The sequence below is a fragment of the Streptomyces viridosporus genome (genome assembly GCF_002078235.1).
GTDB classification, from domain to species: domain Bacteria; phylum Actinomycetota; class Actinomycetes; order Streptomycetales; family Streptomycetaceae; genus Streptomyces; species Streptomyces viridosporus.
In genome coordinates this window covers 1-56020 of sequence record NZ_MSGP01000220.1, presented here as the reverse complement: position 1 = coordinate 56020, position 56020 = coordinate 1, and the positions used below count along the sequence as shown (strand labels likewise).

Below are 56020 nucleotides of genomic sequence, written 5' to 3'. Positions count from 1 at the left end.
CCGGCCGGGTCCGCCGCTGGTGTTCTTCCGCGGCGGCTACGGCGGGTTCACCACCCCGTCGCTGATGGCCGCGCCCGAGCGTGATCTGGTCGAGCTCATCGAGCTGGCCGGGCGCGCCCGTCCGTACATGGAGCGGCTCGCCGGGGAACTCGACCTCGAGTGCCTCGCCGTCGGAGCGGTCGATCAGCAGACGGTGTGCCTCGCCATCGCCGACTCCCCGAACGCCGACTACACCTCCTCGCGGGTCGGCTACCGCACCCCGTTCGTGTTCCCGGTCGGCTCGGTCTTCGTCGCCTGGGACCCGGCCGGCACCGGCGACTGGCTCCCCGCGGACCCGGCCCGGACCACGGTGGGCGAGGCCGCGCTGCGCCGCGCCCGGCGGCGGCGCTGGTCGGTGGCGATCGGCGACGACCACTACGACCGGCTCGAACGCGCGGTCGGCCAGCAGCTGCGCCACCCCTCGGTCGACGAACTCGACAGCGTGATGCGGGGACTGCGCGGGGAGCAGTTCGACCCGGAGCTCGACCCGCACACGTCGTACGACGTCCGGATGCTCATGGCGCCCGTCTTCGGCCCCCGGAAGGTCGAGCTCGGCCTCGCCGTCCGGGGCTTCCGCCGCCATCTCGACGGCGCCGACGTCGAGCAGGTCGCGGCCCGGCTGGTCGCGGCGGCCGACGAAGTGAGCAGCAGGATCGGCGGGGCGGACGCCCTGGCCGCGGCGATCGGCGGGGAGGCCGGAGCATGAGCGTGCCCGTGGACACCGCGCTGCCCATCAAGGGCGGTGCCGATCCGGCCGAGGCGGCACGCGCCGCCGAGGCGGCCGGGTACGACGCCGTCTGGGCCAGCGAGCTCGACCGCGACCCGTTCCTCCAGCTGGCCGTCGCCGCCACCGCGACCGAGCGGATCGGCCTGGGCACCGGCATCGCGGTCGCCTTCGCCCGCAGCCCGATGAACGTCGCCTCGATGGCGCACGACCTGCAGCGCCTGACCCAGGGCCGCTTCATGCTCGGGCTCGGCACCCAGGTCCGCGCCCACATCACCCGGCGCTTCTCGATGCCCTGGTCCGAACCGGCCGCCCGGATGCGCGAGTACGTCCTCGCCCTGCGGGCCATCTGGTCCGCCTGGGAGACCGGTGAACGCCTCGCCTTCGAGGGCCGGTTCTACACGCACACGCTGATGACGCCGATGTTCACCCCCGCCCCGCACGGCCACGGCACACCGCCGGTCGTCGTCGCGGCCGTCGGGGACCTGATGACCGAGGTGGCCGGGGAGGTCGGGGACGGCGTCCTGTTCCACAGCTTCCTCACCGAGCGCTATCTGCGCGAGCACACCCTCGCGGCGCTCCGGAGGGGCCGCGCCGCGTCCTCGCGGCCGGACTTCCAGCGGGTCGGCGGACCGTTCGTGGCGACCGGCACGACATCGGAGCAGATCTCCGCCGCGGCGGAGGCCACTCGGAGTCAGATCGCCTTCTACGCCTCGACCCCGTCCTACCGGCCGGTGCTGGAGGCGCACGGCTGGGGCGGGCTCGGCGAACGGCTGCACGCGCTGTCCCGCGCGGGTGACTGGAAGGCGATGACCGCCGCGGTGGACGACGAGGTGCTGCACGAGTTCGCGGCCGTCGGCACCCCGGAGGAGGCGGCGGACATCCTCGCCGCGCGCTACGCCGACGTCTTCGACCGGTTCACCCTCGTCACGCCGTACGACCTCGACGAGGCCGCCCGCGCCCGGGTCGCGGCCCGTCTGCGGGAGCTCACCTGACCTGCGGCCGGCGCCGCACCGGGTGTCTTCCGCCTTCTTGTCGGAAGGCACCCGCCACTTTATGCTAACAGCGTTTGGTTAAAGCGCGCACGACAAGGATCCGCCATGCCCGAGAGCCGTAAGTCCGAGCACGCGTACTACCTGGACAACACCGATCCGTCCCTCGCACCCCATCTGTTCGAGACGCTGAAGGACGTGCAGGGCAAGTGCCCCGTCGCATGGAGCGACGCGGTCGGCGGGTTCTGGATGCTGACGAAGTACGCCGACATCACCGCGGCGGCCAACGACTGGGAGACCTACACCGTCGAGCAGGGCCACACCATCCCGTCGACCGGGAAGTCGGTGATGCTGCCGCTCGCCGAGGTCGACCCGCCGCTGCACACGCCGTGGCGCCGGTTCCTCGTGCCGTACTTCACCCCCAAGACCGTCGAGAGCTACCGGCCGGTGATCGAGCGGATCGTCGAGGACGCCTTCTCGGGCCTGACCGCGCGCGGGCGCGGCGACCTCGTCTCCGACGTCGCCCGCAAGGTGCCGACCTCCACGATCTCCGCGATCCTCGGCTTCGGCCAGGACTGGAACCACATCTCCGACATCGTCGACGAGTGGATGGCCTCCACGGGCGACCCCGAGCGCGCGCGCGGCGCCGCCGCCGCCGTCGAGGCCGTCGTCCGCGAGGAGATCGGAAAGCGCCGCGGGAAGCCTGCCGAGGACGTCCTCGGCAGGATCATGGAGGGCGAGGTCGAGGGCGCGCCGCTGACCGACGACGAACTGCTCGGCCTGTGCATCGTCTTCATCGTGGCCGGGCACGGCACCACCGTCGACGGCATCACCAACACCGTGCACCGGGTGCTGGCCGAACCGGGTCTGATGGACTCGCTGCGGGCCGACCGCTCCCGGCTGGGCAAGGTCATCGACGAGTCGCTGCGCATCAACCCGCCGGTCTGGAACATGGGCCGCACGGCCCGCAAGGACGCCGAGGTGCGCGGCGTGGGCATCTGTCCCGGCGAGAAGGTGATGCTGACCTTCGGCGCCGGCAACTACGACCCGGAGAAGTTCGAGGAGCCGGACCGCTTCGACCCGGACCGGCCGGGCGTCCACGGTCACCTGACCTTCGGTTTCGGCCGTCACCGCTGCATCGGTGAGGCGCTGGCGAAGCTGGAGATCACCGTCGTGCTCGAGTACGTCCTGGACCGGCTGCCCGACCTGGCCCTCGACGGCGAGGTCACCGCCCGGACGTACTTCACGACCTACGGCTTCACCGCGCTCCCCGTCCGTCACGGCGCAGCCGCCCCCACGGCCTGACGTCCGCCCCTTCCAGGCGTCACGAGGACCGGCCCCCACCCGCGCGGGTGGGGGCCGGTCCTCGTGACGGGCTCTTCCGGGACGCCTCGTTCAGCCCCGGGGCAGGGTGGTGCCGGAGTTGAACGCGGCCAGGTCCCTGCGCTCGGCGAACCGCCACTGCCCGTCGGTGTCGCGGACGACGACGTCCTCGTAGCGGCCGAACTGGTGGACACGGCCGTCGGGCGCGAGCACGACGAAGTACGCCGTGCCGGTGGCCCGGTCGCCCTCGTAGGAGGTGACGACGGCGTTGACGGTGAGGTGGTGGTAGAGCGGCGCGCCGGGGGTCTTGGCGGCGACGGCCCGCAGGCGGGCCCGGCCGCGCACCTTGCCGGTGTCGTCGAGGACGTCCAGTCCCCTCGCCCGGAAGGACTCGGCGGTGTGGCCGAAGGAGGAGATGTCGGTCCAGCCGTCCTCGGTGAAGCAGTCGGCGTAGGCGGCGCCGTCCGCGAGGTCGGCCGCCTGGGCGTAACGGGCGTAGAGCTCGTAGATCGCCAGGCGGTCGGCGACCTCGCGGGGGCCGCGGTCGCCGGGGGCCGCCTCGGGGGGCGCCACTACGCGGCCCCGGCGGTGGCGCTCCGGGCGGCGGTGCGGCCGAAGACGAGGGCGTTGCCGATGGAGGTGCCGCCGCCGGCGTACACGTCGGCGTCGAGACCGCCGGCCACCTCGCCGCCGGCGAACAGGCCCGGTATGGGGCGGCCCGCGGTGTCCAGGACCCTGGCCTCGTCGTCGATGCGGAGTCCGCCGAAGGTGATGCCGATGATGGCCGGCCGCAGTTCCACCGCGTAGAACGGCGCGGTCGAGATCGGTGCCAGCGTCCCCTTCTTCTCGAAGGCCGTGTCACGGCCCCGGGCGACGTCGGCGTTCCAGTGCTCGGCGGTCGCCTCCAGGCCCGCGGCGGCGATACCGGTGCGTTCGGCCAGCTCCGCCAGCGTGGCACCGGACTTCACGACGCCGGCCTCGATCTGCTTGCGCAGCATGGCGGCGGTCCAGTTCGACTCCAGGTCCACGCCGAGGCCGTAGGGGTCGACGTGCCCGCTGTCGGCGACCTGCCGCAGCGCGGCCTCGTCGAAGACGGCCCAGCAGATGCCACCGGGCTGTTTGGCGATGACGTGCGGCATCACGCAGTAGGTGTCGGTCTCGTCGACGAAGCGGTGGCCGTTCCTGTTGACGTAGATCACCCAGGGCGGGGTGAAGGCGTCGTTGAGGCGGCCGAAGTTGGGTGTCTCCAGCAGGGTGCCGCCGTAGCCGCGCAGTTCGCCGCCGGCGGACAGCCCCATGCGGACACCGTCGCCGACGTTGGTGTCGGGGCCGAGGTACCAGTGCCAGTCGCCGTGCCGGACGGCCTCGGGCCAGTGCTCGCTCAGCAGGTCGGGGGCGGCGCCGAAACCGCCGGTGGTGAGGATGACGGCGTCCGCGGGGATCTCCTCGCCGGCCTCGGTGCGTACGCCGGCGACGGCACCTCCGTCTCCGGTGAGCAGCCCGGTGCACCGGGTGCCGGTGCGGATCTCGACGTTGTCCATCGGCTCGACCGCGGTGAGCAGCGCGGCGACGATCATCGCGCCGCCCGCAGGCCCGAGGCCGCGCGTGTCACCCGTGGGCAGGTGGCCGCGCGGCTTGTACTCGAGACCGGCGATGTACAGGCGGTCGGGCTCCCAGGTGATGCCCAGTTCCTCCAGCCAGCCGATCACCTCGCGGGTGCCCTCCGCCGAGGCGCGCAGGAGCCGCGGCTCCAGTTCGTGCCGGCTCACCGTCATGTAGTAGTTGACGAGCTCGTCGACGGAGTCCTGGACGCCGCGGGCCTTCTGGACCGGGGTGTCGGCGGCGTAGACGACGCCGCCGGCCCGGGCGGTCGCGCCGCCGACCTGCTCGGCGGCTTCGAGGAGGATCACGTCGGCTCCGGCCCGGCCGGCCTCGAGCGCGGCGGCGAGGCCGGCACCCCCGGCCCCGACCACGACGATCCTGCGGGTCACTGCCATGAGAAAACCTTTCTGCACAGGGGTGCCGGTGGGGTCTGCCCCGTCGTGGGCCCCACCGGCACCCGGCTGCTCGGCTACGTGTGCTTCGCTACTCGGCGAACGGGTCGAAGAAGTCGCCGTCCGGCACGATCCGGCCGTCCTTCACGGCACTGGTGCCGACCTCGAACGACGCGACCCGCGGGTACTCCGGCAGCGGGGGAGGATCCTGGACGCCCCGGTAGTCCGGGTAGGCGCCGCCCAGGTCGACCGGCTCCTCGATGTCGGCGAGGGCATCGATGACGGAGGCACCGTCGGTGATCTCGTGGCCCTCGGCCACCGAGGCGAACAGCTTGACCGACAGCCAGCCGTTGAGGCCGATGTCGTCGACGTTGGCCTTCGGATCGGCGGCCTTCATCGCCTCGTTGAACGCCGCGATCTCCGCGTTCGAGGTGTCGGAGGCGGCATGGCCGCGGGAGGTGAGCACGATGTTCCCGGCGTCCGGTCCGAGGATCTTGAGCACGCCCGGGGTGACCATCGAGGAGATGCCGGTGATCAGCCCCTCGTACCCGGCGGCCCGGAGCGCGGTCGCGATCCGGCCGGCGTCGGCGCCCGAACCCTGCAGGGACACCGCGTCGGGGTCGAGGCCGACCGCCTTGGCCGCCACCGTCGAGTAGTCGGCCGAGCCGATCGGGGCATAGATCATGGTCGCCCTGCCGCCGGCCTCCTCGACGCCCCTCCTGGCCCATTCGGCGCCGGCGCGGGCGGTCTCGTTGTCCCCGCCGATCACGACGACCTTCGGGCCGCCGCGCTCGACCGCGAGCTTCCCGGCGCCGACGCCCATGCCGACCGGGGTCGCGTTGATGGGGTAGGACACCGGGCTGGTCGCCTCGTTCTGGCCGTCGGCACCGCCGGGGCCGATGATCGGGATCCTGGCCTGCTCCATCACCGCCGCGATGGCCCCGATGTTGGGCGAGAGCGGGCCGACGACTGCGGCGACCTTCTCGGAGACGGCGCGCTGGGCGCAGGCCGTGGCCTCGTTGGGGTCGAACTTGTCGTTGCAGGTCAGCAACTCGACCTTGCGGCCGTCGATGCCGCCCTCGTCGTTGAGCCGGTCCACCGCGGCGGTCACGGCCGTCTTGAGCCACGGGACGGAGTAGACCTGGCTCTCGAACGACGCGATCGTCATGATCTTGACAGGGCCGTCGGACGCTCCCCCGGTGCCGCCGTCGCCGCACGCGGTGAGCAGCAGCGGGAGCACCGCGAGTCCGGCGAGAGTTCTCTTGCGCATGTCGTGCTCAGCCCTTCGCGATGTGGACGACCTGCTGCTCGGTGAAGGACCGCAGCCCGTCCTCGCCGTTGGCGACCCCGAGGCCGCTGTGCTTGGCGCCGGAGAAGGGCGCGTGGGAGGGCAGCATGGCGTGGCAGTTGACCCAGGCGGTGCCGCATTCGAGCTGTTCGGCGACGGCCCGGGCCTTCTCCTCGTCGGCGGACCAGACCGAGCCGGACAGGCCGTAGTCGGTGGCGTTGGCACGTGCCACCGCTTCGTCGACCGTGTCGTACTTCAGCAGCGGGATCGCCGGACCGAACTGCTCCTCGTCGACGATGCGCACCCCTTCCGCCACGTCGGCGAAGACCGTCGGCTCGAAGAAGTAGCCGCCACCGTCGACGGGTCTGCCGCCGGCCACGACCCGGGCGCCGCGGCCGACGGCGTCCGACACCAGCTCCGAGACGCGGTCGAACTGCGGACGGGTGGTCAGGGGGCCCATCGCGGTGGCGGGGTCGGTCGGGTCGCCGACGACCGTCGCCCGCGCCGCCGCACCGAACGCGTCGACGAAGTCCTCGTAGCGGTTCGCCGGGACGAAGATGCGCTTGGGGATGCAGCAGATCTGGCCGCAGTTGAACATGGAGAACGCGAACAGGGTGCCGGCGGTCTTCTCCAGGTCCGCGTCGTCGAGGACGATCGCCGCGTCATTGCCCCCGAGTTCGAGGGTGACCCGCTTGAGGTCGTGGGCGGCGTTGACGGCCACGGACCGCCCGGCCGGGATCGAACCGGTGAAACTGATCTTGCGCGGTACCGGGTGCGAGGTCATCGCCTTGCCGAGCTCGTCGCCGCCGGTGACGACGTTGATGACGCCCGGGGGCAGTACCTCGGCGCCGATCCGGCCCAGCAGCAGGGTCGAGAGCGGGGTGAACGGGGAGGGCTTGAGCACGACGGTGTTGCCGCCGCGCAGGGCCGGGGCGATCTTCCAGGTCCACATGCCGACCGGGCCGTTCCACGGCGTGATCGCGGCGACCACGCCCATCGGGCGGTGGGCCACCTCGATCCTGGCGGCGGCATCGTCCTGGATCACCCGCTTCGGCCACTCCAGCTCGGCGTAGTAGCGGATCCAGGGTGCCGAGGAGGCGACTTCGGCGGTGGCGACGGCCAGCGGCTTGCCGGTCTCCTGGACCAGGAGCGCGGTCAGCTCCTCCTGGTGGGCGTCGACGGCGTCGGCCAGGTCGCGCAGGGCCTGCCGGCGCGCGTCGTCGTCACGTTTCCACTGGGCGTGGGCGCGGGCGGCCGACGTCATGGCCTGGTCGAGCTGCTCCCGCGTGCACTGCGGGGCCTGCGCCTCGACGGCTCCGGTCGCGGGGTTGACGACGTCGAAGGTGTCACGTGCGTCGACGGGTTTCCCGTCGATCGTCATGCTCAGCATGGAAGTCCTCCACGTCCGGTCCAGAAGGGGTGAGCCACGTCGGGCAGGCGGCAGAGCGCCGGTGCACCAGGTGTTGCGCCGACCGTGATCAGTGACACATTATTCTGACAGTGCTTGGTTTCTTAAGCAATGACTTCACACCCGGTTCCGTTCCTTCCCCACGCCGCCCTCGAGGGAGATCGATGACTGCCACCGGCCGAGCCTTCGCCGCACCCGCGCCCGCACCCGATGCCCGCCCTGACCGGGCCGGCGGCCCGAGGATCCCGGCATGAGCGGCGGGATCGTGGTCGTCGGCGCCTCACTCGCGGGTCTGCGGGTCGCCGAGGCGCTGCGCGGCAACGGATACACCGGCCGGCTGCGGCTGGTGGGCGACGAGCCCCACCTCCCCTACGACCGCCCGCCGTTGTCCAAACACGTGCTGACCGGCGAGTGGGAGGCCGGACGCACCGCGCTGACCACCTCCGCGAAGCTCGCCGAGGCCGGCATCGAGACCGTGCTCGGCGCACGTGCCGTCGCGGCGGACACCGAGTCCGTCACGCTCGCCGACGGCACCCGGATCGCCTACGACCGGCTCGTCGTGGCCACCGGCGCCGCCGCCCGCACCTGGCCGGGCACCGCTCCCGGCGGGCGCGTCCACCGGCTGCGCACCCTCGACGACGGCGTCCGGTTGCGCACCGCGCTGGCGGAGGGCGGCCCGGTCGTCGTCGTGGGCGGCGGTTTCATCGGACTCGAGGTCGCGGCCGCCGCCCGCGGGTACGGGCTGGACGTCACCGTCGTGGAACTCGCCGGCACGCTTCTCGAGCCCGTCCTCGGCCCGGAGATCGGCGCCTGCTTCACCCGGCTGCACCGGGCCGAGGGCGTGCGGGTGCTGACCGGCGTCCCCCTCACCTCGCTCCGGGAGGGGACCGGCGCCGTGACCGTCCGGCTCGCCGACGGCACCGAACTCACCGCCGCCCATGTCGTGGTGGGCATCGGCGCCGAACCGAACAACGCTTGGCTGGGCGGCCTCGGTCTCGACGACGCGGCGGGCGTGCCGTGCGACGCCCGCGGCCGGGCCGGCGACCGGGTGTGGGCACTCGGCGACGTCGCGGCCTGGGAACAGCCGGTCCACGGCGACCGCGTACGCCACGAGCACTGGACGTCCGCGGTCGACCAGGCGGCCGTGGTGGCGGCCGCGGTCCTCGGCCGGGAGCCGGCCCGCCCCCAGGCGCCGCCCTACTTCTGGAGCACGCAGTACGACGTGAACTTCCAGTTGGCCGGCCGCCCGGACCTCGCCGCCTCGGTCCAGGTCCTCGAAGCGGGCGAGGACGGGGCCGACCGCGGCACCGTGTTCGCCCTCACCGACGCGACGGGCCGCCGCGTCGCGGTCGCCGCCTTCCACAACCCGCGCCGCTTCCTGCGGCTGCGCCGCGAACTCCGGGAAGAACCCACCGAGGCGCCGAGCCGGCCGTGACCGACCGAAAGGGCCGGTGACTCCCGCGCCGGTACGGGCGGCCGCTCCCCGGCCGCCCGTACCGGCGCGCAGTGCGCACCGCGCTTCTCACTCGTCGTCCCACCACGGGTAGAACGGGGGCATGTCGGTGTGCGCGCTGCCCGTGAAGCGGGGCTCCCGCTTCTCGCGGAAGGCCTCGACGCCTTCCCTGCCGTCCGCCGTGCTGGTGTAGAACATCGCCAGGGAGTCGATCCGGTGCGCCTCCCTCGGGTGCGGCAGGGCGCTGTTGCGGTACATCATCTGCCGGGTGAGCGCGACGGCGACCGGCGACCGGTTCCGCGAGATCCGCCGTGCCAGCTCCTGCGCCTCCTCGAGCAACGACGCGGCGGGGACGACACGGCTCACCAGTCCGCCCTCCCGGGCCTCCTGCGCCGAGAGGATCTCGGCCGAGTAGACCCACTCCAACGCGCGGGCCATGCCGACGATCCGCGGCAGGAACCAGGTCGAGGCCGCCTCGGGGACGATGCCCAGCTTGCCGAAGACGAAGCCGATGCGTGCCTCCTCCGACGCCAGCCGGACGTCCATGGCCAGGGTCATCGTCGCCCCGATGCCCACGGCCGCGCCGTTGACGGCCGCGATCACGGGCTTGCGGCAGTCGAAGATCGCCAGGGTCACCCGGCCGCCGGTGTCGCGCACGCCCCGCAGGATCTCCGGGTCGTCGAGGTCGTCCAGGTCGGACAGGACCGGCTGCCGGGACTCGTCCAGCCCGAACACATTGCCCTCGGCGGCCAGTTCCATCCCGGCGCAGAAGGCCCGGCCGGCTCCCGTCACCACCACGGCACGGACCTCGTCACGCGAGTTCACTGCGGTGAACAGCGCCACGAGTTCGTCCGCCATGTCGACGGTGAAGGCGTTCAGCCGGTCCGGGCGGTCGAGGGTGACGGTGAGGATCCCCTCGTCGTCCAGGTCCGTCGACAGGGTCCGGAACCCTCCCGCGTCCGTTCCCGCGCTCATGCTCCGCATACGATCCCTCGATCCGTCCGATCTACCGATCGTCAGAAATTCATCTACCGATGGGATTATGGTGGTGGCCGCGGGCGGCGTGCAAGGGTGTGCCGCACGTCCGGAGCAGGGCAGGGACGAGGATGGGTCACATGAGCGAGACGAGCAGGGAATGGCCGCGCCCCAAGATCCGGCCCCGCAAGGCCGAGGTGAGGAACGACCAGATCTTCGAGACGGCCGCCCGGCTGTTCTACGAGAAGGGGTACGCGGCCACGTCCCTGCAGGACCTCGCCAACGCGGTGGGCCTGCAGAAGGGCAGCCTCTACTACTACATCGACTCCAAGAAGGACCTGCTCTTCGCCGTCACCGACTACGCGCACACCTTCTTCGTCGAGCTCACCCAGAACGCCGAGGCCGAGGGCGGCACACCGCTGCAGACCCTGGAGCGCATGCTGTACCAGCACGCCAGGTTCGCCGCCGAGCACTTCCACGTGACGGCCGCCTTCTACAACGAGCGGTCGGCCCTGTCCGACGAGTACCAGGAGCGCATCGTCGCCACCCGCGACGCCTACGAGGCGTCCCTGCGCCGGCTCGTCAGGAGCGGCCAGGAGGCCGGTGAGATCGCCGCGGACCTGGACCCCCGGCTCGCGGTGTTCGGCGTGCTGGGCATGCTCAACTGGATCCACCAGTGGTACCGCCCGGGCGGGGAACTGACCCCGTCCGAGATCGCCGCGGCACTGAGCCGGCAGGCCGTCCGCTCCTTGCTCCCGCGCACCGACGCGGACTGAGCCTGCCGGGCCCGTGTCCTTCGAGGGAGGCCCCTCGTCAGACGCGGGCGGACACCAGGCGGCGTCCCGTCTCGGTCGCGGTCTCCCGCTCGTCGCCGTACCAGGTGCGCAGGGAGAGCGCGCGCTTGTAGAACCAGTGCAGTTCGTGTTCGTGGGTGAAGCCGATGCCGCCGTGGATCTGCAGGGCGTCCTCGCACACCGAGCGGCCGGCCTCGGCGGCGGCGCCCTTGAGGGCCAGGGCCGCGAGGGCGAAGGACTCCGGGGCGAGCGTCGCCGAGTCGTCCGCCACGGCCTCGACGAAGCTCTCCAGCATGATCACCCGCTGGGCGGCGGAGGCCGCGATGTGTTTGACCGCCTGGAAACTTCCGATGGGGCGGCCGAACTGCTCGCGCTGCCGGGCGAACGCGACGCTCAGGTCGAGGACGTGGCGGGCGATCCCGGCGAGTTCCGCGGCGACCAGCACGCGCTGCCAGCCGCGCAGGGCGGTCACGAGGGCCGCCCCGTCCTCGCGCCACGCGACGACGTCGCCCGGCCCGACCGCGACCCCGTCGAGCGTCACCCGCGCGTAGCTCGCCCCCGGGTCCGTGCTCCGGTGCCCGGTGACGGTGACGCCGGGCCGGTCGCGGTCGACGACCAGGACCGCTGACGCGCCGTCCGGGCCGCCGCCGTCGACGACCGCGACGAACAGGTCCGAGACCGCCCCGAAGCGCACCAGGTCCACCGACCCGGCCAGTGTGCCGGCGTCCAGGGTCAGTGAGCCGTTGGCCGCGCGCCAGTCGAGTGTGGTCCCCGGGTCCAGGACCGCCACCCGTCGCCGGCCGGTCAGCGCGGCGGCCAGCCGGGTCCGTGCTCCGTCGGCGCGGGCCGTGCTCAGCAGCAGTCCCGGCAGCAGCATCTGTTCCAGCAGGGGCCCGGTCAGCAGTCGCCGCCCGAACAGCCGGAACAGCGGCACGAGAGCGGCGGGAGACAGCCCGAGGCCGCCGTCCGCCTCGGGCGCGACCAGCCCGAACCAGCCCTGGGCCGCCGCTTCGTCGAGCAGGCGCCGGTCCTCGCCCTGGGACCGCAGTGCGGCGAGCCTGCGCTCGTCCGGGTAGCCGCGGTCCAGGAACGCCCCGACCGCTCGCAGGATCTCCTCGTCAGCCACGGGGCAGCCCCAGCAGTCGCTCACCGATGATGTTCTTCTGGATCTGGGACGTCCCGCCGTAGACGGACGCCGCCCGGGAGTAGTAGTGCTCCTTGACCCACCGCGGGCCGTCGAGGCCGAACGGAGCCCGGTCGGCCGCCAGGCGGAACGGTCCGAGCAGGTCGGTGACGGACGCGTAGAGGAGCTGTTCCACCTCGTTGAGGCCGAGCTTGTCCACCGAGTCCAGGGGGCTCGGGATCTCGCCGGCGACCTGCCGTCGCACGGTCCGGCGGGTGAGCGCCTCCAGGGCCCGCACCGCCGTGTAGGACCGGCCGAGCTGCTCCAGTACGCGGTCCGGGGGTTCGGTGCCGACCGCGTCGGCGTGGCCGCGGATGTCCCGCACGGCCTCCTCGACCGCCACCTCGTACTCCACCCGTCGGCGGAGCGTGTAGGAACCCCGCTCGTGGCTCAGGGTGTCCTGGGCGATGGCCCAGCCCTCGTGGAGCCCGCCGACGAGGTTGCGCACCGGCACGCGGACGTCCTCGAGGAAGACCTCGCAGAACTCGTCGTCCCCGGTCATCTGCACCAGCGGCCGTGCGGTGACGCCGGGGCTGCTCATGTCGACGAGGAGGTAACTGATGCCCCGGTGCTTGGGCGCGTCCGCGTCCGTGCGGGCCAGCAGCGCGCACCACTGCGCCTTGTGGGCCCAACTCGTCCACACCTTCTGGCCGTTGATGACGAACTCATCGCCCTCCAGGCGTGCGCGGGTGCGCAGCGAGGCCAGGTCGGATCCGGACTCCGGCTCCGAGAAGCCCTGGCACCAGATGTCCTCGCCGGACAGCAGGCGGGGCAGCAACTGCTCGCGCTGCCAGTCGAGTCCGTAGGTCTCGATCGACTTGCCCACGACGTCCACACCGATCAGGCCGATGGGCTGCGGGGCGCCCGCGCGGGCGAGTTCCTCGGAGAAGACGAGCTGGTGCAGCGGGCTCAGGCCCTGCCCGCCGGCCTTCCTGGACCAGGCGATTCCCACGAACCCGGCCTCGTAGAGGGTCTTCTGCCACTCCCGCAGGACGGTGAAGCGGCCTTCCAGGTCGAGCGGGACCTCGGGGATGTCGGCCCGGGCGAGCCAGGCCCGGACCCGTCGGCGGTAGGCGTCCAGGTCCGCGTCGTTCCGTGACGTGTCGGTCATGGCCCGGATCACTTCCCCGTGTACTGCGGCTCGCGCCGCTCGAAGAAGGCCCTGACGGCCTCCTTGGCGTCGCCGTGTGCGGAGAGTTCGCCGGTGAGGCTCTGCTCGAACGCGTAGCCGTCCTTGAGCTCCATGTACTCGATGCGGTTCAGGCTGCGCTTGGCCATCCTGATGGCGACCGGGCTGTGCCGGGCGATCCGCCGGGCCAGCTCGGTGGCGGCGGCGAGCAGACGGCCTTCGGGGACGACGCTGTCGATGCCGCCGTACCGGGCCAGTTCCTCGACCGGGACCAGGTCGGCGGTGAAGTGCATACGGCGCACCAGCGCCTGCGGGACCAGGCGCGAGGCGTGCTTGGCCCCGCCCATCGCACCGACCTGGATCTCGGGGAGCCCGAACCTGGCGCCCTCGGCGGCCACGACCATGTCGCACGAGCCGGCCAACGCCAGCCCCGTCCCCACGGCGACGCCGTGGACGGCCGCGATCACGGGCAGGGGGCAGTCGTAGATCGCCCAGAACGCCTCCCGCACGTGCCGCATGCGCTCGCCGGCGTTCTCCGGATTCATGGTCAGGAACTCGTCGAGGTCGTTCCCGCCGCAGAAGTGCTTGCCGGCCCCCGTCAGGACGACGACCCGTGCCTCGGGCGCGTGGCGCTCGATCCCACCGAACAGGGCCTTGATCTCGTCGTACATCGGCACGCCGACGGCGTTGACCGGCGGGCGGTCCATCGTGACGGTCGCGACGTGGTCCGTCGTCCGCACGTCCAGGAACTGGAATTCCGACATCTCTGCGCTCACCTTCCGCCGCTTCCCCGCCCGCTCCCCTGGGCCGACCGAGCGGCCGAGAAAAATCGACCGGTCGGTAGAATGGTGGCAGCACCTCATCCCGCACGCAAGCGTTCGGGGTGCTCCGTGCGCGGCCGGCGGCCGGGGACGGGTGCGGCTACGCCTCTCCCAGGCCGCGTTCGAGCCGACGGATCGCCGTGGCGAGCAACTCCCCCAGGTCTGCCCCGTCCTGCGCCAGCCAGTGCTCGTACGCGGAGATCGCCGCGGCGAGGAGGGCGTAGCCGAACAGGCGGGGCACCATGTCGGACGGCGACAGCCCCTTGCGCGCCGCCACGTACTCGCTGACGATCGCGCGCCACTCCGCGTAGCGCAGGGTGGCGTCGGCCTGGAGCGTGGGAACGGTGAGGATGAGTTCCATGCGCTGCCGGTGCCACGGCACCGACGCGTCGTCGTACCGGTTGAACTCGACGACCGCGTGGCACAGGGCGTCCATGACCGGAGTGCTCGGGTCGGTCGCGCTCAACAGGTCGCGAAAGCCGGTCAGTTGCTGCTCGAAGTCACCCCACACCAGGTCGTTCTTCGACGAGAAGTAGCGGAAGAACGTCCGGCGGCCGATGCCTGCCGCACCGGCGATGTCGTCCACCGTGGTGGCGTCGAAGCCCTGCCGGGCGAACAGTTCGAATCCCAGCCGTTCCAGGTCGGCCCGCGAGGTGGCGCGCGGGCGCCCGCTCCTGGCGGGCATACCGCCGATCACGCCTTTCGTGGGCGACTCCACTCGCGCAACCCTTCCCCGGTCGGCCGGCCCGAACTCCCGTGCCGCACCGCACGAACGGCCCGGCCCTGACAACATACGCCGACGCGGGAGCGGTGCGCCGTCCGATGCCGGGCGGCAGCCCGTTCAGCGGCGGCCGTCCGGGGCCCGCGGGTCCCGGGCGCCGGGGGCCGGGGGCCGCGGCACCCCGGCGCCGGCCCGTGGCCCCCGCCGGGGTTGGTGCCGCGCGGACGTCCGGGCCGGGACGATGCGGGGGCGGAGGGCGGCCGTGGAACGGCCCTTGACGGCGGAGATCCACACGCCGCTGCCGTAGGCGAGGTCGTCCAGGCGGCGGGCGATGCCGTACCGGAGGGGATCCAGCCCGGCCTCGTCCCACCGGCGTTCGAGGGCGATGTCCAGGACCGCCGCGACGGCGGTGGCGCGGCGTACCCGGGAGGAGGCCAGGCAGCCGAGGACGGTGAGCGGCCACCAGTGGCGGGTGAGCAGTGCCGAGCCCTGGGCCACGGCGGACACGGCGCCACCGGCGGTGAGCCGGGCCGCGTGGCGGACGGGCTGCCCGGTGCCGCGCAGGGTGTCCGCGATCCGTGCGGCGGCGACGGTGCAGAGGCCCGCGGCGACCGGCAGGGACCAGCGGCGCTGCGCGGCCAGGGCGACGACCAGCCCGGCGCTCCAGGGAGCGAGGACGGCGGGGGCGATGTTCCGGGGATGGCGTTCGGCGAGGGGGTGGGCGCCGGTGCCGTACACCGCCTTGCGCCGGAACCAGTCGCGCAGGGCGACCCTGTGTTCGTGGGCGGCCTCGACGGACGGTTCGTACCGGACGCGCCGGCCGTCGCGCACCAGGCGCCAGCACAGGTCGACGTCCTCCCCCACGCGCAGGCGCGTGTCGAAGCCGTCCCCGAGCGCGTCGACGCGGGCGACCACACAGGCGCTGGGGACCCAGGAGACCGGTGTCCCGGGGCGGACCGGGGCCGGTTCCGCGCCCAGGTCGAGGGAGGACCGGATCCGTTCGTAGCGGCCGAGCCATCCGGAGGAGGCGGGGGTGGCCAGGCCGGTGATCCTGGGGACGGCCATGGCGACGCGGGGGTCGGCGAAGTGCCGCAGCAGGGTGGGCACCGTGGCGCGCGGCAGGACGATGTCGGAGTCGACGAAGACGACGTAGGGCGTGGTGACGAGGCGCAGTCCGGCGTTGCGCGCGCCCGCCGGCCCCACGTTCGCGGTGAGCGGGAGCAGCCGCGCACCGTGTTCGGCGGCGACGGCGGCGACGAGGCCGGGGCGGCGGGAGGCGTCGTCCACGACGACGACCGGGCTGCGTTCCGGGAGGCCGGCCAGGAGACGGGCGAGTTCCCGGGGCCGGTCGCGCACCGGGATCACGTACGTGCAGCTCGGCTCCTCCCCGCCGTCCGGCCCGGCGTGCGGGGGCAGGGCGTGGACGGCGGGGTGGGCCAGACCGGTCTCCAGCAGACGGTCCGCCAGGACCGCGCCGGCCGCGTCCCGCACGCGCACCGTGCGGCCGGACAGCAGCGGCCGGGCGCGGGCGCCGAGCCGGACGAGACGGACCGGGCTTCCGCCGAGGAGGACCCGGCCGCCGTCGAGCACGCGGGTGGACCGGTCGAGGGTGACCTCGAAGCCGTGGGGAAGCGTCATCGGGCGGCCCCTTCCCCGCGGGCGACGACGGACGGAGCGGCGGGCCCGGCCGTGGGACGCGCCGGCGCGGAGGCCGCGGCCGGCCCGAGGAGGCGGCCCCGGTGGTCCGTGCGGCCCGCGGCGATGCGGCGTACGGCGGCGGACACCATCGCCTCCAGGGCCGCCCGGCCCTCCTCGGCCGTCGCCCCGGCCGGGTCGCCGAGCACTCCGGAGGGCGACACCGCGCGCACACCGCGGGCGATCAGTTCCGGCATGAGGGAAGCCAGTGGCCGCGTCTCACCGGCCACCGCGTCGGGCAGGCGGACGTCGGCGGGCGCCAGGTGCAGCATCAGGGACGTCTCGGCGCGGCCGGCGTGCGCGTCGCCGCCGGGCGTCCCGCAGCCGAGCCACGCCACGTCGTGGCCCTCGTCGCGGAGTCGGCCGACCGCCGCGTCGAGCGTGGGCACGTTGCCTCCGTGGCCGTTGACGAGGACGACGCGCCCGGCCCACAGCGACAGCGACCGCACGGTCTCCACCAGGAGGACGCGCAGCGCGTCGTGGCCGATGGAGACCGTGCCGGGGAAGTCCGCGTGCTCGCCGCTCGCGCCGTAGGCGATGGTCGGCGCCAGCAGGACGGGGCGGCCCGCGCACTGCGCCGTCAGGCGTTCCGCGGCCAGCCGTGCGACGGACTCGGCGATGACGCTGTCCGTGTTCAACGGCAGGTGCGGACCGTGCTGTTCGGTCGAGCCGACGGGCACGAGCACCCAGGCGCCGGCCGGCACTTCCGGCCAGGTGGAGCGCTCCAGTTCCCGGGGCCCGCGCGGCCGCCGGGGACGGGCCGGCATCACCGGCCGGCCGTGTCGGCGGCGCGCGGGGCGCCGGCGACGCGCGTGAAACCGTCCGGGACGACCAGGTCGTCCGGCGACAGGTCACGGGCCGAGGAGCGGCCCAGGCCGAGCACCGCCGAATCGAGTCCTCCCCGCAGGATGTCCAGGACGTTCTCCACGCCCGCCTGCCCGTTCGCGGCCAGGCCCCACAGGTAGGCGCGGCCGATCAGGACCGCTCGCGCGCCGAGCGCTAGGGCCTTCGCGACGTCGCCGCCGCGGCGGACGCCGCCGTCGAGGAGGACCTCGACGTCGTCGCCGACGGCTTCGGCGATCGCGGGCAGCAGCCGGATGGTGGCGGGCGTGGTGTCCAGGTTGTTGCCGCCGTGGTTGGAGACCGAGATCGCCGACACGCCGGCGTCGACGGCCCGCAGTGCGTCGTCGACCCGGCTCACGCCCTTGAGCAGGAACGGGCCGCCCCATTCCGTACGCATCCACTCGACGTCCTCCCAGGTCGGCGGCGGGGTCCGCATCCACTCGCCGTAGGCGCCGAAGAACGTCGGGGCCTTTCCGCCCTTCGGCCGGAGGTTGGGGGTGGTCAGGTCGGGGATCCGGCCGGAGCGGAGGAAGGCCCACCACCAGCGCGGGTGCGGCAGCACGTCCGGTGCGAACGCGAGCGCCGTCCTGGGGGTGATCCTCTCCGGAATGGGCGGGCTCCCCCAGTCCCGGCCGTGGGAGAAGGACCAGTCCAGCGTGGCGATGAGCGCCTTGGCGCCCGCGGCCCGGGCGCGCTCCATGCGCTGCGCCATGGCGTCGCGCGTGCCGGTCCAGTACATCTGGTAGAAGACGTTCGGATGGGCCTCGGCGACCTCTTCCAGCGGCTTGGAGGCGAACGAGCTCAGCCCCATGATCACGCCCCGGTTCGCCGCCGCTCGTGCGACCGCCACCTCGCCGTCGGGGTGGACGGCCTGCACACCGGTCGGTGAGATCACCACCGGTATCGAGGAGGGGACGCCGAGGACGGTCGTGGAGAGGTCGCGTTCCGCGTGGTGTCCCACGACCCGCGGGGCGAAGCCCAGTTCGGCGAACGCGCCGGTGTTGTCGTCGAGCGTGCGGCCCCCTTCGGAGCCGGCCACGAGCGCGCCGTAGACAGTGCTCGGCAGGTACTTCTCGGCGCGGCGCCGGGCTTCCTCGACGGTCTCGAACCAGGGGTTCCTGCGCATGTACGGCTCTCTCCTGCGGTAGGGACGGTGACCGGGGACGAACCTGAAGGAACGGGCGGTGCGACGACGGCGTCAGTCGCCGTCGCGGGGGAGGACCATTCCGGCCAGCGGGTGTTCGACGCAGTCCCCGACCGGTGGCCGGTCCCGGTCCGGGCGGCGTGCGAGGACGACGTCCACGGGGCCCCGCCCCCGTGCGGGCGTGGTGCGGTGGGAGTGGTCGCCGGAGGGTTTCGGGAGGTGGCCGCGGTCCTTCGGGCGCCGGGCCAGCAGCCGCTCCCCGTGTCCCTGGACGCACTCGGGGTCGGGTCCGTCCAGCGGGAGCCCGGTGAAGAACTTCGCCGCCATGCAGCCGCCCTTGCAGGTGTCGTAGAACGCGCAGGAGGCGCACGCCCCACCGGTCTGCGGCTCGCGCAGGCTCCGGAACAGCTCCGACTCCCGCCACACCCCGGTGAAGCCGCCCGGCCGGCGGACGTTCCCGGCGAGGAACTCGTCGTGGATCGCGAACGGGCACGCGTACACGTCACCGACCGGGTCGATCAGGCACACCACGCGTCCGGCCCCGCACAGGTTCAGGCCCGGCAGCGCCTGCCCGTAGGCGGACAGGTGGAAGAAGGAGTCGCCCGTGAGCACGGTGTCGCCGTGGGCCACCAGCCAGTCGTACAACTGGCGCTGCTGCTCCGGCCGCGGATGCAGTTCGTCCCACACGTCCGCGCCGCGGCCGGAGGGACGCAGCCGGGTCAGCCGCAGCTGCGCGCCGTGGCGGTCGGCGAGGGCCTTGAACTCGTCCAGTTGCGGGATGTTGTGGCGGGTGCACACCACCGACAGCTTGAAGCCGGTCATCCCGGCGTCCGCCAGGTTGCGCATCGCGCGCAGGGCCGTGGCGTGGGAACCGGCCCCGCGTACGGCGTCGTTGACCTCGGCGGTGGCGCCGTCGAGCGAGATCTGTACGTCCACGTAGTCGTTGCGGGCGAGCCGCCGGGCGACCTCGGGTGTGATGCGCACGCCGTTCGTGGAGAACTTCACGCCCACGTGGTGCGCGGTGGCGTAGTCGAGCAGTTCCCAGAAGTCCGCGCGGACGGTGGGCTCGCCGCCGCCGATGTTGACGTAGAAGACCTGCATGGCCTCCAGTTCGTCGATGACGGCCTTGGCCTCCTGCGTGGTCAGCTCCCGCGGGTCGCGCCGGCCCGAGCTGGACAGGCAGTGCGTGCAGGACAGGTTGCAGGCGTAGGTGAGTTCCCAGGTCAGGCAGATCGGGGCGTCGAGACCGTGCTCGAAGAGGTCCACCAGGCGTGTGGCACCGGGCGCGGGCCCCGACGTCTGCGGGCTTGCGGTCATGGGATCCGGTTCCTTTCGACGACCATCGACGACCGGGTGAGTGCGGCCAGGGCCTGCCCGTACCGGGGCATGTCCTCGTCGTCGACACCGGCCGCCGAGCAGGCGGCCCGCGCGGTGGGCGCCGTCGCCAGCGCCTGCACCACGGCCAGCAGTCTGCGGTCCTTGAGGAAGGTGAGCTTGCGGGTGCCGAAGTGGTACAGCAGCGCACCGAAGGGTTCCGGCCGCACCGAGACCTGCGGGTGCAGGTCCCAGGCGCGGTCGAGGTTCAGGGCGGTCATGCGCGCGGCCTAGTAGACGCCGCACATGCCGTCGATCGAGACCTCCTCGATCAGGTCGTCGGCCTCGACGACGTCACCGGCCGAGGGGGTCTCGTCGAGGTGATTGCGCTCGGTCTGGCTGGAGTCGATGTCGTTCATGCGGCTCTCCCTGAGCGGATGGGGTCGCAGGGCTGGGTCCGTGGAGGGGGTGCGCGGACGAAGGCGCACCGCTGGGCGTCTCGGACGGGCAGTCCGGCGTGCGCGGGCGGACGGGGTACGGGACGGCGGAGCACACTCGGGGATCACCGGAACCACCGGCCGCACCTTTGAGCACCAGAGAGTATTGACATGCGGTGCCAAAAGGAAGGTACTGGTGACGGGTATTTCCGCCGGGGCCGTTCCCGGTCCGCCGCGCGGGGGTCCGTCCGCTCCCCGGCCGCGCGCACGTGAACCGTCCCGGTGGGGCCGACCCGCTGAACCGCCCCGCGCGGCCACCGCCGTGCCCGCCGTCGCAAGGAGGAGGGACATGGGACCCGGTGCCCGGGGAACGCTCCCGCCGCCCGTACCCCGTCGCCGCACCACGGCCCCGGTGCGGTGCGGCGGCCACGACGTCGTCGTGGTCGGCGCCGGGACAGCGGGCTCGGTTCTCGCGGCCCGGCTGTCCGAGGATCCCGACCGGAGCGTGCTCGTGGTGGACGCCGGACCGATACCGCGCGGCCGGGCCGGTTTCGGCCCGGCGCTGCTGGACGCGCGCCTGGTTCCGGGCGCGCGGCCGGGCCACCCCGCCACGAGCGCGCACCTCGTGCGTCTCACCCCGAAGCGTCCGTGGCGGGTCCCTCGCGGGCGTGTGCTGGGCGGCTCGAGCACCGTCAACGGCGGCTACTTCGTGCGGGCCCGGCGCGAGGACTTCGACCGCTGGGCCGCCGCGGGGAATCCCGCGTGGGCCTACGAGAGGGTCCTGCCGCTGCTGCGCGCGCTGGAGACCGACCTCGACTACGGTGCCGGCGACCTGCACGGCGACCGGGGCCCGATGCGCGTCCGGCGAAGCCGCCTGGACCACCCGGCCGCCGCGGCGTTCCACGACGCGGCCCGCGCCCTGGGCTTCCCCGACGACCCCGACAAGAACGACCAGGCGTCACCCGGCTTCGGGCCGGTGCCCTCCAACGCGATCGACGGAGTGCGGCACAACGCCGGGCTCAGCTACCTGCCCCCCGAGGTGCTCGACCGCCCCAACCTCACCGTCGTCGGCGGCTGCACGGCCCGCCGGGTCGTCGTCGCACACGGCCGCGCCACGGGCGTCGTCGTCGAACGCGACGGCCGGCACCGCGTCCTCGCCGCCGGCGCCGTCGTGCTCAGCGCCGGCGCCCTCGTCACCCCCCATCTGCTCCAGCTCTCCGGGATCGGACCGCGCGCCGACCTCGAACGAGTCGGCATCCCCGTGGTCCGGGACGCCCCCGCCGTGGGCTCCGGCTTCAGTGACCACCCGCAGCTGGTCCTGGAGTGGGCCCCTCGCGACGACTGGGCCGAACCGCCGGACTCGTGGCTCGGTGGCTGCCTGCACCTCACCTCCTCGGACGGCGCGTCCGCGGGCCCCGGCGGCCCGGGCGACCTGGAGATCCTCCAGTCCCTGGTCCCCCTGTCCCGGCTCGTGACCGGGGGCGCGGGCGCCGCCGGTGGCCCTCTGCCGTTCCTCGTGGCCGCCCAGGCCCCCCGCCCCACCGGCCGGCTGCGCATCCGCTCGGCCGACCCCGCCACGCCTTTGAGCATCGACTACGGCTACCTCGGCAGCCGCGAGGACCGCCGCCGTCTCCGGGAAGGCGTCCGTGTCACCGCGGCCCTCCTCGAAAGCCCGCCCTTCGCCGGTCCCGCCCGTGGCCTGCTCGGCCCCGGCCCCGAGGTCCTGGACGACGACCGGTCCCTCGACCGGTGGATCCACGAGCACCTCGGGACCGCTCAGCACACCTGCGGCACGGTACCGATGGGGCCCGCCGACGACCCCGAGCACGCTGCCGTGGACCAGTTCGGACGCGTCCACGGCGTACGGGGGCTGCGTGTCGCGGACACCTCGATCCTCCCGGACACGCCGCACCGGGGACCCGCGGCGACCGCCGTCCTCATCGGTGAACTCATCGCCCAAGCGATCCGGCTCGACCTGCCCTGAGCGGGCCGAAATCCCGGCGGTCGCGGTCGGCCTGACCCCGCGCCACCTCCGGTGGCGAACACGGCGTCCCCGGTTGCGACGGGGCCGCCTCTTCCGGGGCGGACCCGTCGCGTTGCAGGGCAACCTTCCGGGAGGTCCAGGAGTCATGAGTGTGCGTCACCGATCCGGTGCCGCACGACGTCCGAGCCACGGAAGGTCTCATGATCCCTCTCGCCGCCGTGCGGCGCACCGTCTCCGCGTTGGCGCTGGCCGCACTGGCCGGCGCGGCACTGGTCAGTCCCGCGCACGCCCAGGAGGAACCGCTGCCGGTCTCGGTCACCGGCCCCGACCGTGTGGACCTCCCGCTGCGGCCGGAGCCCGGTGAGCCGGGAGAGCCGGGTGAGCCGCAGATCGAGCTGGGGCTCCGGGCGCCCGGTGAACCGGTACCGGACGAGGACGGCATCACCTGGCCGATCCACACCGGCGAGTACACGGTCACCGTGGACGCGAGCTCCCTGGCCGGCGTCGCCGCGGTGGACTTCTCCCGCCTCGGCGGGTGGCAGGGGTGCTCCGTCGACGGGCTCGTCGCCACCTGCAGCGGCTACGAGATCTACGCGGGCCGGGACTACAACGACCTCGGTGGCATCCGCCTCGATGCGACCGACGAGAGCGCCGCGGGCGACTTCGGCACCATCGAGATCACGGCCGCGGGCGAGGGCCTGGCCTTCACCGGGCACACGGTGGACGTGCTGGTGGGCGGCCCGGAACTGCTGATGAAGCGGCTGACCGAGCCCGAGGGCTTCCGGGCCGGCGACACCTTCCGGGCGCCGCTGGGCTTCCGCAACGCCGGCGGGCTGGGCGGTGACGGCGTCGTGCTGCGGATCTTCGGCAGCCGGGGCCTGTCCTTCCCCAGCACCTTCGGCAACTGCTGGTACGACCCGCGCGACCCCGACGACGTGTTCGGACGTTCCACGGCGCTCTGCGTCTTCGACGGCGAGTTCGCGGGCGGGACGGCATACGGGCTGAGCGCGCCCTTCCCGATCGAGACGGCCGGCTTCGCCCTCCACGACGTGATGTCCTACAGCTTCAGCGCGGTGCCCGCCGAGCAGGCGCGGGAGCTGCCGGCCGAAGGCGACTACCGGGCGGGGGACGGGCCGGAACTGGAGCTGGTCCGCGTGCCGGACGCGGACCCGGCCGACTACACCCGCTACGCGGAGACGGACTTCCCGACGGCGAACACCTTCGACCTCGATCTGACCGGTGAGCGGCTGCGGGCCCGCAAGGGCAGCACGGTGTCGGTGGACATCGGCTTCACCAACCACGGCCCCGCCTGGCTGGCCCTGCTCCGCTCCGGCGGCGAGCCGATCGGCTTCTGGGTCGACCTCCCCCCGGGCACCACGGCCACCGCGGTCCCCGAGAGTTGCCGGCCCGGCTGGGAGGGCGCCGAGGGCGACTACCTCTGCTTCATCGACACGCCGATCCTGGAGGACGCCTCCCGCACCTTCACCTTCGGTCTCCGCGTCGACGAGGTGATCAAGAACGCCACCGGCCGGGCGTTCTTCGCGTACACGATGCCGAACGAGGGCAACCCGGCGAACGACTCCGGGACGATCGTGCTGAACCCGACGGGCAAGCACTGATCGTCGGCCGACTCGGCACAGCGGGTCCGTCCTTCCGGGCGGGCCCGCTCCCGTGTGTCCGAGGGGGCACGCATCGGGCGGGCGGGGCCGAGGGAACGGCCGCGCCCCCGTCCCGTGCCTGGCGTGACGCCCAGCGGGTCGAGTGCTTCCCGGCAGGTGTCGTCCGCGCCCGGGAGGCCCCGGGAGATCTCTGATGCCGGCTCGTTGCGCGCCCGGTCCATTCGGCGCGACGCCCCTCTCGTCGAGGCCGGAGGCGCTTTCGGTTGCCCTCGGGGTGCCTGCCGGGTCCCTTCGTCAGGTGCGCCTCGCTCATTCGGGTTTCCACCCGGACCGAAACACGGGACACGGGGGCGGCCGCGCGCGGGATGGGAGGCTGCCGCATGCCCGCGTTACAGTCAGACTGGAACCGCCTGTGCGTGAAGGTGTGAGGAGCCATGACTGCCCAGCCCCAGGCCACCAGTGCGGCCTTCCTGCTCACCGTCCTCGGGCGGCGGGTGCGCGAGGACATCGAACAGGTGCTCAGGCCGACCGGCTACACGCTGCGTCACCTGTCCGCCCTCGGTCACCTCAAGCGCGAGCCCGGGATGTCCTACAGCGAGTTGGGGCGGCGCAGCGGTGTCACCGCGCAGAGCGCCCAGGCGACCGTCCGGCGGCTGGAGGAACGCGGGGCCGTCGAACGCCGCACGGACCCCGGGCGGGGTCTCACCGCCGAACTCCACCTCACCGCCACCGGCGAAGACCTGCTCGAAGCCGGACGGAACGCCTACGCCCGTGCGGATGCCGTCCTGGAGCGCGTCCTCGGCGCCCAGGCGCACCGGGACCTCACCGCGGCCCTCCTCACGGCCCTCTCCGGCTACCCCGGGCGATGAGGCCACGCGACTCACCGGTCGCACCGTGACGGCAGCCCGGCCGGCCCGCTCTCGCGGAAGCGGACGACCGGCTCCTCGGGGGAACGTGCCGTCGGCCCACTGCGCGGCCACCGAGGGCTGGACCTCGTCACGCAGGAACGCCCCGGTTCCGAGGAGAACCGTGCGCTCCTCCTCCGTCAGGGTGGCCTCGAAGTCGTAGGAGCCGGCGGCGTTCTGCCGCTCCGCGGGAGGAGTCACGGGGCCCTTCTCCCCCGCTGTGCCGTGGGATGCACGAGCAGGCGGGGAGCGCCGCCGCGGGGAGGCGCGCGGTGACCGCGCGCTGCCGCGCACGGTGACGGGGTGGTCGTGAGACGGCCGATGGCGGGTATAGGGGGTGCCGTCAGGACAAGACCTTCTCCCGGGAGGAACCGAGGATGACCGATGACGCCTATCTCGTCCTGCTGAACGGCACGGACCTGACGCTCGGCGTGCCGCCCGCCGCCGTCGGGGAACTGGCCTGCATGGAAACCCCCGCGGTCCGGGCGTGGCTGCACGCGCAGGGTGTCACCGCGACGTCCCCCGGTCTCCGGCTGCTGCCGCCGGAGGAGACGGCGGCCATTCCCGACGACGCCGAGCGGCTGCCCGTCCCCCTCGGTGAGGAGGAGCTGAGCCGCGTACGCCACCGTGCCGCGTCGCACGGCGTCGCCCGGCTGGAGGAGGAGCTGCTGGCCTACCGTTCCTGCGCGGACGGCCGGGACACGCTGCTCACCCGTGCCCTGGCCGCCGGGGTGCCGGCGCACCGCGTCGCGGAACTGACCGGTGAGGACCTGGCCACCGTCAAGGCGTTGGCGCACTGACACCAACCCCGGTCGAGGCCACGCGGTGGCCCGCCGCCTTCCGCGCGGCGGTGTCTCCGCCGGAACGCCGGGTCCGGGTCCTACGGTGGCAGAGGGGCGGCCCGTCCGGCGAGGAGCGACGATGTCCCGGAAAACGACCGACGTGGTCGAAGCCGCGTTCCGGTGCTACCGGTCGCAGGACCGCGACGCGGCGTTCGCCCTCTACGCCGACGATTTCTCGTTCACCAGTCCGCAGGACGACCACATCGACCGGGCGGCGTTCTTCGAGCGGTGTTTCCCCACCGCCGACCGGATGACCGAGCAGCGGTTGCCGCACGTCGTCCCGGCGGACGAGGAACTCGTCCTCGTCCTCTACGAGTACGCGCTCACGACGGGCGGCCGGTACCGCAACATGGAGGCGATCAGGGTCCGTGACGGGCTCATCCGGGAGGTGCGGGTCTTCTTCGGCGGCGCGGTGTGAGGCCGTGGTGCGCGCCGACCGGCCACCGGCCGGGAGCCTGCGCGGCCACCGGCGTCGACGGCCGGGCCGGGGCTCCGTGTCACTCGGCTCCGGCCGGGCGGTGCGGCATGGCGAGGTGGGCCAGGTCGCCCGGCGGCGGGCTGCTCTCCGGCCAGAGGGGCGCGGGCATGCCGTCGGCCACCGCGGCGGGCGCGTCGGTGAGGTTCATGCGGTCACGGAGGCGGCCGTAGAAGTCCATCGGGCCGAGGCGTGCGACCCGCAGCCTGCGCGGCGCCGCGTACACGCCGATCCAGTCCCCGGGGCCGATCACGCCGCGGAGCTGGCCGTCGATGCTGACGGCGGCGCGGCCCGAGCGTTCGAGCACCCGCAGCCCGACCGGCTCGTCCGGGGCGGCCACGACCGAGCGGTTGAACGTCATGTGCGGAGCGACCGGTGTGAACACCAGCGTCTCGGCGCGCGGCGAGACCACGGGGCCGCCGGCGGCGAAGCTGTAGGCGGTCGAGCCCGTCGGTGTGGCCACCAGCAGCGCGTCGGCGGAGTACGAGGCCAGGAGCCGGCCCGCGACATAGACCCCGATCGAGACCTGCCGGTCCCTGGCGAGCTTCTCCAGCACCACGTCGTTGAGGGCGGTCACGTCCAGCGGGATGCCCCACTCCCCGCCCGCCTCGCAGTCGGAGCGCACACTCGTCGGGGGCAGGAGCGGGCCCCGGCCGTACTTCACGAGCGCCTCGATGTCCGGGGGCACCTCCAGGCGGCACGAGGCGCGCATGGTCAGCAGCATGCGCCGCTCCACGTCGAGCCGGTTCTCGCGCACGGCGTCCAGCGCCGCACGCACCATGGTCATGGGCACCTCCGTCAGGAAGCCCACTCGGCCGAGGTCGACTCCGAGCACCAGCGCGTCGACGGCCGCAGCGAGCCGAGCCCCGCGCAGGAAGGTGCCGTCTCCGCCGAGGGTGACGATGAGGTCGGGATCGCCCGCCGCCGTCATCTCCTCCCGGGCGCTGCGCCGTCCGCCGTCGTCCCACACGTCGATGTCCTTGCAGGCGACGGCGTGGTCGGCACACCACGCCCGGACCGTGCGAGCGGCCTCCACGGCTTCGGGACGTCCTCCGTGCACGACCATGCCGACCCGGTCCACCGTCATCTCCGCCTCCAGGACGTCCGTCCGCCTCGACCGGCCCGCACGACCGCCGGCCCGCTGTCGCCCGGCGCCCCTCGCCCCTGTCCGCTCACCGGTGCTCCGTGCGGACAGCGGCCGGGACGTGGACGCGACGCCTCTCCATCCTGACCGGGCGACGGCGCGCGGGACACCGCGCCACGCCGCCGCGGCCGGCCTCTCGCCGCGCTCCCCCGCCGCTACGACGGCCGGCCCGGTACCGCGAGCGCGGTACCGGGCCGGCCGGTGGCAGGGCGGCTCGTCAGCCCTGGCGGGCCTTGAACCGCGGGTCCTTCTTGTTGATCACGAACGTCACGCCCCGCCGGCGCACCACCTGGGCGCCGGGCCTGGCCTTCAACGAGCGCAGGGACTTGCGCACCTTCATCGCGGTCTCCTCAGCAGGATGGAACAGGGGCCTCCGCCGCTGGGCGACGGAGGTGGGTCTCATCGTTCTTCGCGGAAGAGGACGTGCTCGCCGGCGACCGGGTCGTACTTCCGCAGGACCAGCCGGTCGGGGTCGTTCAGACGGTTCTTGCGGGTCACGTAGGTGACTCCCGTACCGGCTGTCGACTTCAGCTTGACGACCGGCCGCGCAGTACTGCGTGCCATGGGGTGCTCCTTCCGCCACCGCCCGAGCCTGTTGACTCGAACATGTCAGCATGGTGTGCAACAGCGTCGGGGAGCGCCGTATTCCGGCGATTCCCCGTTCAGCGGATCGCGTGATCGTGGAGGGCGGTCGCCTGTGCGGCGAAAGGCTCTGCGGGGCTTCAGCCGGACGATCGTCCCCACAGGCCGTGGGGTGAGGCCCGGGGACGCTGTCCCCTCCACGGCCACGGTCCCGTCAACACGTCCCCCCGCGCGGTTGTTCCCGGGGCCCGTCACCACCGCGGCCCCGGACGGCACCTGCGGCAGCCTGGTCCGGACCGCGCACAGGGCGGGGCGGGCAAGGACCCGGCCCGCGCGGAACCGCCGGATGCGGATGTGCCCCCGGGAGGAGGGCAGCCCGCGGGCGGACGCGCGGCGCCCGTTCGGGCGGGCCGGCTCAGGCGGGCCGGCGCGTGCCGGTGACCCTGGACGCCGGGAGGCGGCCGGCCCGGGACGTTCCCTCCAGTGTGTCGCCGTGGAGCGCCACCGCGAAGGCCAGGTTCAGCCGCAGGGGCCGGGTGACGGACTGTTTCCAGGTGACCCGGTGCCCGTCGAGGACGATGTCGTCCAGCGTCACTTCCTCCCCCGCCCCGTGGGCGACCCCGGTCAGGGCGTCCCCCTCCCTTCGGAAGACGACCACGGCCTTGATCCTGCCGATGGGGGTGGCCACGGACAGGTCCCAGATACCTTCGACGGGCATGCTCGTGTCGCTCCTGACGGTGTGTGCGAACGGGGAGGTGCAGGCCGGGAGGGCGTGCTCACAAGCCGACCGGCGCCGGTCCCCGACGGCGCCAGACCGTGCCGCGGCGCTCGTGGGCGAAGAGTCCTTCGACGGCGTGGGCGATCCGGGGGCCGATCTCACGTTCCAGCAGGTGCAGGCCCAGGTCGAGTCCGGAGGTGACACCGGCGCCGCTGACGAAGTCGCCGTCGTCGACGACGCGGGCGTGCACCGCGTGGGCACCGGTTGCGTCGAGCATCTCCATCCCCATGTGGTGGGTCGTGGCGGGGCGGCCCTCGAGCAGGCCGGCCATGGCCAGGACCAGCGAGCCGCCGCACACCGTGGCGACCGTCACCTCCGGGTTCTCCATCGCCGCCTTCAGCAGCGTGGGCAATTCGGTGGTCAGGGTGCGGCCCAGCAGCACGGGGACGAGTTCGTCCTGCTGCCACTCCCCCGCCCCCGCATCGTGGTCGGGCGTTTCACCGGGCCCGCCGACACGGCCCGCGGCACCGGGGACCAGGACCAGGCCGGCGCGTTCGGGATCGAGGGTGCCGGTGGCCCGCAGGGACAGGGCACCGGTGCCGCTGACCACCTCGCGTGGCCCATCGGCGGAGACCAGTTCCACCGTCACCGCGCCGCCGGAGGCGGTGCCGCCTGCGTACAGCACCTCGTAGGGGGCGATGACGTCAAGGGGATCGAAACCGTCGAACAGGACGATCTGAGCGTGCATGAGGAGTTCCTTCGGTACGGATGTCCGACCGTTCCGGACAGGACCGAAGCTATCCAGCGGTCCGCCCGCCTCCCAGGGGCACGGATGACACTCTTCAACGGGATTCCGCCACCGTTCGGCCGGTGGCGGAGGGACATCACGTCATGGCCGGCGACCGGGGGCCGTGGTCCCGCCCGGTCGCCGCGCCCCGCACCACGCCCGCGCGGGTCGCGGCGCCAGGGCCCCGGGCTCACGGGCCGCCGACCACCGGGCAGGCACGTGCCGTAGGCCTCCGGGCCATCGGCGGGGACCGGCCCGGCGTGACGCGCCGCGACGTCGGCGTCCCGCCGGATGCGCCGACGTCCTGCTGTCGCGGACGCCGGTCCCTCAGCCGCGCGCGAAGTCGAGCAGGTCGGCGTTGAACCTCTCCGCGAACACGGGAATCATGGACAGCCCGTGGGGAGCACCCGGGTAGACCTTGTAGGTCACGTTCTCGACGAGTTTCGAGGATTTCTCACCCGACGCCACGATGGGGACGATCTGATCGTCGTCGCCGTGGATGATCAGCGTGGGGACGTCGATCTTCTTGAGGTCCTCGGTGAGGTCGGTCTCGGAGAACGCCTTGACGCAGTCGTGGGCCCCCTTGATCCCGACGGTCATCGACCAGAGCCAGAACGCGTCGCGAATGCCCTGCGAGACGGTGGATCCCTCGCGGTTCGCTCCGTAGAAGCTTTCACTGAGGTCCCTGTAGAACTGGGAGCGGTCCTTCAGGACCCCTTCCCGGATCTCGTCGAACACCTCGATCGGGAGACCCTCGGGGTTCGCCTCGGTCTTGAGCATGAGCGGGGGGATCGCGCCGACCAGGACGGCTTTGGCGACGCGGCCGGAGCCGTGCCGGCCGAGGTAGCGGGTGACCTCGCCGCCCCCGGTGGAGTGTCCCACCAGGATGGCGTCACGGAGGTCCAGCGCCTCGATGACCGATGCCAGGTCGTCGGCGTACGTGTCCAGGTCGTTCCCGTCCCAGGGCTGCCCGGAGCGTCCGCCTCCGCGGCGGTCGTGGGCGATGGCGCGGAAGCCGTTGTCCGCCATCAGCTTGAGCTGGGGGTCCCACGCGTCGGCGGTGAGCGGCCAGCCGTGGGAGAAGACGACCGGCCGGCCCGACCCCCAGTCCTTGTAGAAGATCTGCGTGCCGTCTTGTGCGGTGGCGAAGGGCATGGTGCATTCCTTTCACGCCGAGACGGAATTCCACGGGGTGTGAAATTCGGTGTCCAGTCGCTGGGGGACGTCACGCCGCGAATCAACAGCGGACGCGCGGAAGTTCGACGCAGCGGTCGGCGACAGAGGCCGCCGTGACGAGCACGTCGTCCGCCCACGATACCCCGACGCCGGAATGTCAGCCCGCCGAGCCGTTTGCTTTTCGGGTAAAAGAGCAAAGCGTGGTCGGGTATTCCGGTCGGGCTGTGCACGGAGCTTTCCGATTCCTGAACTGCGCCCTTGTACAAGGCGGGTGACTTTCCGTCACCTGTCCACGGAGAGGGGCTGTTCGTCGGGGTCAAGCGCCTCCTCGACCCATCCGCACGGCGAGGACCGCGGTGCCGTTCCCGCCGCCCCGGCGCAGCAGACTGTTGACGACGCTGTCGCGGGTGCCCTTCGGGCCGTCGTCCGCGTGGGCGGCGGCCCGGCGCAGGGCGGCGAGGCGTTCCTCTACGTTCACCTCGGCGGGCCTGCCGACGGTTTCGCCGGCGGAGACGGTGGAGAAGCCGTGCCCGTCGTCGCGCCGGTCGGTGATGTTCCCGCTGTCGTCCACGGTGAATGAGCAGTCGTGTGCCATCTCGGGGGCCTCCTCGCACAGCCTGCTGACCTGCACCGAGGGCGAACCGGCCGTGGAACGTCCCTTCCAGGGTGACGGGCGTCCGCCTCCGCGGCAACCGTGCCCCGGGCGGTGAGGGCTTGGCCGTTCACCCCCAGACGGCTTGGGCGAGGGCGGCTCCGGTGAACGCGGCGCCCAAGCCGGCGACGACGTTGGCGATGGCGAAGAACCGCGCCCCGGACTCGGCCAGCCGCATCGTCTCGTAGGAGAACGTCGAGTAGGTGGTCAGGGCTCCGCACAGCCCGGTGCCGACGAACAGTTGCACGGAGTGGGAGGCGGCGCCGCGGGTGACCGCGCCGGACAGTGCGCCCAGGACCAGGCAGCCGGTGACGTTGACGACGAAGGTGCCCCAGGGGAGGACGGTGTCGTGGCGGGCCTGGACGGCCCGGTCGGTGAGGTAACGCAGGGGCGCGCCGACCATGGCGCCGGCGATGACGAGAATCCAGTTCACCGCTCGTCCTTCCCACCGCGTCCGACGGAGCGGATGACCTCGCAATCGTCCAGGACGACCAGGCCCTCGGTGACCAGTTCGTCGAGCCGGGGCAGGAAGGCGCGGATGCGTTCCTCGCGGTCGACGACGATCGCCACGGGCAGGTCCTCGCTCAGCGACAGCGGTCGGGTGGTGTGCACCAGCGACGAGGCGCCGAAGCCCTCGATGCCGTGGAAGACGCTCGCCCCGGCGAGTCCCGCCTCGTGGGCGCGGTGGACGATCTCGCTGGAGAGCGGCCGGTGGTGGAAGGTGTCGTTCTCCCCGATGAAGATCGTCACCCGCAGGGCGGTGCCGTGCGGTCGGGTCATCGCTGCCTCCAGGAGATCACGCGACGGGTGACGGTCGCGGCGGCCCACACGGCCGCGAGAGCGGCCGTCACCGTGACCGCCAGGTGGGCGAGGGCGGTGCGGGCATGGCCGGCGTCGAGGAGGTGCTGGGTGTCGACGGCATAGGTGGAGAAGGTGGTGAAGCCGCCCAGTACGCCGGTGCCGAAGAACGGCCGCACCAGCCGGTGGGCGGCCCACACATCGCTGATGAGCACCATGAAGAGGCCGATCACCGCGCACCCGACCGTGTTCACGGCCAACGTGGTCCACGGGAAGGCGCCCGGAGCGGTGGGCCACAGCAGCGACGCCCCGTAACGGGCGGTCGCGCCGATCGCGCCGCCGACCGCGACGACGGCGATGATCGGTGCCTGCCCGCGCCGTAGCTCGCGGCGCCGGGCGAACGCCGACGGGTCGACGTCCGGGTCGGTCGGCTCCGTGGTCCGGTCACGGAAGGTCGTCACGCGTGTCCCCTACTCGCCGGGCACCCGCACACGGGTGCGCACGATCGCAAGTAGGGACTGTCGGCGGCGTCCGTGCCGCGGTTCGGGTACGGCGAGCCCCACCGCCGTGCGGCGGCCGTGCACGGGCCGCCGTCGCCCACCAGGGTACCGGCCGGCCCCTGCCGCCCGAACGATGAGCCCACAGATCCCCGGGAAGCCCACGCAGGGGCGCACTCGCCGCCTCCGCCATCGCCGGGGTCCGGTGGGGGCCTGGTCCTCCCGGCCGCGCTCTCCGCCCCCCCGTCCCGGCGTCGTCGTCGGCCGAGTGATCAACGGCTATCCCTCGTCTCCGTTACCGCACCCCGTAAGCCGTATTCCACCGCCGGGCGGGCGCTCCCCCGTCAAGGGTGCCCGCCCGACGGTGTGCGTCAGGCCGCCGCCTCGGTCGCCGGGGCCGGCCGGGCCGCCTGCCGCAGGACGCGGCGGCGGCGGGTCGGCAGGCCGAGGGTCGGGTGGGCCACGCCCCAGGCCGCGCCCTTGCAGACCAGTTCCTTGTAGAGGGCGGCGAGCCGGCCGGTCAGGGCCGCGTCGACGGCTCGGTCGTCGGCGGTGACGTACTGGATCAGGCCCTCCCTGCGGCCCAGCGAGATGCACTGGTTGAAGTAGCGGATCAGTGTGGTCGGGATCCTGCCGCCGGTCAGGCGTGCCGCGACGGCGTCGGCGGCCTGCCACGCGCCGGGGGTGCCCGAGGCGCACGACATCCGCAGCGGCTTGTCGCCGGGTCCCATCGCCATGGCCGCGTCGCCGATGGCGTACACGTCGGGGTGCGAGACCGAGCGCATGGTCGCGTCGACCACGATCTGGCCCGTGTCGGTGGTCTCCAGGGTGGTGGCCCGTGCGATCGGGTGGACCGCGAAGCCGGTGGCCCACACGGTGACCGCGGCCGGGATGACCGTGCCGTCGGCGGTGGTGACGCGGTCGGCCTCGACGCCGGTGACGGCAACGTGCTCGTGCACGGTGACGCCGAGCCCGCCGAGGACCTTGCGCAGGTGTCCGCGGCCCTTGTCCGAGAGCCGGTCGCCGAGGCCGCCGCGGACGGCGAGGGAGACCGCGAGGTCCGGGCGGGCCTCGGCGATCTCGGTCGCGGCCTCCAGGCCGGTCAGGCCGCCGCCGACGACGAGCACGGGCTGTCCGGCGTCCAGGCAGGCCAGACGCTCGCGCAGCCGGAGCGCTCCGGGCCGGCTCGCGATCTCGTGGGCGTGCTCGGCGGCGCCGGGGACGCCCTGGTCGTTCCAGCCGCTGCCGAGGGCGTACACGAGGGTGTCGTACTCCAGTTCCCCGGTGCCGCCGTCCGCGTCGACGACGGTGACGGCCCTGCGGTCGACGTCGACGCCGGTGACCCTCGCGAGCCTCAGCTCGACGCCGGTGCCCGCGAGCATCTCGCCGAAGGGCCGGGGCCTGAGGTCCTGGCCGACCGCGAGCTGGTGCATCCGGACGCGCTCGACGAAGTCGGGCTCGGCGTTGACGAGGGTGAGGGCGACGTCGTCACGGTGCAACCGCTTGGCGAGGCGGCCGGCCGCGACGGCCCCGGTGTATCCGGCGCCGAGGACGATGATGCGGTGCTGCATGGTCTTGCTCCTGTCTGCGCGGGTCAGCCCTTTGTGTGATGCGGTTCGTCCCTTGAACCGGGCAGCACGCCGTTCCCTGACAGGAATGTGATGTGATGCGGCTCACATCGGGAGCGGGGTGGTTCACGGCGGAACGAGGGTGGCCCGCGTCGCGGTCAGAACGCGTGGAACAGGGGCTCTCCGTGATCGGTGGCTACCCACGCCCGGGTCGCGCGTCGAAGCTTGTCGGGGTTGGCCTGGTTGCGGAACGCGGCGATGCCCTCGCGGGTGACCTCCAGGCACATGATGCCGACGACCCGGCCCTCGACCACCGCCACGACGGCGGGACCGCCGTTGGCGGTGGCGACGTGGATCTCGGGCGAGCCGCCGACCAGGGCACGCTTGGATGGTGCGGGCCTGAACAGGCCCCGCAGGAACTTCGCGACCGCGAGGGCGCCCTCGAACGGCTTGACGCGGGCCGGGACCTTGCCGCCGCCGTCGCCGACCGCGAGGGCGTCGGCGGTCAGCAGCCGCACGAGCGGCTCGGTCCTCCCACTGGTGGCGGCCGCCAGGAACTCCTCGACGACCCGCCGGGCGGCGGCCTCGTCGACCTCGGTGCGGGCCCTGCCGTGGGTGAGGCGCTTCCTGGCCCGGTGGAGGATCTGCTGGCTGGCCGCCTCGGTGAGGTCGAGGATCTCGGCGATCTCCCGGTGCGAGTGGTCGAAGGCCTCCCGCAGCACGTACACCGCCCGCTCGTTGGGGGACAGCCGCTCCATGAGGGTGAGGACCGCGTACGAGACCGACTCGCGCTGCTCGGCGGTGTCGGCCGGGCCGAGCATCGGGTCCCCGTCGAGCAGCGGCTCGGGGAGCCACTGGCCCACATAGGTCTCGCGCCGGGCGCGGGCCGAGGTGAGCTGGTTGAGGCACAGGTTGGTGAGCACCTTCGTCAGCCAGGCCTCGGGGACCTCGATGCGCTCGACGTCGGCTGCCTGCCAGCGCAGGAAGGTCTCCTGCACGGCGTCCTCGGCGTCGCTCGCGGAACCGAGGAGGCGGTAGGCGATGGCCTCCAGGCGGGGCCTGGCGGCCTCGAACCGGTCCACGTCCTTCATGGTCAGCGGCATGGCCCGGATCCTAGCCGGGCGACGCGCAAGGCCCCGGACGTTTCCCCGGGATCCCGGACCGCGCCCCGGGCGGAGCGCGTCGTGACCGTGCGCCATCCGCACCGCTCCCCGGGCGACGCGGGACCCGTCGGATCCGGCACCGAGGACGAGACCGCCCGCGACGAGCGCGGACGCCGTGGAACGACGGATGCGGTTCGTGCGGGATGCCCCCGGCCACGAGAATCACGCGGAAGCGAAGGACAGTTGGAGAACGAGCAGAGTCAACGTGTCGTCAACCACGCGGACTCCATGACGTTCTGGGCATGGGCCGAGCCGACGGCGGAGGTCGGTGTGATGTGAAAACCGGATCATCGGAATGCGCTATGCTTGATCTTGAGCTGGTCGCCGGAGCAATCCGGTTGCCGCTGCGCGTCGGTGGTCCAAGGAAAGACGCCCCGCTTCCTGCGGGGAGATGCAGGTGCGAGGCCTGCCCGGCGCTCGGACACGAGTCCCGCCCCGGCTTCGGGGCGGGACTCGACTGTTCGCGGGGCCCGCCCGGGCGTCGTGGGCCGCGGCCCGCCGCCGGGCACCGCGCGGACGGCGCAGTCGTGCCGCCCGCCGGGTCAGTCCCGCAGGGCGTAGAAGCGCATCGGGGAGTTCGGTTCGAAGCCGATCCGCGGATACACGGGCGCCCCGGCGGCGGTCGCGTGCAGGGTCGCCCGGGTCGTCCCGGTGGCTCGGGCGCCCTCGTGCAGCGCCTTTCGCGTCACTGCTTCCCCGTAGCCCCGGCGCTGCCACCGCGGGTCGGTGGCGACGAGCATGACGAAGAGGCGGCCCCGCGCCTCCGTCGTGGCGGCGCAGGTCACGGGGGTACCGTCCCGTACGCCCAGGTAGGCGTGCACCCGGCTCTTCCACAGTGCGGAGCGGGCGAAGCCGTCACGGCCGTCCTCCAGGGGGAACCCGTAGGCACGCGAGTTGATGTCGGCGAAGGCCCGCAGGTGTTCGTCGGTGGTCACCCGTACGAATGTCAGATCGGGGTGGTCCGGTTCGGGGACGGGCAGCAGGTCTCCCGCCATGCCCGTGCCGGGGAAGGCGAGCACCAGGCCCGCTCGCTCGGCCGCCGGCCCCAGCGCCGCGCGCGCCTCGTGGTCGAGGAGGTCCTCGAAGACCCACAGGAACCCCGGGTGCTCCTTCGACCGCATGATCTTCGCCGCCTCGCTCAGGCGCTGCTCCACAAGGCCGGCGCCCGCGTCGACGTCGGTCAGCGTGACGCAGTTCCAGAAGGCGAACCGGCAGTCGGCCCAGCGGACGGCGATGCCCGGGAGGTCCCGGACATCCGCGCCCGGATCCCAGTCGAGCACCATGACCCGCCAGACGGCGGCGAGTTGTTCCATCGATTCGATCGAGTCCGCGAGACCGTGCATGAGAACTCCCCGATTCGTCGAGTGTGCGGAGGCCGTCCGGGCAGTACACACCTTCCGCCCCGCCCGGGGCTCGCTCATCCCGCTCCCGGAGCTCCCGTGTCCCGTACCGGACGGAGACCGGACGGGGCTGCCGGACGGCTCGCCGCGGCGATGTGCGCGGTCTCCGCGGCCGCTCACGGAATGAAACGCTCCGGCGCGGTCGTTGACGTCGGACATGACTTCCGCACGCAAACTGGGCACGTCCGACCTCGAGGTCTTCCCGCTCGCTCTCGGCGGCAACGTCTTCGGCTGGACCGCCGACGAGGCGCACTCCTTCGCCGTCCTGGACGCGTACACGGCCGCCGGCGGCAACTTCATCGACACCGCCGACTCCTACTCGGCGTGGGTCCCGGGCAACCGGGGCGGCGAGTCCGAGACGATCATCGGCAAGTGGCTCAGGGAACGCGGCAACCGCTCCGACGTGGTCATCGCCACCAAGGTCAGCCAGCACCCCGAGTTCCAGGGCCTGACCGCCGCCACCATCAAGGCCGCGGCCGACGCCTCGCTGCGGCGCCTGGGCACCGACCACATCGATCTGTACTACACCCACTACGACAAGCCGGAGGTGCCGGTCGAGGAGATCATCGGCGCGCTGGACGAGTTGGTGAGGGCGGGCAAGGTCCGCCACATCGCCGCCTCCAACATCTCCGCCGAGCGCCTGCGGGCCTCCCTGGACTTCTCCGAGCGCGAGGGTCTGGCCCGCTACGTGGCGCTCCAGCCCCACTACAACCTGGTCTCGCGCGCCACCTACGAGGGTGAGCTGCAGCGCGTCGCCGAGCGGTCCGGCCTCGCCGCCGTCCCGTACTACGCGCTGGCCTCCGGCTTCCTGACCGGCAAGTACCGGCCGGGCACCACGGTGGAGAGCGCGCGAGCCCGGGGCGCCGCCGAGCACCTGGGGACCGAGCGGGGACAGCGGGTCCTCGCCGCCCTCGACGAGGTCGCCCGGGCACACGACGCCGAGGTCGCCTCCGTGGCCCTCGCCTGGCTCGCGGCCCGGCCGACCGTCGCCGCGCCGATCGCCTCCGCCCGGACGGTCGGCCAGCTCCCGGCCCTGCTGAAGATGACGGAGCTGCGGCTGACGGACGACGAGCTCACCCGGCTCACCGAAGCCTCCGCCTGACGGCCTTCGCGTCTTTCCCTGTGCCGGTGGCCGGCCTCCCCCCGCCGCGGAGGCCGGCCACCGCCGTGCTCGTCGGGCCCGCTCAGGACCCGCGCCCGTCCTGGCCCGGGTGTCCGCGGGGGCGAGCGGAGACCGATGGCGCCGTCAGGGCGTGTCGAGACCGTGGACCGTGGTCAGGTCGGCGAGTCCGGAGATCTCGAGCACCGGCGCCAGGAGCGACGTGGCGATGATCTCTATGCGGTCGGTGTGGCGGAAGAGAACGCTCAGGCCGGCGCTGTCGAGGTACTCGACGGCGGTCAGATCGAGGACGAGCGGTCCCTCGGTGGTCTCGATGGCCGTGGCCAGGGCATCGGTGTTGCTCATGTCGATCTCGCCGACCACCGTCAACTGGGCCACGCCGTCGGGCCGTCGACTGGGAGTCAGGGTGAGAAGAGTGGTCATCAGGCAATCCTCGTGTGCATGTCGACGGTGGTGCCGGCCGCGCCGGAAGTGATGGTGACCTGCTGCATCAGAGCGCGCATCAGCGCCACTCCCCGGCCCCGATGGGTGTTGAGTTCGGGCTGGGGCGTCTTCCACCGCCCGGAGTCGGCGACGGTCAGGCGCAGGTCGTCGACCCGGGCCTCGGCACGGAGCCGAACCGGGTTGCCGGGAGTGTCCCGATGTCCGTGCTCGATGGCGTTGGCACAGGCTTCGCCTGCCGCCACCAGGATGTTCTGGACGGTGTGCGGGGGGAGTTCGCACTGGTCGAGCCAACTGCGCAGGGCTTTGCGGACCGGCGCGAGCTGGGACGACTCGGCGGGGAAGGCCATCTCCAGCGGCGCCGGGTGCCGGTAGAGCAGCAGCGCCACGTCGTCGTCGTAGCCGTCGGCAGGCGCGAGCCGGGCCATGACCTGGGTGGCCAGGTCGTCGACAGCGGCGTCGCGTCCGGCCTGGACGGCTTCGCCGGCCTGGTCGATGCCGGCCGTCAGCGGGCGTCGCCTGCGTTCCACGAGGCCGTCGGTGTACAGCAGGAGTGTGGCGCGGGCCGGCACGGTGCAGGTGCCCTCGGGGCGGTTCCTGCCGGGGCGCACGGCCAGCGGTACGGACCGCCCCTCGTCGAGGAGCCGGGTGGTGCCGTCGGGGTGGGCGAGGATGCCCGGCGGGTGCCCCGCGCTGGAGTAGGTGAGCTGACCGGTGTCGGGGCTGAGGACGCCGCAGAAGACCGTGGTGCACCTCGCGCCGGGGATGCCGGCGGCGAAGTGGTCCAGGGCCATCAGGGTCTGGGCGGGACTGGAGTCCTGGAGCAGCAGGGCGCGGCAGGCGCTGCGCAGCTGCCCCATGACGGTGGCGGCTTCGAGCCCTCGTCCGACGCAGTCCCCCACGACGATGCCGATGCGGCCGTCGGGCAGGGGAATGGTGTCGTACCAGTCGCCACCGACTTCCAGGGGCTGGGTGGCGGGTTCGTAGCGGACCGCGAAGCCCTCGGGCAGCTCGGACGGTCCGAGGATGGCGCGCTGCAGGGCGAGGGCCGTCTCACGCTGCTGGTCGATCTGGTGGGCGCGGGCCAGTCCCTGGGCGAGCTGGCCGGCCAGCAGGGACAGCAGCAGCTGGTCCTCACCGGTGAACGGGCGCTGGTCCCCGAGGTCGATCCACACCACCATGGACCCTTCGGGGTGGTTGATGGTGATGCCGGCCCCGGCGTCGTCGTCATGGGGGGTGAGGAGGGACTGGTCGAACCAGGCGGTGAGCCTGTCGCGGCGTTCGGCGGGCAGGTCCTCCCAGCGCAGCTCGGCCTCGGTGGCCGTCACGGACGGCTGCCGGTCGGGGATCGAGACGGCGGCGAGCACGCAGTCGGCGCGCCAGAGGCTCTTCAGCTCCGCCAGGGCCCCCTCGAGGGCCTCCGGCAGGCTGGTCGCCTGGGTCAGCCGCATGCTCAGGGCCGCCTGCGCGCTCTTGCGCTGGATGGCGTAGTGCTCGGCGGTGACGTCGCGGAAGGTGCCGACGGTCACCTTGCGTCCGGTGTCCGGGTCCTGCGCCTGGTTGAAGGTGGCCGTCACCCACAGCCGGTGCCCGTCGCGGTGGGTGACGGGGATGGTGTAGGACCCCTTGGGGTCGTTCAGCACCTGGGAGAAGGCCTCTTCGACCTGGCGGTGCGCCTCGGGGTCGGTCGCGGCGTCCGGCCACCAGGGGTGGATCGGCTGGTAGGGCAGGTCGTCGGGCGCGTAGCCGAGGATGTCGGTGAAGGCCGCGTTGATCTCGACGACGGCGCCGTCCTCGTCGCAGACGAAGAACGCCTCCTGCAGCGAGTCGACCAGCGCGGTGCGCCAGCGCGCCTGGTGGTTGCGGAGCCGTGCCAGTTCGACGTTGGCCCGTACCCGGGCGAGCAGTTCGGCCGCGGCGAACGGCTTGACGAGGTAGTCGTCGGCGCCGGCCTGGAGTCCCTCGATGGACGCCTCCTGCCCGGCCCGGGCGGACAGCAGCACCACCGGCACCGACGCGGTCCGCGGATCGGTGCGCAGCGCCGCCACGAGCCCGAGGCCGTCGAGGCCGGGCATCATGACGTCGCTGATCACCAGGTCGGGGGCGTGGGCGCGGACGGCCTGCAGCGCCTCCAGGCCGTCCTTGACGGTGTCCACCTGGTACCCGGCGCTGTGCAGCAGGCGGGCGAGGTACTCGCGCATGTCGGCGTTGTCGTCGGCGACCAGCAGGCGCGCGGGGACGGTGTGGCCGGGGGCCTGGTCCGACGCCTCGGCGGCCGTCACCGGGGAACGCGTCTCGGCGACGGCCTCGTCCGGCAGCCAGCGCAGCGCCTCCTGCACGTAGCGGTCGGCGGTGGACACCGTGAGGCCGTCCTCGGCGGGCGCGAGGGCGTCGGAGGGCAGGTGGGCCGTACCGAACGGCAGACGGATGGTGAAGCGGGTGCCCTCGCCCTCGGTGCTGTCGGCGGTGATCGTGCCGCCGTGCAGGCCGACCAGCTCCTTGACCAGGGCCAACCCGATGCCGCTGCCCTCGTTGGAGCGGGAGCGGGCGTTCTCGATGCGGTGGAACCGCTCGAACAGCCGCGGCATCTCCTCCCGGGAGACACCGATGCCGGTGTCGGTGACGGTGATCACGGCGTGCTCGTCCCGGGCGCGGACGGTGACGCCGATCGAGCCGTCGAAGGTGAACTTCAGCGCGTTGCTGAGCAGGTTCAGGATCACCTTCTCCCACATCCCGCGGTCGACGTACACCTGTTCCGGGAGCGGGGGGCAGTCGATGCGGAAGTCCAGGCCGGCCTTGTCGACGGCGGACCGGAAGACACTGGCCAGGTCGGCGGTGACCTGGGACAGGTCGACCGGCTCGTAGCGCGCCTGCATCCGGCCGGCCTCGATGCGGGAGAAGTCCAGCAGGGAGTTGACCAGCTTCCCCAGCCGCAGCCCGTTGCGGTGGATGATCTCCAGTTCCTCCCGCACGCGGGCGTCGGCCCCCGCCAGCCGGGTGCGCAGCTCCTCCACGGGGCCCATGATCAGGGTGAGGGGGGTGCGGAACTCGTGGCTGATGTTGGAGAAGAAGGTGGTCTTGGCCCGATCCAGCTCGGCCAGCTCTTCGGCCCGCCGCTGCTGCGCCTCGTAGCTGCGGGCACTGGCGATCCCCGCCGCGAGGTGGCCCGCGGTCAGTTCGAGGAAGCCGCGGTAGGCGTCGTCCAGGGCCCGGTAGCGGTTCAGTCCGGCCACCAGGAATCCGTAGGGCGCGCCGCCCTGCCGCAGGAGCGGCAGCACCATTGCCTGTGTGGGCGGCTCCGGCCAGTCCCCGGCCGGCAGGCCGGTGAAGGGGGCGCCGTCGAGCGCCACCAGCACGGACTCACCGCGGGTCAGCATCTCCACGGGCCACACGCCGGAACCGTCGACCGGCAAGGTGTCGGGGGCGGCCGGGTGTCCCCCGGGCAGTCCGGTGACGCCCGCCAGGTGCGCGGAGCCGTCGGGCCCGAACAGATAGGTCAGCGTGAAGGGCAGGTCCCGCAGATTGTTGCTCAGCTGCTGGGCGGCGAACGCCAGCACCTCCTGTTCGGTGCGGACCACACTGGGGTCGGAGCCGAGGTCGCGCAGGGTCGCCATCCGGCGTTCGCCGATGACGCGCTCGGTCTCCTCGATGACCACGCAGAGCATGCCGACCACCGCGCCGGAGTCGTCGCGCAGCGGGCTGTAGCTGAAGGTGTGGTAGCTCTCCTCCGTGTAACCGGACCGTTCCAGGAACAGGAGCAGGCCCTCGTCCCAGGTCGCCTCACCCGTGGTCAGTACGGTGTCGATCCGCGGGCCGATGTCCCCCCAGATCTCCTCCCACACCTCGCTCGCCGGCCGTCCCAGCGCCCACGGGTACTTGCCGCCCAGCGTGTCGCGCCGGTAGGCGGCGTTGCAGAAGAACGTCAGTTCCGGGCCCCACGCCATCCACATCGAGAAGCGGGACGACAGCAGGATGCTCACCGCGGTCTGCAGGCTCTGTGGCCACTGGCCCGGCGGACCCAGCGCAGTCGCCGCCCAGTCCACCCCGGCGAGGTCCCTGCCGACCTCCTCGTCGGCGGCGAACACGTCCGCCCCGGCCGTCGCCACGAGCTCGTGCGCAGCGTCTTCCGACCGCTCCACTGGCCACCCTTTCGTTCACGCCCACCAGATCGCCGAGCCGACCGTGTCCGGGGTCGGTCGGCTCCGCCCCGCCCCTGCCCGGAAGCCGCCGCCGTCCGGAACGGCCCTGGAGAGGGGCATCCGGACCACCGCGTGTCACGATCTTCGACGGCGCCCGCGGGGGGCCACCCCCGCCGACTGCCACAGCTTCGTAGGATAAGTCAGCTGGCCGGGCACCCCTGCACGGGCGGACAAGAGCGGACTCGGGATCGAGGAGCGGGGAAGAGAAGATGACGGCAAGCCCTGTGCAGGCTTCCCTGACACGACCGGCCGACGAGGAGAAACGGCTGGCCGCCGTCCGCCGCTACCAGATCCTGGACACCCCTTCCGACAAGACGTTCGACAGGATCGCGACCCTGGCCGCCCGCATCTTCGACGCGCCCATGGCCACGGTGGCGATCGTGGACGCCGACCGGGTGTGGCTCAAGGCCACCCACGGACTCACCGGGGTCGGCGAGTTCCACCGCCCTCAGGGCCTGTGCACCTCCGCCGTCCTGCACGCCGGCCCCTATGTGGTGACCGATGCCGCCACCGACACCCATGCCCTCGCCGAGCACCTCGCCGCAGGAGAGCTCGGCGTCCGCTTCTGCGCCGCCGCGCCCATCACCACGCCCGACGGCCAGCACCTGGGCACGGTCAACGTCCTGGACACCCGGCCGCGCAAGCCCACCGACACCCAGCTCGAAGCCCTCCAGGACCTGGCGGCACTGGTCATGGACGAACTGGAGCTGCGGCTGTCGGCCACCCACACGGTCACCGCCGAACGCGACCGGCGCGCCGAGGCCGAACGCCTCACCCGGACCCTGCAGCGCACCCTGCTGCCCCCGGCGCTGCCCACCGTCCCCGGTCTGCACGCGGCAGCCGCCTACCACACGGCCTCACCGCACGAGGTGGGCGGTGACTTCTACGACCTGTTCCCCCTGGACGACGGCAGATGGGCGTTCTTCCTGGGCGACGTGTGCGGCAAGGGAGCGGATGCCGCGGCCCTGACCTCGCTGACCCGGTACACCCTGCGCGCCGCCGCCATCTACGACCCCGACCCCTGCGCCGCCCTGGCCAACCTCGACACCGTCCTCAAGGGCGAGTACCAGGGCAGCGCCCCGCGCTACTGCACCGCGGTCTTCGGCGTCCTGCAGCCCCTGCCCGACGGCTGCTTCGCCATCACGCTGGCCGGCGGAGGCCACCCCTCCGCCCTCGCCCTGCGCGCGGACGGGACCGTGCAACCGATCACCACCGCGGGCGGCCAGCTCGTCGGCATGCTGCCCAACCCCCAGTTCGTCCAGACCACCACCCGGCTGTCGCCGGGGGACAGCCTCCTGCTGTACACCGACGGCCTCACCGAAGCACGTACCGCCGACGGCTCGATGCTCGACGAAACCGGCCTCGTCCGCTACCTGGCCTCGGCCACCGTTCCCGTCACGGACGACCCGGCGGCCGGCCTGCTCCAGACCGTCGAGGCCCTCCTGAGCGACCTCGGCGAGGGTGTCAGCGACGACACCGCGCTCCTCGCCCTGTCCGTACCCACACGCTCCAAGAACCGCACCCAGGAGAACCGGTGACCGACCCCGACCGCCTCTTGACCATCACCCCCCGCCAGATCCCTTCGGGCCCCTACGTCCTGGAGGTGTCGGGTGAACTCGACCACCACACCGCCCACTCCCTGACCGAGGCCGTCGACGACGCCCCGTTCGACGACCACGGCGTGGTCCTCGACCTGTCCGGGCTGACCTACTGCGACTCCACGGGCATCACGGTGCTCATCACCGCCTACCGGAGGTCACAGGCCACCGGCTCGCCCCTCAGCCTGGCCGGTGTCAGCCCCGACCAGATGCGCGTCTTCCAAGTGGTCGGTCTCGACCAGGTCTTCACCTTCCACCCCAGCACCGAGGAAGCCATCTCCTCCCTCCGGAAGTGAGCGCGTACGAGGCCACGGAGCACCCGGCCGAGCCCATGGGCCGCGGCGATCCCCCGGGGTCGGACAAGAGGCGGGCGCGCGGTGACGACGGCCGACGAGGGCCGTCCGGCGGCCGGTCCGTCCTTTCGCCGGGGACGGCGGAGTCCGCGGGCGACGGGCCGCGCCGGCTTCGGCGCGGCACCCGCTCCGGTCGTCACCGCGCGAAGGACCTCCGCGTGACCGGGCACACGGTGCTCCCCCGCACGGGTCGGCACCTCGTCCGCGACACCACGGGCGACGCGGCCGCGACGGGGCCGGAGGGGCTCAGAGGGGGATCTACCCCGACGAGCCGGAGTCAGCGGTGTCGGGTCCGTGGGACGTCCTTGACGAACACGACCCCGTCGCTGTCCGCCAGGTGGGCCGGGTCGAGCGGGGAGTAGCCGAACCAGGGGGACACGCGGGGCGCGGGCGGCGTGTCGCCGAGGAGGGCGGCCAGCCGGGGGGCGTCGACGACGCAGCGGTCCTCCGGGAGCGCGTACAGGAGTCCTTCGACGGTGTCCGGCGGCGGGGTGTCCACCCCCCGGTGCCGGATCGTGCCGAGGGCCGTGGCCACGAAGGCGTACTCCTCACCGAGCCGGGCGTTCACCAGCGCACCGGCGCTCCACCACTCCACCGGCTTCCCGCCCATCCGCATCGAGCTCTTGGTCCGCTGGAGATGGGCGTTCTGGGCGTGGACGAGTACCGGGCCCCGTTCGGCGAGGGCGAGGAGGTTGTGGGCCATCATCTGGTCCCGGACGCCCACCAGCCATGTCATGCGGGCCGGTGAGGTGTCGGCCATCCAGTGGTGGTAGCGCAGCAGGCCGGTGGCGGTGCGCCCGTACAGGAGCGCCCGGTCCCGGTCGTCCCGCGAGGTCGCCCCGTTCAGGTGCGGCGCCTGCGCGTCGAGCAGCGCCACCAGGTCGTCGGCGAGCAGCCGCAGTTCCCCGGCCTCGGCCGACCGCCCCACGGACCGGGACGGGTCCGTCATCGCGGCGGGGTCGGTCCACCGGTCGTCGGTGCCGAGCAGGCGGTCGAGCGTTTCCGCGGTGCAGGGAAGCAGGTCCGCGTCCACCCGGGCCGCGAGGTGGCCGTGGAGTGCGGTGAGGACCTGCCGGGGGCTCGCGGCGTGGGTGATCTCCAGGGGGCCGTCGAACCCGGCGAAACGGAGCCGTTCGGACGCGGGCCGGCCGTCGGCGTCGGCGCGGACGTTGTAGGCGCGCATCCAGCGCACGAGTTCGCGGTTGGCCGCGGAGGCGCCCCAACCGTGGCTGATTCCGCGCTCCATGACCTCGTCGAGGGTGCCCGTGCCGGAGGTGACGTACGCGTCCACGACCAGGCCCGCCACGCAGTCGCTCTCGAGCGCGATCGTCCGGTAGCCCTCCTGCTCGACGAGCTGCCGGAAGAGCTCGTTGCGCAGGTCGAGCAGAGCGTCCTCGCCGTGGGTGGGCTCGCCCAGGGCGAGCAGCCGCGGCCGGCCCGGGAGCAGTCCCATGACGGAGGCGGCCTCGACGGCACGGGCGGTGTCCTTGATGTCGGTAGCCATGCCCTCAACGCTATCGTTGAACCCTCGGTTGAAACTTTGCCGCGATATCGTCGGCCCCATGGGGAGAAACCTTCAAAGCGGCGAGCGGCTCAGGCCGATCGACCTGGCACGCGGGCACGGTCTGTCCACACAGGCGGTCAGGAACTACGAGGAGGCCGGCGTCCTTCCGGCCGCCGGTCGCACGCTCCACGGCTACCGCACCTACACCCCGCTGCACGCGCGGGCCCTGCGCGCGTTCCTCGCCCTGGTACCCGGCCACGGCCACCGGACGGCGACGTCGATCATGCGGGCGGTGAACCGGGGCACGGTCGACGAGGCGCTGCGCCTCGTCGACGAGAGCCACGCCCAGCTCCTCGACGACCGGCGGACCCTCCACGCCGTGGAGCGCGCCCTCCGCGGTCTGGAGCCCGCTGCGGTGTCCGGGTCCGACGCGGGGTCCGGGTCTGCCGGCAGGTTCATCGGGCCGCTGGCGGGGGAGCTCGGCATCCGGCCCGCGACGCTGCGCAAGTGGGAGCGCGCCGGGCTGGTGCGCCCGCGCCGCGACCCGCGGACCGGGTACCGCGTCTACGACGAGGCCGACGTGCGGGACGCCCGGCTGGCGCACCAGCTCCGGCGGGGCGGCTACCTGCTGGAGCAGATCGCCCCGCTGATCGCCCGGGTGCGGGCGGCGGGCGGACCGGAGCCGCTGGAGGCCACCCTGCGCGACTGGCACGGCCGGCTGTCCGCCCGCGGGCGCGCGATGCTGGCCGGGGCCGCCGAGCTGGAGGCGTACCTCCGCGAGCGCGGATGAGGGCTCGGCCGTCGGCCGGGGAGGAGCTTCCGGGTCGGACCCGCCCGGGCGCGCGCCGGGCGCCCCGGCCGGTCGCCCTCAGAGGTCCCGGACCCCGCTCCCGGGGTCCCGCTGCCTCTCCCGGCCGCGGGGACCGGGCGGCGTCACCTTGGACGAACCGAGGTCAGCAAGGCGCGGCGATACGGGCGGTGACGCGCTTTCCGGTCGGTTCGCGCCGGATGTCGACGTCCTGGCACAGCGCGAGAACGATCTCCAGGCCGTGCTGCCCGACCCGGTCGGGATTCGCGGGTCTCGGTGAGGGCAGGGTCGTGTCACCGTCCCGGACGGTGACGATCACCACGTCCGCCTCCAGGACCAACGACAGCTCGACGGGACCCGAACCGTACTTGACCGCGTTGGTGACCAGCTCGCTCACCACCAACTGCACTGTCTGCACCACGCTGTCGGACAGCGCTCGTGCCCGGCCGCCCCCCGGCGTGGCCAGGTACTCGGCCGCGAGGTGGCGCGCATCGGCGATGCGGAAGGCACCTCGTTCGAAACGTACCGAGCAGCCTTCCGGGCGTCCACCGGCCGGTGCCCGCCCGGTGGACGCACCATCCAGCCCGACGTCACGTATGCCGCCCAACGGTCAAGCAACTCCCCCGTGTGATGCACGGCACGCCGACGCGCGCCGCGTGATCAGAACACTCGTCGTCCCTAACAGTAGTGTCCGTTCCCCTCTGCTCGCCGCGCCGTCAGGCGCCGCAGGAGCGACGCACCGGTTCAGGAACTGGTGAGCAGGCCGGCGCGCAGCCGCTTCAGGATGCGGGAGATCAGGCGCGAGACGTGCATCTGGGAGCAGCCCAGGCGTTCGCCGATCTCCGCCTGCGTCAGTTCCTCGACGAAGCGCCAGTGGATGATCTTCCGTTCGCGCTCGTCGAGCTCGGCGATCATCGGGGCCAGGGCGTGGAAGTCCTCGACCAGCTCCAGGGCGGCGTCCTCGGAGCCGATGAAGTCCGCCAGCACGCTCTCGCCGTCCGGCTCGCTGCCGATGGCGGCGTCCAGCGAGGCGGAGTTGTAGCCGTTGGCGGCGATCCGCGCCTCGTTGACCTCCTCCTCGGTCAGGCTCATCAGCTGGGCGAGCTCCCGGGTGGTGGGGGTGCGGCCCAGCCGGGTGCGCAGCTCCTCGGTGGCCCGGGCGAGCTGCACCCGGGCCTCCTGCAGCCGGCGCGGCACGTGCACGGACCAGGAGGTGTCGCGGAAGAACCGCTTCATCTCGCCGACGATGTAGGGGATCGCGAAGGAGGTGAACTCCACCTCGCGGGACAGCTCGAACCGGTCGATGGCCTTGATCAGCCCGATCATGCCGACCTGGACGATGTCCTCCATCTCCTCCGGCCCGCGGCTGCGGAACCGGCCGGCCGCGAAGCGGACCAGGGACATGTTCATCTCGATCAGCGTGTTGCGCGCGTACTGGTACTCGGGCGTGCCCTCCTCCAGCACCGCCAGCTGCCGGAAGAACAGCCGGGACAGCTCACGGGCGTCCTTCGGGGCGACCTGGCCGGGATCCACGACCTCCGGCAGCTCGGTGATGATCTCATCAGCCCGTGCGGTCGTCATCGCCATCATGCGCCCTTCCTCTCCAACGGCTCCCTCGTCGGCCGACGGCACATCGCCTTCCCCGACTCCGGCCGTGCATGCCCGGAATTCGATGATGCCCGCTCTGACGAACCGCTGGACGCGCTAAATGAGACGGATTGCCCGGTATGTCTTTTCAATACTCCGGCCGGTGCGCTCGGACCGCCTCCCGCCGACGACTTCGGCCCCCTCATGGACCATGCCGGACCGAGCACCGTGGCGGCAGCCCCGCAGTCCGTCCTCGCCGCCGTCTCCGAACACCTCGCCCAGAGAAGGCCGTGGGCGATATGTCCGGCTGCCGCACGGCGCGGGCCGAACGGCTCGTCCGTCCGACGGTCAAGGCGGGCGGACCTCACCACCGAGGTCCTCGACGGTACGTGTCGTGGAGTCGTAGCTGCGGGCGCCGGTGAAAACCGCCTCCCGGGGCTCGCCCAGTTCGGCGGGCAGGAGGTGGGCGGGCCACCGCGCCGACGTGCGGCGCGACCGGGCCAGGGTCAGGTGCGGGACCCATCGTCCCGGCGCGTGGAGCGGGTTGAGGTGGCCGGCGGTGGAGGCGAGCACGTCCCACACCCGCCGGTGCAGCTCGATGAGTTCCGCGTCGGCGACGACCCGCCAGGCGAGCACACGGGTGCGTCCGGCAAAGCGCAGCAGCCCGTCCAGCCGGAACGGCACGGGCAGCCCGTCACCGAGAAGCGCCGCGACCTCCTCCCGTGCCGAGGAGCGGAGGTCCTCGCACGTCGCGAGGGTCAGGTGGGGACGATTGGTCGGGTGCCGGTGCTCCGCGAGGCTGGGCAGTCCGGCGGCGGCCATCCTGCGCCACATCTCCCGAACGTGCAGCTCGGTGGCAGTGTCGGGCAGGAGTTCCACAGTGCGCACGGTGTCAGCCTAGGGGCGCGTCCGGCGGATCACTGCGCGGCGGGTGGGCCCGGGCAATGATCCGCCGGACGCGGCATGCATCCGCCCCCGAAGCCAGAGCCGGATCGCTGCGACGGTCACGGTGCCCTGAAGGACAGGGGCGCGCTTTGCGACCAGGGGCACCACCGTCAGGTTGCCGCCGCATAACACCGGACGGCCACCTTCTGCTCCGGGCTCCACTGCTGTTCGACCGTGGCCAGCAACTGCCAGCCGAGCCGCTCGTACAGACCTGCCGCCGCGGTGTCCGAAGCCACCACGTCGAGCACCGGATGCAAGCCACGCTCCTGTGCCTCTGCGACAGCCTGCGCCATCAGCAGCGCACCGATCCCGTGGCCGCGGGCCCACGGGGCGACGAACAGTCGGTTGACCACGGCGGTCGCGTCGATACGCACCCCTGCGCGAGCGCTCCACAGCCCGGGAGCCGCGTCTCCCGCGCCGCTCCGGGACAGGCCGACATGGCCGGCCGGGCGGCCGTCCAGTTCCGCCACCCATGAGGCGATGAGCGATGGCGGTGTGAGCCAGGCGCCCGGGAGGTCGGGCCAGTTCACCGGATAGCCGTCGTGCTCATGGACCTCTGCCAGCACCCGTACACAGGCACCGAGGTCGCGATCGGTGCGCTGTCGGACACTCGGGGATACGTCCGCGCCGGACACGCTCTCACTCTTCACCGCGGCATGGAAACACAGCCCGGACGCCGGTGACCAGCGACTTCCGCACCACGGCCCGGCTTGAGTTTTGGCCCCATGTGTCGTCGTCCCTCTGCTCCGGACCGGCACTCCGCCGGGCTGACGGATGTCGAACTCAACTGGGTTCTGGAGGCACCGCCCTTCACCACGTCCGTCTCGCAGGTGTTCCGTTGCTGCGCATCCTGGTCCCTGGCGCTTCCTGGTCCCTGGCGCTCCGATGAGTTTTCCGTCCCACGGGGGTCCCCACGGCAGCAGCTCACGCCACAGCGGTAAGCCCCCATGTGAACGGGAGAGAAGGACATGTCAGCGATCCGAGGGCAGGCGGCCAAGGCCGACGCACGTGTCGTCTCCGCGGACGGCACCGAGATCGCGTTCGAGCAGTCGGGCAGCGGGCCGGCTGTCGTCCTGGTGGCCTCGGCCCTGGCCGATCGCTCGGACACCACCAAACTTGCCGCCCTCCTCGCCGAGCACTTCACAGTGATCAACTACGACCGGCGCGGCCGGGGTGCCAGCGGTGACGCCGACGCTTACGCCGTCGAGCACGAGATCGAGGACATCGCCGCCCTGATCGAGCACGCCGGCGGCTCGGCGTCGCTGTTCGGCTCGTCCTCAGGGGCGGTCCTCGCCCTGCGTGCGGCCGCTGCCGGAGTGAACATCGACCGCTTGGCCCTGTACGAGCCGCCGTTCGTGGTCGCCGACGGCGGCGACGGCCCACCCGGAGACCTCGCGCAGCAGGTCACCGCGCTGCTTGCGCAGGGCCGTGACAGCGACGCGGTCAAGTACTTCATGACACGTGTGCAGGGCATGCCCGGCATCGCCGTGTTCTTCATGAAACTGATGCCGAAGGTGTGGGCGAACCTCACCAGGCTGGCCCGCACCCTGCCCTACGACATCGCGGTCATGGGCGACACCCAGCGGGGCAAGCCGCTCAGCGTCGAGGAGTGGAAGGGGGTGAGCGTGCCCACCCGGGTGCTGACCGGCGGCAAGAGCCCGGCCGCCTTCCAGCGCGCCGCCCGCGCCGTCACCGAGATCCTGCCGCAGGCCGACCACCGCACCCTCCCCGGCCTCCACCACGGCGCGGTCGTCATGGCACCGAAGAAGATCGCCCCGCAGATCACCGAATTCCTCAAGGGATGACTCGGCCTCGTCCTTGACCTGTGCGGCGGGGCCGTGGAGCGGTCGACTTCTTCGTTCGTCGCGGCGCCGGCTGTGTTGTGCGGGGCACGTGCACGTCGTGGCGGGGTGCGGGCCGGGTGTTCTTGCGGCCGGTGGTCGTCCGGGGCCGGGCCGGAAGGGTTCAGGTGCCCGGGCCGGGCAGGTGGTCGCCGGGCGGCTGTGCCGACGGTCCCGGCGGACGCGGGCAGGGGTCTGCCTGTCCGGCGAGCCGGGTTTCTCCCGGGGTCGGCGCCGGCCGGCCGTCGGCGGTCGGGCCTTCACCGGGGTGCCTGGTCCGTGGCCGTACCGAGGGTTCTTCGACACCGTGTCACACCTTTTACGGGTCCACCAGGTCGTGGGCGGCACACCGTCCGCCGGACACGTGGTCGCGTATGCGCTCCCGAGGCCCGTTCGCTCATCATGACCAGGTGCGCGGTGGCGCGGGGGCGCCGTTGCCGCCGTGCGAGGGCGGCCCGGGCTCGCGAACCGTGCGGCGGACGGTGCTCGCACGGCGGTGGGCGCCGCCCGCGGGCCGTCGGGCACGGCGCGGGTCTTCCCGGCACCGTGCCCGGACGAAGGCTCGTGCACGACCGCGCTCCTCGGCTCGGCAGCCCCCGCGTGCCGCCTCTCTCCGCACGACCACACACCCCTGGAAAGCGAGACACCTGACGACACATGGTTCTCCGCCGGGGTGACGCGGGAGCGCTCCACGCCGACCCGGTGGCCGGCGCCGCGTGCCAGCGGAATGCCAGCGGAATGCCAGGAGGAAACGTGCCGAGCGGTGAGCGCAGGCCGCTGGAATGGTTCCGTACCCACCCGGCGGAGGCCGCCGACCGCGGCGATCCGCCCCGACTCCTCGGGAGGCACCATGGAGAAGGACCTGAGCACCCTCGCGGACGAGATCCTCGAGCTCGAGGCCGAGACCTTCGAGATCTCCGACTACTCGGACGCCAGCGAGGTCGTGCTGGCCGGCTGCACCAGCACCAGCTCCACCTCGACCTCCAGCTCCACCTGCAGCACGACCTCCTGCTCCGCCTGACCCCGCGTCCGGTGAAGCAGTGCCCGGTTGGCGCCCTCTCCGCCAGGGGACGGGTGCGAACCGGGCGTTCGGCGTGCCTTCGGACCGGCCGCACCGGGCATGCGGCCGCATGCCCGGTGCCGGGCCTGCCGGGACGGGCGTGAAAGCTGTGACAGCGTTCGGGGACGCCGTGTGTCAAGCGCACTCGCCGCGCGGGGCGCCGACCGGATTTCACCGGGAACAGCGGTTCCTGGAACGGAAGTTGACGCATAGTCATCTATCGGTTCCGTCTCCTGGGTCATTTCACAACCCCCTCTTGACCGGCGTTCTACGCCGGTAGACACTCACCACTGTCACAAGACCGAATGATTTCGTGCAGAGCGCCATCACATGTGGTCCGTCCTGCCCGTGTCAGAGGGAAGGGCAGGGCCTCTTATGAGCCACCGCTCCAGGCACGGACAGCCACGACGGCGGAGAACCGCTTCCCGCTGGGTGCCGTGGTGAGCGGTGCGGCAGGTGTTCGACAGTCAACGGGGGAACTCGGTGCGTTTTCAGTTGCTCGGTCCGCTCAGCATCACCGACGGGCGTGACGTGGTCGTCCTTCCACCGGCCAAACCGACGTCGTTGCTGGCGGCGCTGCTGGTCCGCCCCGGCGAGGTGGTCCCGACGGACCGTCTCCGGCAGGCCGTCTGGGGGGAGAAGCAGCCGGCGACGGCGAAGGCGGCCCTGCAGAGCTGCGTCCTGCGGTTGCGCCGGCTCTTCGCGAAGTACGACATAGAGGAGCAGTCGGTGGTCGCGGTCGCCGGGGGCTACCGCCTCCCGGCCGACGGCGACACCCTGGACCTGCTGCACTTCCGCCACCTGGTGTCCGAGGCGGCCCGGGCCGGAGAGTCCGAACTCCCCTTGCTGCGCACAGCGCTCGACCTGTGGCAAGGCCCCCTTCTGGCCAACGTCCCCTCCGAGCTCCTGCACCGTGACGAGGTGCCCCGGCTGGTCGAGGAGCGCCTGCGCGTCCTGGAACGCGTCTGCGAGATCCAACTGGCCCGGGGACGATGTCGCGAGGTCCTGGTGGACCTCTGGGAGGCCACCCGGACCCATCCCCAACACGAAGGACTGACTGCCCAGTTGATGCGAGCGCTCTACCGGGTGGGACGGCAGATCGAGGCGCTGGCCGAGTACCGGAGGATAAAGACGCACCTCCGGGACGAACTCGGTGTCGACCCGGGTGCGGAGTTGCAGAGCCTGGAACTGGCCATCCTGCGCGGCGACGAGCCCCGTGGCCCGGCCCCCGAGGCCACGTCGCTCGCACCGAAGTCGCACGCGGCTCCCTCGGCGGGCGAGGCCACGGCCGGCGCCCCCACGGCACGGCACGTGCGCACCGCTTCGGCCGGATCCGGTCCGTCCGGCGGCGGTCACCCCTCTCCGGGTCCGGCCCGCCCGCCGGAGTCCCGGCTGCCCCGCGTCCCCGGTTTCACCGGGCGCGCCCGTGAGACCGCCGACCTGGTGGGCCGCCTGGAAGGCGGCGGCCGGAGGGACGGGCGGGCGGACGCCCCGGTGATCGCGGTGATCTCCGGAGGCCCCGGCATGGGGAAGACCGCGCTGGCCCTGCACGCCGCGCGGCTGGTGGCGGACCGGTATCCGGCGGGCGGCGTGCTGTTGTCGCTGACCGGACCCGACGGTAGGCCGCGGTCCGCCGACGAGGCGGCCGCCGAACTGCGCCCGGTGCTTCCCTCCGGTGCTCCCCGCGGCTCGTGCCTGGTGATACTCGACGACGTCGTGCACCCGGACCAGGTGCGCGGGCTGCTCGAGGCGACCGGCTGCGGCGCCGTCGTCGTCACCAGCCGTATGGGACTGGCCGCCCTGGTCGCCACGCACGGCCCGGCGGTGCTGCAGCTGGGCGCCCTGTCGCCGCAGGAGTCCCACGCCCTCCTCACCGCCGTCCTGGGGCGGGAGCGGGTGTCGGTCGAGGCCACGGCCGCACGCACCCTCGCCGACATGTGCGGGCACGTCCCGCTGGCCCTGCGGATCGTCGCGGCCCGGCTGCTGACCCGGCCGAAGCTGCGCCTGGCGGACTACGCCGCGTGGCTGCGGCGGGACCTGCCCGCTCGGCTGGCGCTGCCGGACGACCCCCGGATGTCCGTGCCCCTGGCCCTCGACGGGGCCCTGGACCGGCTGCCCGCTCCGCTGGCCGAGGCGCACCTGCGCCTGGCGCGACTGAACGGGCAGATCACCGCACCGGACGCGGCCGCCGTCCTCTCCGTTGCCGAGACGCACGCCGAGGAGCTGCTCGAGCGGCTCCTCGACACCGGGCTCCTCGACGAGGAGCAGCCGGGTGCCCTCCGTATGAACACCCTGTTCCGCGCCCACGCGCTGCACAGGGCCGCCCGCACCGGCGGCCTCCCGCAGCCCGTCGTCCCCGCGGCCCGGCGCGCGCTTCCGTCCGGAGTCACCTGACGGCCCGGAGTCACCTGACGGCCCGGCGCCGCCGCACGGAACACGGCCCGGCCCGGTCGGCCCGTGCCACGAACTCCCCGCCTCTCCCCACCTGTTCAGATCGGAACGGCCGACAGGCCTCGACCCGGAGGTGCGACCCCCGCATGCCCACGACGCCGTACGAGGAGACCGCGGACACCCGCCCCAGGGTGCGCCGCGACGTGCTGTTCACCGAGACACCGGGCGGCGTGGTCTTCCACAACGCCGACGGGGGTTTCCAGCTCAGTTCCCCGTCCGCCTACCGGTTCGCCACCCTCCTCGTCCCGCACCTGGACGGGAGCCGGACCGTGGCGGAGATCTGCGCGGGCTTCAAGGACCCGCAGAAGGCGATGGTCGGCGGTCTGGTCAAGGCGCTCTACGCCCGGGGGTTCGCCCGGCCCGTGCCGGACCCCGCCGAGCCGGGGCCGGGCGCGCCCCTGGAGCCGGCGGTCACCGCCCGCTTCGGGCAGCAGATCGCGTACATCGACCACTACACCGACGACGCCGAAAGCAGGTTCGCCGCGTTCCGCGGCACCCGTGTCGCCGTGCTGGGCGACGGTCCGGTCGCCCACTGGTGCGCGCTCTCCCTGATCCGCAACGGCTGCGCCTTCGTCGGTGTGGAGGCCGCGCTGGCCGAAGGCCCCGCCACCGCCGCGGAGTTCGGCGCGCTCCGGGCCGAGGCGGCGGAGCTCACCGCGCAGGGCAGTCCGGCCGAGGTGGCGGTGCTGCCCGGCACCGGGTCCGGCTCGGCGGGCGACTGGAACGCCTACGAGGGGTACGACGTGGTGGTCGCCGCCTGTGGCCGCGACGCGTTCCGGACCGCGACCGCCCTGCTCGACCGGGGCGTTCCGGACGGTGGCCTCCTGCTGCCCGCCTGGACCTTCGGCGGCCGGGCGGTGGTCGGACCGGTCAGCGCCCCGGACTCCGACGGATGCCTGGCCTGCGCGGCGCTGCGGCTCGGCGCGACGGGGGACGCGGCGGTCGCGGCCGACCTCTGGAGCGGTCTGGTCCTGGGGGGCGATCCCGGGCCCGGGCCGCGCGGCCCGCTCGCCGCGATGCTCGGCAACCTGCTCGGTTACGAGGTGTTCCGGTTGGTCACCAAGGCGCTGCCGGCCGAGACCCGGGGGCAGGTGCTGCTCCAGGACATGGCCTCCTTCGACGTCCTGGCGGAGCGGCTGCTGCCGCACCCGCGCTGCCCCTTCTGCCGGCCCCGGCCCGGCTCTCCCGAGCCGGTCGACCTGACCGCGGCCCCCGAGCGGCCCGCCTTCCAGCCGGTCGTCGCCGCCGCACCGGACGACGCCGCGACCGAGGGGCCGCTCGCCGCACTCGACCGCCGCTCGCTCGCGCTCCGGCCGTCCGTCGGGGTCTTCACCCGGTACGCCGACGAACCCGTCACCCAGACCCCGCTGAAGGTCGGTGCCGTGGAGATCGGGCTGGGTGCGGCCGGCACCCGGACCGTCGCCGCGTTCGACGTCCACCACACCGCGGGCGCCCGGCTGCGGGCCCTCAACGCCGCCGCCGAGGTCTACGCCGAGCACGTGGTGCCCGCCTCCCCCGCCCCGGAC

Annotated in this window: 53 protein-coding genes (1 of these 53 cut by a window edge); 18 read left to right on the top strand and 35 right to left on the bottom strand. The window is 73.0% G+C overall.

Going from position 1 to position 56020, the window contains the following annotated elements; translation table 11 throughout:
* From B7L92_RS42390 to B7L92_RS16555, 3 genes are all read left to right on the top strand, one after another.
* Positions 1-745 carry the 3' portion of a flavin reductase gene (locus B7L92_RS42390; protein WP_143626335.1) on the top strand. It extends 449 nt beyond the left edge of the window, so the window shows 745 of its 1194 coding nt (coding positions 450-1194); the start codon falls outside the window, past its left edge; it ends in the stop codon at positions 743-745.
* Positions 742-1758, top strand: a complete 1017-nt coding sequence (locus B7L92_RS16560) for a TIGR03617 family F420-dependent LLM class oxidoreductase (RefSeq protein WP_081238365.1) — start codon at positions 742-744, stop codon at positions 1756-1758. Before B7L92_RS42390 ends, B7L92_RS16560 begins: the two co-directional genes overlap by 4 nt.
* A 105-nt stretch (positions 1759-1863) precedes the next feature.
* Positions 1864-3060: a cytochrome P450 gene (locus tag B7L92_RS16555; RefSeq protein WP_081238364.1), complete on the top strand. Its 1197-nt coding sequence runs from the start codon at positions 1864-1866 to the stop codon at positions 3058-3060.
* Between the two features lie 90 nt (positions 3061-3150).
* Here the strand turns inward: B7L92_RS16555 and B7L92_RS16550 are convergent, their stop codons facing one another.
* The 4 genes from B7L92_RS16550 to B7L92_RS16535 all read right to left on the bottom strand — a co-directional run bounded on the left by B7L92_RS16550 (position 3151) and on the right by B7L92_RS16535 (position 7750).
* Positions 3151-3651: a nuclear transport factor 2 family protein gene (locus tag B7L92_RS16550; RefSeq protein ID WP_081238363.1), complete on the bottom strand. Its 501-nt coding sequence runs from the start codon at positions 3649-3651 to the stop codon at positions 3151-3153.
* Positions 3651-5075: an FAD-dependent oxidoreductase gene (locus B7L92_RS16545; protein ID WP_081238362.1), complete on the bottom strand. Its 1425-nt coding sequence runs from the start codon at positions 5073-5075 to the stop codon at positions 3651-3653. Before B7L92_RS16545 ends, B7L92_RS16550 begins: the two co-directional genes overlap by 1 nt.
* 88 nt (positions 5076-5163) lie before the next feature.
* Positions 5164-6342: an ABC transporter substrate-binding protein gene (locus B7L92_RS16540; RefSeq protein ID WP_081238361.1), complete on the bottom strand. Its 1179-nt coding sequence runs from the start codon at positions 6340-6342 to the stop codon at positions 5164-5166.
* Between the two features lie 7 nt (positions 6343-6349).
* On the bottom strand, positions 6350-7750 hold the full coding sequence (locus B7L92_RS16535) for an aldehyde dehydrogenase family protein (protein WP_081238360.1): 1401 nt from the start codon (positions 7748-7750) through the stop codon (positions 6350-6352).
* A 268-nt stretch (positions 7751-8018) separates the two neighbouring features.
* Between B7L92_RS16535 and B7L92_RS16530 the strand changes: the two genes are divergently transcribed.
* Positions 8019-9203 carry an NAD(P)/FAD-dependent oxidoreductase gene (locus B7L92_RS16530; RefSeq protein ID WP_081238359.1) on the top strand — a complete coding sequence of 395 codons (1185 nt, stop codon included), beginning with the start codon at positions 8019-8021 and terminating at the stop codon, positions 9201-9203.
* Between the two features lie 87 nt (positions 9204-9290).
* Here the strand turns inward: B7L92_RS16530 and B7L92_RS16525 are convergent, their stop codons facing one another.
* Positions 9291-10196 (bottom strand): crotonase/enoyl-CoA hydratase family protein, encoded by a 906-nt coding sequence (locus B7L92_RS16525; RefSeq protein WP_081238371.1) that lies wholly within the window; start codon positions 10194-10196, stop codon positions 9291-9293.
* 140 nt (positions 10197-10336) lie between these two features.
* Here B7L92_RS16525 and B7L92_RS16520 point away from each other — a divergent pair, with 140 nt between their 5' ends.
* Positions 10337-10972: a TetR/AcrR family transcriptional regulator gene (locus B7L92_RS16520; protein WP_159461039.1), complete on the top strand. Its 636-nt coding sequence runs from the start codon at positions 10337-10339 to the stop codon at positions 10970-10972.
* A 37-nt stretch (positions 10973-11009) separates the two neighbouring features.
* Here B7L92_RS16520 and B7L92_RS16515 read toward each other — a convergent pair whose 3' ends face one another.
* The 10 genes from B7L92_RS16515 to mftA form a co-directional block, all read right to left on the bottom strand.
* On the bottom strand, positions 11010-12116 hold the full coding sequence (locus B7L92_RS16515; RefSeq protein WP_159461038.1) for an acyl-CoA dehydrogenase family protein: 1107 nt from the start codon (positions 12114-12116) through the stop codon (positions 11010-11012).
* Entirely contained in the window at positions 12109-13284 is a 1176-nt protein-coding gene (locus tag B7L92_RS16510) for an acyl-CoA dehydrogenase family protein (protein ID WP_081238356.1), read from the bottom strand. Before B7L92_RS16510 ends, B7L92_RS16515 begins: the two co-directional genes overlap by 8 nt.
* Positions 13285-13292: 8 nt before the next feature.
* Positions 13293-14066: an enoyl-CoA hydratase-related protein gene (locus tag B7L92_RS16505; protein WP_081238355.1), complete on the bottom strand. Its 774-nt coding sequence runs from the start codon at positions 14064-14066 to the stop codon at positions 13293-13295.
* 157 nt (positions 14067-14223) lie between these two features.
* The gene (gene mftR, locus B7L92_RS16500) at positions 14224-14808 is read right to left on the bottom strand and encodes a mycofactocin system transcriptional regulator MftR (RefSeq protein WP_081238370.1); all 585 of its coding nucleotides are present in this window, start codon (positions 14806-14808) and stop codon (positions 14224-14226) included.
* Between the two features lie 156 nt (positions 14809-14964).
* A complete protein-coding gene (mftF, locus tag B7L92_RS16495) occupies positions 14965-16482 on the bottom strand; it encodes a mycofactocin biosynthesis glycosyltransferase MftF (protein WP_081238354.1) in 1518 nt (505 codons plus the stop codon).
* On the bottom strand, positions 16479-17306 hold the full coding sequence (gene mftE, locus B7L92_RS16490) for a mycofactocin biosynthesis peptidyl-dipeptidase MftE (protein ID WP_081238353.1): 828 nt from the start codon (positions 17304-17306) through the stop codon (positions 16479-16481). The genes mftF and mftE overlap by 4 nt, the downstream gene beginning before the upstream one ends.
* A complete protein-coding gene (gene mftD, locus B7L92_RS16485; protein ID WP_081238352.1) occupies positions 17306-18508 on the bottom strand; it encodes a pre-mycofactocin synthase MftD in 1203 nt (400 codons plus the stop codon). The genes mftE and mftD overlap by 1 nt, the downstream gene beginning before the upstream one ends.
* 72 nt (positions 18509-18580) lie before the next feature.
* The gene (gene mftC, locus B7L92_RS16480) at positions 18581-19843 is read right to left on the bottom strand and encodes a mycofactocin radical SAM maturase (protein ID WP_081238351.1); all 1263 of its coding nucleotides are present in this window, start codon (positions 19841-19843) and stop codon (positions 18581-18583) included.
* Positions 19840-20121 (bottom strand): mycofactocin biosynthesis chaperone MftB, encoded by a 282-nt coding sequence (mftB, locus tag B7L92_RS16475; protein ID WP_081238350.1) that lies wholly within the window; start codon positions 20119-20121, stop codon positions 19840-19842. The genes mftC and mftB overlap by 4 nt, the downstream gene beginning before the upstream one ends.
* Before the next feature lie 9 nt (positions 20122-20130).
* On the bottom strand, positions 20131-20259 hold the full coding sequence (mftA, locus tag B7L92_RS39490) for a mycofactocin precursor MftA (protein ID WP_107501507.1): 129 nt from the start codon (positions 20257-20259) through the stop codon (positions 20131-20133).
* 367 nt (positions 20260-20626) lie between these two features.
* Here mftA and mftG point away from each other — a divergent pair, with 367 nt between their 5' ends.
* The 5 genes from mftG to B7L92_RS16445 all read left to right on the top strand — a co-directional run bounded on the left by mftG (position 20627) and on the right by B7L92_RS16445 (position 26045).
* The gene (mftG, locus tag B7L92_RS16465) at positions 20627-22261 is read left to right on the top strand and encodes a mycofactocin dehydrogenase MftG (RefSeq protein ID WP_081238348.1); all 1635 of its coding nucleotides are present in this window, start codon (positions 20627-20629) and stop codon (positions 22259-22261) included.
* A gap of 200 nt (positions 22262-22461) precedes the next feature.
* The gene (locus B7L92_RS16460; protein ID WP_081238369.1) at positions 22462-23880 is read left to right on the top strand and encodes a hypothetical protein; all 1419 of its coding nucleotides are present in this window, start codon (positions 22462-22464) and stop codon (positions 23878-23880) included.
* 434 nt (positions 23881-24314) lie between these two features.
* Entirely contained in the window at positions 24315-24749 is a 435-nt protein-coding gene (locus B7L92_RS16455) for a MarR family winged helix-turn-helix transcriptional regulator (protein WP_081238347.1), read from the top strand.
* Positions 24750-25162: 413 nt separating this feature from the next.
* A complete protein-coding gene (locus B7L92_RS16450) occupies positions 25163-25585 on the top strand; it encodes a DUF6003 family protein (RefSeq protein WP_081238346.1) in 423 nt (140 codons plus the stop codon).
* A gap of 121 nt (positions 25586-25706) precedes the next feature.
* A complete protein-coding gene (locus B7L92_RS16445) occupies positions 25707-26045 on the top strand; it encodes a nuclear transport factor 2 family protein (RefSeq protein WP_081238345.1) in 339 nt (112 codons plus the stop codon).
* Positions 26046-26124: 79 nt separating this feature from the next.
* Here the strand turns inward: B7L92_RS16445 and B7L92_RS16440 are convergent, their stop codons facing one another.
* The 13 genes from B7L92_RS16440 to B7L92_RS16380 form a co-directional block, all read right to left on the bottom strand.
* Positions 26125-27189: an NAD(+)/NADH kinase gene (locus B7L92_RS16440; protein ID WP_081238344.1), complete on the bottom strand. Its 1065-nt coding sequence runs from the start codon at positions 27187-27189 to the stop codon at positions 26125-26127.
* A 274-nt stretch (positions 27190-27463) separates the two neighbouring features.
* Positions 27464-27586, bottom strand: a complete 123-nt coding sequence (gene ykgO, locus B7L92_RS16435) for a type B 50S ribosomal protein L36 (protein WP_026084623.1) — start codon at positions 27584-27586, stop codon at positions 27464-27466.
* Positions 27587-27645: 59 nt separating this feature from the next.
* Positions 27646-27810 carry a 50S ribosomal protein L33 gene (gene rpmG / locus B7L92_RS16430; RefSeq protein WP_004979173.1) on the bottom strand — a complete coding sequence of 55 codons (165 nt, stop codon included), beginning with the start codon at positions 27808-27810 and terminating at the stop codon, positions 27646-27648.
* Positions 27811-28243: 433 nt separating this feature from the next.
* Positions 28244-28546 carry a hypothetical protein gene (locus B7L92_RS16425; RefSeq protein WP_081238343.1) on the bottom strand — a complete coding sequence of 101 codons (303 nt, stop codon included), beginning with the start codon at positions 28544-28546 and terminating at the stop codon, positions 28244-28246.
* A 58-nt stretch (positions 28547-28604) separates the two neighbouring features.
* On the bottom strand, positions 28605-29294 hold the full coding sequence (locus B7L92_RS16420) for a DJ-1/PfpI family protein (RefSeq protein WP_081238342.1): 690 nt from the start codon (positions 29292-29294) through the stop codon (positions 28605-28607).
* 366 nt (positions 29295-29660) lie between these two features.
* Positions 29661-30488, bottom strand: coding sequence for an alpha/beta fold hydrolase (locus B7L92_RS16415; protein WP_081238341.1), 828 nt, complete (start codon positions 30486-30488; stop codon positions 29661-29663).
* A 337-nt stretch (positions 30489-30825) separates the two neighbouring features.
* Positions 30826-31104, bottom strand: coding sequence for a hypothetical protein (locus B7L92_RS16410; protein ID WP_081238340.1), 279 nt, complete (start codon positions 31102-31104; stop codon positions 30826-30828).
* Between the two features lie 127 nt (positions 31105-31231).
* Positions 31232-31594 (bottom strand): fluoride efflux transporter CrcB, encoded by a 363-nt coding sequence (crcB, locus tag B7L92_RS16405; RefSeq protein WP_081238339.1) that lies wholly within the window; start codon positions 31592-31594, stop codon positions 31232-31234.
* A complete protein-coding gene (locus tag B7L92_RS16400) occupies positions 31591-31941 on the bottom strand; it encodes a DUF190 domain-containing protein (protein ID WP_081238338.1) in 351 nt (116 codons plus the stop codon). The genes crcB (B7L92_RS16405) and B7L92_RS16400 overlap by 4 nt, the downstream gene beginning before the upstream one ends.
* A complete protein-coding gene (gene crcB / locus B7L92_RS16395; protein WP_081238337.1) occupies positions 31938-32420 on the bottom strand; it encodes a fluoride efflux transporter CrcB in 483 nt (160 codons plus the stop codon). The genes B7L92_RS16400 and crcB (B7L92_RS16395) overlap by 4 nt, the downstream gene beginning before the upstream one ends.
* A gap of 407 nt (positions 32421-32827) precedes the next feature.
* Positions 32828-34027, bottom strand: a complete 1200-nt coding sequence (locus B7L92_RS16390) for an NAD(P)/FAD-dependent oxidoreductase (protein ID WP_081238336.1) — start codon at positions 34025-34027, stop codon at positions 32828-32830.
* Between the two features lie 155 nt (positions 34028-34182).
* On the bottom strand, positions 34183-35127 hold the full coding sequence (locus B7L92_RS16385; RefSeq protein ID WP_081238335.1) for an RNA polymerase sigma-70 factor: 945 nt from the start codon (positions 35125-35127) through the stop codon (positions 34183-34185).
* A gap of 602 nt (positions 35128-35729) precedes the next feature.
* Complete coding sequence (locus B7L92_RS16380) at positions 35730-36530, bottom strand: GNAT family N-acetyltransferase (protein ID WP_081238334.1); 801 nt, start codon at positions 36528-36530, stop codon at positions 35730-35732.
* Between the two features lie 214 nt (positions 36531-36744).
* Between B7L92_RS16380 and B7L92_RS16375 the strand changes: the two genes are divergently transcribed.
* Entirely contained in the window at positions 36745-37689 is a 945-nt protein-coding gene (locus B7L92_RS16375) for an aldo/keto reductase (protein ID WP_081238333.1), read from the top strand.
* Positions 37690-37833: 144 nt separating this feature from the next.
* Here the strand turns inward: B7L92_RS16375 and B7L92_RS16370 are convergent, their stop codons facing one another.
* Together B7L92_RS16370 and B7L92_RS16365 are read right to left on the bottom strand one after the other, a co-directional pair.
* Positions 37834-38130 carry an STAS domain-containing protein gene (locus B7L92_RS16370; protein ID WP_081238332.1) on the bottom strand — a complete coding sequence of 99 codons (297 nt, stop codon included), beginning with the start codon at positions 38128-38130 and terminating at the stop codon, positions 37834-37836.
* Positions 38130-42287, bottom strand: a complete 4158-nt coding sequence (locus tag B7L92_RS16365; RefSeq protein WP_081238331.1) for a SpoIIE family protein phosphatase — start codon at positions 42285-42287, stop codon at positions 38130-38132. The genes B7L92_RS16370 and B7L92_RS16365 overlap by 1 nt, the downstream gene beginning before the upstream one ends.
* 269 nt (positions 42288-42556) lie before the next feature.
* Between B7L92_RS16365 and B7L92_RS16360 the strand changes: the two genes are divergently transcribed.
* The gene (locus B7L92_RS16360; protein ID WP_081238330.1) at positions 42557-43885 is read left to right on the top strand and encodes a PP2C family protein-serine/threonine phosphatase; all 1329 of its coding nucleotides are present in this window, start codon (positions 42557-42559) and stop codon (positions 43883-43885) included.
* Entirely contained in the window at positions 43882-44241 is a 360-nt protein-coding gene (locus B7L92_RS16355) for an STAS domain-containing protein (RefSeq protein WP_081238329.1), read from the top strand. Before B7L92_RS16360 ends, B7L92_RS16355 begins: the two co-directional genes overlap by 4 nt.
* Before the next feature lie 334 nt (positions 44242-44575).
* On the opposite strand, the gene B7L92_RS16350 is transcribed toward B7L92_RS16355, so the two are convergent.
* A complete protein-coding gene (locus B7L92_RS16350) occupies positions 44576-45802 on the bottom strand; it encodes an erythromycin esterase family protein (protein ID WP_081238328.1) in 1227 nt (408 codons plus the stop codon).
* 58 nt (positions 45803-45860) lie between these two features.
* Between B7L92_RS16350 and B7L92_RS16345 the strand changes: the two genes are divergently transcribed.
* Positions 45861-46592, top strand: coding sequence for a TioE family transcriptional regulator (locus B7L92_RS16345; protein ID WP_081238327.1), 732 nt, complete (start codon positions 45861-45863; stop codon positions 46590-46592).
* Between the two features lie 163 nt (positions 46593-46755).
* Here B7L92_RS16345 and B7L92_RS16340 read toward each other — a convergent pair whose 3' ends face one another.
* From B7L92_RS16340 to B7L92_RS16325, 4 genes are all read right to left on the bottom strand, one after another.
* Entirely contained in the window at positions 46756-47217 is a 462-nt protein-coding gene (locus tag B7L92_RS16340; protein ID WP_081238326.1) for an ATP-binding protein, read from the bottom strand.
* 137 nt (positions 47218-47354) lie between these two features.
* Positions 47355-48197 (bottom strand): RNA polymerase sigma factor SigF, encoded by an 843-nt coding sequence (locus tag B7L92_RS16335; RefSeq protein WP_026084624.1) that lies wholly within the window; start codon positions 48195-48197, stop codon positions 47355-47357.
* Between the two features lie 348 nt (positions 48198-48545).
* Positions 48546-49076: a 2'-5' RNA ligase family protein gene (locus B7L92_RS16330; RefSeq protein WP_081238325.1), complete on the bottom strand. Its 531-nt coding sequence runs from the start codon at positions 49074-49076 to the stop codon at positions 48546-48548.
* Positions 49077-49252: 176 nt separating this feature from the next.
* The gene (locus B7L92_RS16325; protein WP_174703968.1) at positions 49253-49792 is read right to left on the bottom strand and encodes a GNAT family N-acetyltransferase; all 540 of its coding nucleotides are present in this window, start codon (positions 49790-49792) and stop codon (positions 49253-49255) included.
* A 318-nt stretch (positions 49793-50110) separates the two neighbouring features.
* On the opposite strand from B7L92_RS16325, the gene B7L92_RS16320 reads away from it, so the two are divergent.
* The 4 genes from B7L92_RS16320 to B7L92_RS16300 form a co-directional block, all read left to right on the top strand.
* Complete coding sequence (locus B7L92_RS16320) at positions 50111-50947, top strand: alpha/beta fold hydrolase (protein ID WP_081238324.1); 837 nt, start codon at positions 50111-50113, stop codon at positions 50945-50947.
* Positions 50948-51833: 886 nt separating this feature from the next.
* Entirely contained in the window at positions 51834-52004 is a 171-nt protein-coding gene (locus B7L92_RS16310) for a thiazolylpeptide-type bacteriocin (protein WP_081238323.1), read from the top strand.
* Positions 52005-52526: 522 nt separating this feature from the next.
* Positions 52527-54437 (top strand): AfsR/SARP family transcriptional regulator, encoded by a 1911-nt coding sequence (locus B7L92_RS16305; RefSeq protein ID WP_081238367.1) that lies wholly within the window; start codon positions 52527-52529, stop codon positions 54435-54437.
* 143 nt (positions 54438-54580) lie between these two features.
* Positions 54581-56020: TOMM precursor leader peptide-binding protein (locus B7L92_RS16300; protein ID WP_143626334.1), on the top strand; the 1440-nt coding region annotated here is incomplete at its 3' end.

What these genes read in the sequence shown, in the direction of transcription:
- B7L92_RS16455 (WP_081238347.1), top strand. Translation starts at nt 24,315, where the DNA reads ATGACTGCCCAGCCCCAGGCCACCAGTGCGGCCTTCCTGCTCACCGTC.
- B7L92_RS16390 (WP_081238336.1), bottom strand. Translation starts at nt 34,027, where the DNA reads ATGCAGCACCGCATCATCGTCCTCGGCGCCGGATACACCGGGGCCGTC.
- rpmG (WP_004979173.1), bottom strand. Translation starts at nt 27,810, where the DNA reads ATGGCACGCAGTACTGCGCGGCCGGTCGTCAAGCTGAAGTCGACAGCC.
- B7L92_RS16510 (WP_081238356.1), bottom strand. Translation starts at nt 13,284, where the DNA reads ATGACCGACACGTCACGGAACGACGCGGACCTGGACGCCTACCGCCGA.
- B7L92_RS16360 (WP_081238330.1), top strand. Translation starts at nt 42,557, where the DNA reads ATGACGGCAAGCCCTGTGCAGGCTTCCCTGACACGACCGGCCGACGAG.
- B7L92_RS16380 (WP_081238334.1), bottom strand. Translation starts at nt 36,530, where the DNA reads ATGCACGGTCTCGCGGACTCGATCGAATCGATGGAACAACTCGCCGCC.
- B7L92_RS16425 (WP_081238343.1), bottom strand. Translation starts at nt 28,546, where the DNA reads ATGCCCGTCGAAGGTATCTGGGACCTGTCCGTGGCCACCCCCATCGGC.
- B7L92_RS16385 (WP_081238335.1), bottom strand. Translation starts at nt 35,127, where the DNA reads ATGCCGCTGACCATGAAGGACGTGGACCGGTTCGAGGCCGCCAGGCCC.
- B7L92_RS16415 (WP_081238341.1), bottom strand. Translation starts at nt 30,488, where the DNA reads ATGCCCTTCGCCACCGCACAAGACGGCACGCAGATCTTCTACAAGGAC.
- B7L92_RS16540 (WP_081238361.1), bottom strand. Translation starts at nt 6,342, where the DNA reads ATGCGCAAGAGAACTCTCGCCGGACTCGCGGTGCTCCCGCTGCTGCTC.
- mftE (WP_081238353.1), bottom strand. Translation starts at nt 17,306, where the DNA reads ATGCCGGCCCGTCCCCGGCGGCCGCGCGGGCCCCGGGAACTGGAGCGC.
- B7L92_RS16560 (WP_081238365.1), top strand. Translation starts at nt 742, where the DNA reads ATGAGCGTGCCCGTGGACACCGCGCTGCCCATCAAGGGCGGTGCCGAT.
- B7L92_RS16350 (WP_081238328.1), bottom strand. Translation starts at nt 45,802, where the DNA reads ATGGCTACCGACATCAAGGACACCGCCCGTGCCGTCGAGGCCGCCTCC.
- B7L92_RS16555 (WP_081238364.1), top strand. Translation starts at nt 1,864, where the DNA reads ATGCCCGAGAGCCGTAAGTCCGAGCACGCGTACTACCTGGACAACACC.
- B7L92_RS16535 (WP_081238360.1), bottom strand. Translation starts at nt 7,750, where the DNA reads ATGCTGAGCATGACGATCGACGGGAAACCCGTCGACGCACGTGACACC.
- B7L92_RS16310 (WP_081238323.1), top strand. Translation starts at nt 51,834, where the DNA reads ATGGAGAAGGACCTGAGCACCCTCGCGGACGAGATCCTCGAGCTCGAG.
- B7L92_RS16420 (WP_081238342.1), bottom strand. Translation starts at nt 29,294, where the DNA reads ATGCACGCTCAGATCGTCCTGTTCGACGGTTTCGATCCCCTTGACGTC.
- mftA (WP_107501507.1), bottom strand. Translation starts at nt 20,259, where the DNA reads ATGAACGACATCGACTCCAGCCAGACCGAGCGCAATCACCTCGACGAG.
- B7L92_RS16460 (WP_081238369.1), top strand. Translation starts at nt 22,462, where the DNA reads ATGATCCCTCTCGCCGCCGTGCGGCGCACCGTCTCCGCGTTGGCGCTG.
- B7L92_RS16450 (WP_081238346.1), top strand. Translation starts at nt 25,163, where the DNA reads ATGACCGATGACGCCTATCTCGTCCTGCTGAACGGCACGGACCTGACG.
- B7L92_RS16445 (WP_081238345.1), top strand. Translation starts at nt 25,707, where the DNA reads ATGTCCCGGAAAACGACCGACGTGGTCGAAGCCGCGTTCCGGTGCTAC.
- mftD (WP_081238352.1), bottom strand. Translation starts at nt 18,508, where the DNA reads ATGCGCAGGAACCCCTGGTTCGAGACCGTCGAGGAAGCCCGGCGCCGC.
- mftG (WP_081238348.1), top strand. Translation starts at nt 20,627, where the DNA reads ATGGGACCCGGTGCCCGGGGAACGCTCCCGCCGCCCGTACCCCGTCGC.
- B7L92_RS16410 (WP_081238340.1), bottom strand. Translation starts at nt 31,104, where the DNA reads ATGGCACACGACTGCTCATTCACCGTGGACGACAGCGGGAACATCACC.
- B7L92_RS16370 (WP_081238332.1), bottom strand. Translation starts at nt 38,130, where the DNA reads ATGACCACTCTTCTCACCCTGACTCCCAGTCGACGGCCCGACGGCGTG.
- B7L92_RS16545 (WP_081238362.1), bottom strand. Translation starts at nt 5,075, where the DNA reads ATGGCAGTGACCCGCAGGATCGTCGTGGTCGGGGCCGGGGGTGCCGGC.
- B7L92_RS16530 (WP_081238359.1), top strand. Translation starts at nt 8,019, where the DNA reads ATGAGCGGCGGGATCGTGGTCGTCGGCGCCTCACTCGCGGGTCTGCGG.
- mftB (WP_081238350.1), bottom strand. Translation starts at nt 20,121, where the DNA reads ATGACCGCCCTGAACCTCGACCGCGCCTGGGACCTGCACCCGCAGGTC.
- B7L92_RS16345 (WP_081238327.1), top strand. Translation starts at nt 45,861, where the DNA reads ATGGGGAGAAACCTTCAAAGCGGCGAGCGGCTCAGGCCGATCGACCTG.
- B7L92_RS16375 (WP_081238333.1), top strand. Translation starts at nt 36,745, where the DNA reads ATGACTTCCGCACGCAAACTGGGCACGTCCGACCTCGAGGTCTTCCCG.
- B7L92_RS16320 (WP_081238324.1), top strand. Translation starts at nt 50,111, where the DNA reads ATGTCAGCGATCCGAGGGCAGGCGGCCAAGGCCGACGCACGTGTCGTC.
- mftC (WP_081238351.1), bottom strand. Translation starts at nt 19,843, where the DNA reads ATGACCGCAAGCCCGCAGACGTCGGGGCCCGCGCCCGGTGCCACACGC.
- ykgO (WP_026084623.1), bottom strand. Translation starts at nt 27,586, where the DNA reads ATGAAGGTGCGCAAGTCCCTGCGCTCGTTGAAGGCCAGGCCCGGCGCC.
- B7L92_RS16440 (WP_081238344.1), bottom strand. Translation starts at nt 27,189, where the DNA reads ATGACGGTGGACCGGGTCGGCATGGTCGTGCACGGAGGACGTCCCGAA.
- mftF (WP_081238354.1), bottom strand. Translation starts at nt 16,482, where the DNA reads ATGACGCTTCCCCACGGCTTCGAGGTCACCCTCGACCGGTCCACCCGC.
- mftR (WP_081238370.1), bottom strand. Translation starts at nt 14,808, where the DNA reads ATGCCCGCCAGGAGCGGGCGCCCGCGCGCCACCTCGCGGGCCGACCTG.
- B7L92_RS16335 (WP_026084624.1), bottom strand. Translation starts at nt 48,197, where the DNA reads ATGGCGATGACGACCGCACGGGCTGATGAGATCATCACCGAGCTGCCG.
- B7L92_RS16400 (WP_081238338.1), bottom strand. Translation starts at nt 31,941, where the DNA reads ATGACCCGACCGCACGGCACCGCCCTGCGGGTGACGATCTTCATCGGG.
- B7L92_RS16525 (WP_081238371.1), bottom strand. Translation starts at nt 10,196, where the DNA reads ATGAGCGCGGGAACGGACGCGGGAGGGTTCCGGACCCTGTCGACGGAC.
- B7L92_RS16520 (WP_159461039.1), top strand. Translation starts at nt 10,337, where the DNA reads ATGAGCGAGACGAGCAGGGAATGGCCGCGCCCCAAGATCCGGCCCCGC.
- B7L92_RS16505 (WP_081238355.1), bottom strand. Translation starts at nt 14,066, where the DNA reads ATGTCGGAATTCCAGTTCCTGGACGTGCGGACGACGGACCACGTCGCG.